Below are 46,005 nucleotides of genomic sequence, written 5' to 3'. Positions count from 1 at the left end.
CAGGCAGCCTGTCAAGGTATTCGAAGAGTACCGTCAGGCGGCATAGGCGAGTGTCGCACTTCGAAGTTGAATTCGCGCATGACCAAGACGACAAACACCAGGATCCCCAGGGCAATGTAGTCAAGTACCATCGATTTCTCCCGTCTGAGTCGCTAACAATGCTTCGATTGTCGAGTCGAGGCTTCGGCAATAATGACAGCATATGCCGTCGGTGCAAGTCTGCAATCGGAGAGTTGGTGTGGCGGTACAGGCATGGTTCATCGGTTGCTCATTTAACACACAAAATTGATTTGGTTAGATAAAATCAAACAGCAATGGATGCCCGGGCAAGGTGAGAGGTGAACCTGATGAACGAATGGTGCAGTGGCAAAGGATGGCGGCTTGGCCTGTTGCTGATCTGCCTGTTGTGGTCCCGCCTCGGCTGGACCGCCGAACCCAGAATGGAGCCCAATGAGCAGGAGCGGGCACAGACCCTGGTCCTGCTTCATGAACCCATCGTCATGCTGACGGCTAAATATGGCAACCTGGATGGGGCGGCCAGGGTACGGCTGGCCCATGAGCGAGTTCAGCGGATGGAGCCAAGCGACCTCATGACGCCTGTGGCCGTGACGAAAGGCAGCCGACACGGCCAGGAGAGCCGGGAGTTTCTGGTCAATGGCAAGCGCATTCTGGTGCTGCTGGAAGGGGACCTTGATGAATTCGACGAGCTGACCCTGGATCAGGCGGCCGAACGCGTCCTGCATCGGCTCGACGGCGTGCGCATCAAGTATCTCGAGCTGCACTCGACCCCCTATTTGCTCAGAGCCGTCGGCTTGGCGGTGGTGGTCAGCCTGATCTTCTTCGGTCTCATCTGGCTGTTGCAGCGGGGGCATCGGCGAGTCAGAAAGTGGCTGGCCAACCGCCTGTTGCTGCAGAAGGGGCTGGTCCCCCACTCCTGGCGCCAGGTCACCGGGAATGTCGAGGTCCGCTTGCTCGGCCTCATCACGCTGCTGCTCATCTTCATGCTCACCTATGGCTGGCTGACCTATGTGCTCGGCCTGTTCCCCCAGACCCGGGCCTGGAGCTATCAGCTTGGGGAATCCCTGTTTGCCCTGTGTGGCGACATGCTGGAGGGCATGATTGCCGCCATGCCCGGTCTGGTAACCGTGCTGCTTATCGTGGTCATCACCCGTTTCTTCATCAAGATGCTGGCCATCCTCTTCGACCGCATCGAGTGTGGCCAGTTTCGGGTGCAGGGTTTGCACGCCGAGACCATAGGCGCCACCCGGCGACTGCTGTCAGTGGTGATCTGGCTGTTTGCCCTGACCGTGGCCTACCCCTATCTGCCGGGGGCGGATTCCGATGCCTTCAAGGGGATCAGCGTCTTCTTCGGTCTGATGGTGACACTGGGATCGGCCGGTATCATGAACCATGCCATGAGCGGCCTGGTGCTCATCTACTCCCGCGCACTGCGGCCAGGGGATCTGGTGCAGATCGGCGAAGTGGAGGGGATGGTGAGCGAGCTCAACGCCCTCTCGACCAAGCTGGTGACGCGCCAGGATCACGAGGTCACTCTGCCCAATGCGGTGGTGGTGGGGGGCAAGGTGGTGAACCTGACAAGGCTGGCGGGCGAGAAGGGGGTGGCCCTGCTGACCAAGGTGACCATCGGTTATGACACCCCCTGGCGTCAGGTACATGCCATGCTGGAGCTGGCCGCGCGGCGCTGCACCCGGCTCAATCAGGATGAAGCTCCCCTGGTGCGGCAGTTGCATCTGCAGGATTGGTATGTGGAGTACGAGTTGCAGGTGAGGATGAAGGCAAGCGAACTCCCTGCGGTGGTCAAGACGGAGCTCCATGGCCATATTCAGGATGTCTTCAACGAGTTCGGGGTGCAGATCATGTCCCCCAACTTCATTGCCCAGCCGGAACAGGCTGTGCTGGTGGCCAGGGAGCAGTGGTATCAGGCGCCGGCCCGGGCGCCCGATTCCGCCGAGCCCCCCGCCAGAGAGTGACCACAAAAAGCAGAGGCCCGGCAGCAATGCCGGGCCTCTTGTCATGAAGAGAAGCTGATGCCTCAGCTCTCCTTGGCCTCTCTCAGTTGGGAGGGCCTGAATTTTACCAGGAAGGCGAGGGTGATGAGGGCGGTGCTCACCAGACCGATGATGGTGGAAACATTCATCTCGAGGCCGAAACCGATGGGGGCGTTGGCCAGGTAGGTGATGACCACTGCGGTCATGAAGATGGCGGGAATGGTGCATACCCAGTGCAGCTTGCCTTCCTTGATGAGGTAGGCGGCCGCAGCCCACAGCATGATGACGGCGGTGGTCTGGTTGGCCCAGCCGAAGTAGCGCCAGATCACCCCGAACTCTGCCTTGGAGATGATGAAGCCAAGGATGAACATGGGGATGGCGATGAGCAGACGCTTGGCCATGGGCTTCTGGGTCAGGTTCAGGAAGTCCGCCACGATGAGGCGGGCGCTGCGAAACGCGGTGTCACCGGAGGTGATGGGCAGGATCACCACGCCGAGGATCGCCAGGATGCCGCCCACGGTACCGAGCAGGCTGGTGGAGACTTCGTGCACCACGGCAGAGGGGCCGCCGCTGGCCAGGGTGGCGTTGAGTGCCTCGGTGCTGTCGTAGAAGGAGAGACCCAGGGTGCACCAGATGAGGGCGATGATGCCTTCCCCTATCATGGCGCCGTAGAAGATGAAGCGACCGGAGCTCTCGTTCTGCATGCAGCGCGCCATCAGCGGGGACTGGGTGGCGTGGAAACCGGAGACGGCACCACAGGCGATGGTGATGAACAGCAGCGGCCAGAGCGGCAGGTCCGTCGGGTGCAGGTTGGAGAAGTCCATCCCGGTGTTGTAGAAGCCCTTGCCGGAGACGATGAGGCCGATGATGAGGCCGACCGACATGAACACCAGCAGCGCGCCGAAGATGGGGTAGAAGCGGCCGATGATCTTGTCGATGGGGACGATGGTCGCGAGGATGTAGTAGGCGAAGATGGCCGCAATCCAGTAGACCAGGTCGGTGGAGGTGAGGTTGGCGAGCAGGCCCGCCGGGCTCAGGACGAAGACCACGCCCACCAGCATCAGGAGCACCACGGCAAAGAGGTTCATGAAGTGCTTGGCGGCGGTGCCGAGGTGCTCACCGACTACGGTCGGCACCGAGGCGCCCCTGGCGCGTACCGACAGCATGCCGGAGAAGTAGTCGTGGACCGCACCGGCGAAGATGCAGCCAAAGACGATCCAGAGCATGGCGACCGGACCATAGAGGGCACCCAGGATGGGGCCGAAGATGGGGCCGACGCCGGCGATGTTGAGCAGTTGAACCAGGTAGACCTTCTTGTCCGACATGGGGACATAGTCCACCCCGTCCGCCATGGTGATGGCGGGGGTCTTCAACTCGGGTTTGGGCCCGAATATCCGTTCGATGAATTTGCCGTATATGAAGTAGCCGGCTACAAGTAAGCCGACACAGAGGAAGAACCAGATCATTGCTACGCTCCTGCTTTGTTATTTTTTGGTGTGCGCAGCCAGTGTAGGGGGGGACTTCTGTTAACGGCAGGTGAAAGGGGGTGAGCGGCGACATGGCGACCCGAGCGGTTGTCCGCTGTGATCCGGAGCACATCGCGCCCCGCTTTATTCCAGTCCCAGCTCGTCTTTTAGCTCCTTGAGGTAGCGGCGGCTGACCGGTACCCGGGCCCCGCTCGGGGTCACGATCTCCGCCAGCTGATTATCCAGCAAACGGATTTCGAAGATGGCGGCCGGGGCCACCAGATACTGGCGGTGACAGCGCAGCAGCGGGGTCTTCTCCTCGAGGGACTTGAGGGTGAGCTGGGTGTGAAACAGCTCGCCCTGGCAGGCGACATGGACGCCGCCGAGATCGGAGAAGGCGTACTCCACCTGGGAGGTTGGGAGCAGCCGCACCCGGTTGTGCAGGTATCCGGGGATATGGTGGATGGTCGGGGCCAGGGTCCCGACCGGTTGCGGGGTGATGTCCTGCCTGAGCCGCGCCAGGGTCTTGGCGAGGCGCGCCGGCTCCACCGGCTTGAGCAGGTAGTCGAAGGCGTTCTCCTCGAAGGCCTGGATGGCGTAGTCGTCGAACGCGGTGACAAAGACGATGCGGGGCAGGGGATCGAGCATGGCCACCAGCTCCATGCCGCTGAGCTTGGGCATCTGGATATCGAGAAACACCACATCCGGCTTGAGTTGCTGGATGAGGCCGAGCGCCTCGATGGCGTTGCCCGCCATGCCCAGGATCTCGATGTCGGGATCGCTGGCCAGCAGCTCTGCCAGCTCTTCGCGGGCATAGGGCTCGTCATCGACGATCAGGGTGCGGATCATGTCATCTCCTTGGCGGTGGTGCGGGGTTGTCGTGGGAGTGTCAGGGAGACCCGGGTCCATTGCTCCGGCTCCCACTGGACGTCAATGCCATAGCGCTCGCCAAAGGCGCTCTTGAGGCGCTTGTCCACCAGGCTCATCCCCAGACCATCCCCCTGGCCGGATGGCTGCCAGGCCCCGGCGTTGTCTTCGACGCAAAGGGTGATCGCCTCGGGGGTTTCCCTCGCGAAGAGGCGAAGTCGCCCCTCTCCCAGCAGGGAGCAGATGCCGTGCTTGATGGCATTCTCGATGAGGGGCTGCAGGGTGAAGCTCGGCAGTTGCACCTCGGCAAGGTGGGGCGGGATCTCGTTGATGACGGTGAGCCGCTCGCCAAAGCGGGCCTGCTCTATCTCCAGGTAGGAGAGGCAGTGCTCCTGCTCCTCACGCAGCGTGGTCAGGCCGCTCTGGCGCTTGAGGTTGTTGCGAAAGAAGCGGGAGAGGTGCAGCAGCAGCTCCCGTGCCCGTCCCGGATCGCGGCGGGTAATGGCGCTGATGGTGTTGAGGGTGTTGAACAGGAAGTGGGGGTTTATCTGTGCCTGTACCAGCTTGAGCTCGGATTGCACCAGCAGGCGCTGCTGCTGCTCCAGGCGGCCTGCCAGCAGCTGCTGGGACAACAGGTTGGCGATCCCTTCTCCCAGGGTGTGATTGATCTTGAGGAAGAGCCGCTTCTTGGGCTCATAGAGTTTGATGGTGCCGATCACCCCCTCGTCACCCTGCAGGGGGATCACCAGCACGGAGCCGAGCTGGCACTGGGGGGAGATGCTGCAACGATAGGGCTGGCTGTTGCCATCTGCGAACAGCACCTTGTTCTGGGCGATGGCTTGCAGGGTGATCGCCGAGGTGATGGGGGTGCCCGGCTTGTGGTGATCTTCCCCGGTGCCGATGAAGGCGAGGATTTTGTCGGTGTCCGTGATGGCGACGGCGCCGACGCCGGTCTCTTCCTGAACGATATGGGCTATCTTGCCGCTGGCCTCCGGAGTGAACCCCTGGCTCATGATGCCGACGGTACGGTTGGCGATGGTGAGCGCCTTGGCGGAGAAGACCCGGGAGAACTTTTCGTACATCCGCTGCTGGTCGCGGATCATGCTGATGAAGAGCGCCGCCCCGCAGGAGTTGGCGAGGATCATGGGGGTGGCGATGGTGCGCACCAGCAGCAGGGACTTGTCGAAGGGGGTGGCGACCAGCAGGATGATCACCATCTGCATGATCTCGGCCACGAAGGTGGTAAAGAAGGCGACCCTGGGTGCAAAGAGGTCATTGACCCTGCCTGCCCGCATCAGCTGCCAGTGCACCAGCCCCCCCAACAGCCCCTCGCAGGTGGTGGAGATGGCGCAGGCGAGATCGGTGAACCCCCCCAGAGTATAGCGGTGCAGGCCGCCGGTCAGCCCCACCAGGAATCCCACCAGGGGGCCGCCCAGCAGTCCCCCCAGTACGGCACCGACCGCCCGGGTGTTGGCGATGGCGTCATCGATGTCGAGGCCCACATAGGTTCCCAGGATGCAAAAGCAGGAGAAGATGACATAGATGAGCACCTTGTGGGGCAGCCTGACGGAGTAGTTGGCCAGGGGACGCAACAGGGGGCTTTTGGAAAAAAGGTAGGCGATGACCAGGCTGACGCTCATCTGCTGGAGCAGAGAGAGGACTAGTTGCATAAAAAAGCTTCCTCAAACACCACGCCGGAGCCGGGCGTTGTCATGACGCAGGGTGAGCCTGAGCCCGTCTTGATGCGGGCTGCGGGCTGAACGCTGCGGCAGTTTGCCAGAATGGAAAAATAAAACCATATAAAATCAGCACGTTAAATTGATATTTGTGTAATCGATGCCCGCTTGATATTGTTGATGCGAGCATGAAGGTATCCACCGGATACGCCACACGGAGGTGGCATGCTCCGCCCGGCCATCGGCTGGGCGTTTTTTATCCAGCTCCAATGGTGGACGATTTCGAGGGGACCTGAGCAATTATTCAGGTTTGTCCAATGAGTTATCCCCAGCTTCTGGGGATAACTCAGAAGGCGAAATAGTAACAGACCCGCCGACCCAGACCGAAAAAAGCGCGTTGTGCGTCGTCCAGCTCTTCCTGTCTGAGGGTGGCGACGATGCTTCGCGCATCTTCCCGCAGATCGATCATGGCCACTCCTTCCGGCCGCTGCCCCTTGAGGTAGGGCAGCACCTTGGGTCTGAGGGGCATGCTGGGCTCGGTGGAGAGCACCAGGGCCAGGGCATCGTCATCCAGGCGCACCAGGGAACCCGGTGGATAGACCCCCAGCACCTTTATCAGCAACCTGACCTGGGTTTGCTCGAACTTCTTCTGGGAGAGCTTGTAGAGCTGGCCGATCACCTGGCTGGGCCCCGGCGGGTTGAGGCCGCTGCGCGGGTGAAGCAGCTCGTCATAGTGATCCACCAGCCCGATGAGGCGGGCGAGGGGGGGGATCTTGTCGCCCTTGATCCCGAGGGGAAAACCGCTGCCATCGAGGCGTTCGTGATGCAGGTAGGCGACCTCACGGATCCTGGGTTCGAAAGCCTGCAACTGGTTGAGCATCACCAGTCCGTACTGGGGGTGCATGTTGAGGAAATTCTGCTCCGCCTTGCTGAGCTCCCCCCGCTTCTGGATGATCTGGCTCGGGATCCTGAGCTCGCCGATGTCGTGGATCAGGCCCGCCAGACCGGTCTCCTCGATCTCGACGGGATTCATGCCAAGCTCCCGTGCCACCAGCATGGCGATGAAGGCCACGCTCAGGCTGTGTTGCAGCAGGGTATCCGTGTTCTGGCTGCGGATGAGGTGCAGACCGAGCGGCCCCTGGTGTTCTGCCAGACGGGCGGCGGTGCTGCGCACTATCTGCGCAGTATTGGCCAGGCCTTCGTCCGGTTTGAGGTTGAGGGCGCCAAGGGCGTCGCGAAGATCTGACAGGGATTGACCGAACGCCTTGTCCGCGATGCGAAGGGAGCGCCTGAACGCCTTTTCGTCGAAGGTGGGGCCCTCAGAAGAGGGGGCGGTATCCCCGGTGTCGCTCATCTCAAGAGAGGGAACGGGTTCGGCCCGCAGCAGGGGCTCTACCGGCAGATCGCTCTTGTCGGGATCCACCATCAGCAGGGTCAGGTCGAGGTGGCGGATGATGTCGAGCTGCTGCTGGTCCTTGATTTTGAAGGCGTTGAACATGAAAGGGTGGCTCGTCCATCCCGTGGGAAGATGGATGTAGTGGCCGACTCTCAACTGCTCGATGGAGGCCTGTATCAGCGCCATGGACTAGCTCTTCTGTCGAATTTGCCTATCAACAAGCTAGCAAAATTAAACAGATAGACAAACAAAAAAGCCCGCGCATGTGCGCGGGCTCTTGTCATCCGTGGCGTTTATCAGGCCTTGGATTTTTTCTTGTTGTCCACCTTGGTGTCGACCTTGGCTGCAACCGGGGCGGCAACAGGGGCTTCCTCGATGAAGGGACGGCCGTAGTAGGTGTCCATCAGGATGGCTTTCAGCTCGGTGATCAGCGGGTAGCGCGGGTTGGCGCCGGTGCACTGGTCATCGAAGGCTTCCAGCGCCAGCTGGTCTACCTTGGCCAGGAAGTCCGCTTCGTTCACGCCGGCTTCGCGGATGGAGGCCGGGATCCCCAGGGTGGCCTTCAGCTCGTCCAGCCAGGTCAGCAGCTTCTCGATCTTGGCGGCGGTACGGTCACCTGCAGCGGTCAGGCCCAGGTGGTCAGCCACTTCGGCGTAGCGACGGCGAGCCTGCGGACGGTCGTACTGGGAGAACGCGGTCTGCTTGGTCGGGTTGTCGTTCGCGTTGTAGCGGATGACGTTGCTGATCAGCAGGGCGTTGGCCAGGCCGTGCGGAATGTGGAACTCGGCACCCAGTTTGTGGGCCATGGAGTGGCACACACCCAGGAAGGCGTTGGCGAACGCGATACCGGCGATGGTAGCAGCGTTGTGTACTTTCTCGCGAGCAACCGGGTCGTTGGCGCCGTTGATGTAGCTGGACGGCAGGTACTCTTTGAGCAGTTTCAGGGCTTGCAGCGCCTGACCGTCGGAGTATTCGTTGGCCAGCACGGAGACATAGGCTTCCATGGCGTGGGTCACGGCGTCGATACCACCGAAGGCACACAGGGATTTGGGCATGCCCATCACCAGGTTGGCATCCACGATGGCCATGTTCGGGGTCAGCTCGTAGTCGGCCAGCGGGTACTTCATGCCGGTGGCGTCGTCGGTCACGACCGCAAACGGGGTCACTTCAGAACCGGTACCGGACGTGGTGGTGATACAGACCAGTTCGGCCTTCACGCCCATTTTCGGGAACTTGTAGATACGCTTGCGGATGTCCATGAAGCGCATGGCCAGGTCTTCGAACGCGGTATCCGGGTGCTCGTACATGACCCACATGATCTTGGCGGCATCCATGGGTGAACCACCACCCAGGGCGACGATCACGTCCGGCTTGAAGGAGTTGGCCATCTCGGCGCCCTTGCGGACCACGGACAGGGTGGGGTCGGCTTCCACTTCGTAGAAGATCTCCACTTCCATGTTCAGCTTCTTGAGCAGGCGAACCACTTCATCGGCATAGCCGTTGTTGAACAGGAATCGGTCGGTCACCACCATGGCGCGCTTCTTGCCTTCCAGGTCGCCCAGGGCGATCGGCAGGGAACCACGACGGAAGTAGATGGATTTCGGAAGTTTGTGCCACAGCATATTTTCTGCCCGTTTTGCGACTGTCTTCTTGTTGATCAAGTGCTTGGGACCGACGTTCTCGGAGATGGAGTTACCACTCCAGGAGCCGCAACCCAGGGTCAGGGACGGGGCCAGCGCGAAGTTGTACAGGTCACCGATACCACCCTGGGTGGAGGGGGTGTTGATGAGGATACGGGCGGTCTTCATCTTGTCGCCGAAGTACTTGATGCGGTCGGCATTGCGATCCTGGTCGGTATAGAGACCGGAGGTGTGGCCGATACCACCGATGTTGACCATGTCGCAGGCCATTTCGACGGCTTCTTCGAAGTTCTTGGCACGGAACATACCCAGCGTTGGAGAGAGTTTCTCGTGAGCGAACTCGTCTTCCGCGCAGAGTTCCAGACCTTCACCGATGAGGATCTTGGTGGTGGCAGGCACGGTCACACCGGCCATGGCGGCGATCTTGGTGGCAGGCTGGCCCACGATGTCGGCGTTCAGGGCGCCGTTGATCAGCAGCACTTTACGCACCTTGTCCGCTTCGTCCTTGGAGAGGATGTAGCCGGCGTGGGTCGCGAAACGCTCCTTGACCTGGTTGTAGATGGAGTCGACCACGATGACAGCCTGCTCGGAGGCACAGACCACGCCGTTGTCGAAGGTCTTGGACATCAGGATGGAGGCGACGGCACGCTTCACGTCGGCGGTTTCGTCGATGACGATGGGCACGTTGCCCGCACCCACGCCGATGGCGGGTTTGCCGGAGGAGTAGGCGGCCTTCACCATGCCCGGGCCACCGGTGGCCAGGATCAGGTTGATGTCGTCGTGACGCATCAGGGCATTGGAGAGTTCGACGGAGGGTTGATCAATCCAGCCGATGATGTCTTTCGGCGCACCGGCAGCCACGGCTGCATCCAGTACCAGCTTGGCAGCGGTATTGGTGGAGTTCTTGGCGCGGGGGTGCGGGGAGAAGATGATGGCATTGCGGGTCTTCAGGGAGATGAGGGCCTTGAAGATCGCAGTGGAAGTCGGGTTGGTGGTCGGTACGATACCGCAGATGATGCCTACCGGCTCGGCGATGGTGATGGTGCCCATCTCGTCGTCCTGGCTCAGGATGCCGCAGGTCTTTTCATCTTTATAGGCGTTGTAGATGTATTCGGAGGCGAAGTGGTTCTTGATAACCTTGTCTTCGATGATACCCATACCGGATTCAGCCACGGCCATCTGGGCCAGGGGGATACGGGCGTTGCTGGCGGCCAGGGCGGCGGCACGGAAGACCTTGTCTACCTGCTCTTGCGAGAAGCTGGCGAATTGACGCTGTGCTTCTTTGACGCGGGCAACCAGTGCATCCAGTTCAGCCAAATTGGTTACTGCCATGTTTATCTCCTGATGATTTGAAAACTGTTTAGTAAGACCTTGGCAATGCCCGGCAATTATAGCCACCTTGTCAAGGCGAGAATCACCATAACGGGGTATTTACATGCCTTAGTAAACTGTTTTCTGACTCGATTATAGGGTCGGGATGTGTCAGAAAAGATTGATCTGGATCATATGTAACAAAAGAACAAAAGAAATTTTGTTTCACCCCTTATCGCACCACTATGTTACGGGAGTGTGTCATCCTTTCTTGGCATCACGAGCTGCTGTCACGCGCCCTTGAAATATCTGCTCAGGGAAGGGGATCCGATGAATTCTCGCCTTGACCGGGATGGGGGAAGGTGGCATTGCCATGATGGCGGCAGAACGCCTAGCCCCCTGACGTTTCATTTATGTTGAGAAAGGGGTTGTTGTTTTCATCCAGTCGCCCTGGCGAAACAGCACATCTGGCGGTGGCAGGGAGCTTGTCACCTCTGCACAGCCGGCCCCACTGGCACCGCACCAGGGTGAGAAAGGCCAAAATCGGGGTCACAGGAGCGGGTGGGGGCGGCAAGCAGGTGTGGTGAGAAGCAAGGGTGCCATTTGCCGAAAATATCGTTTCTTGGCTGAGGGTTGATATAACGCGCTGTCATGGCACCCGGCGATGTTAATGGTGGCCACTCTTCCTTAACAACCCGATATGTTGAATTTTGTCGATACATTAGCGGAACTAACTAAAAAGCCCCGGTAAGGGTGAGATTATTTGATTGGAGAAGGGAAAAGCCATGGTGTAAATTTACGCGTAGTTTGGGGGTTGGCCCCTTGTGGCTCGTATTGGTTCTGGATGGCGCCTATGGCAGCAATAGACTTCTCTTTATACCTGAAATTTTTCGTCGGCCTGTTTGCGATCATCAACCCGCTGGGTCTGTTGCCGGTTTTTGTGAGCCTGACGGGCCACATGTCGCCGGAGGAGCGACGCAAGACCAACACCACCGCCCACATTGCCGTGATGATCATCCTGATGGTCTCCATGTGCATGGGACAGCTCATCCTCGACAGTTTCGGCATCTCCCTGGCATCGTTTCGCATTGCCGGTGGCTCGCTGATCACCCTGATCGCCTGGTCCATGCTGCAGGGCAAGCTGGGGGAGGTGAAGCACAACAAGCAGGAGAAGGGTGAACTGGCTGCGCGTGAATCCATTGCCGTGGTGCCCCTGGCTCTGCCGCTGATGGCCGGACCCGGTGCCATCTCCTCTTCCATCGTCTATGCCAGCCAGAAGACCCTGCCCCAGATGGCCGGCATGTTCGTGGTGGTGGTGGCGTTTGCCTGCTGCTCCTGGCTCATCTTCCGCGCCGCTCCCCTGCTGTTCAAGCTGATGGGCAACACCGGCATCAACGTGGTGACCCGTATCATGGGTCTCATCATGATGTCCCTTGGCATCGAGATCATCGTGGCGGGCATCAAGGGAGTCTTCCCCGGTCTGGTGTGAGCCAGGTCCGTTTTTGTCGGAGCCGGTCCTTGTGACCGGCTTTTTATTGTTTCTTTTTTGTTGGTCATTTCCTAGAATCGAGCGGCCTTGTACGAAAAATGACCGCTGCGGGATATTTAAATGCTGAATAAATGGTTTTAAGTTGTTTTTTTGACCATGAAAGCGGCCTGTTCCTGATGATATCTATTGCATTATCAGAATTGTCAGGGAATTATGCGGGCAGCGAGGTGTTTGTCTCGTGGATAACAAATGCATGGAATGTTCTTGTTGGAGTATGGAAATGACTCATAGAAAAACAATTATTAATACCCTTTTATTGACTGCACTTTTCGGTGGCGCCACCCTGGCTCACGCCGCCGATGTCCCCGCCGGTACCAAGCTTGCTCCCGAGCAAACCCTGGTGAAAGGCAATGGTTCCGAACCCGCCACCCTGGATCCCCAGAAAGTGGAAGGTACCCCCGAATCCAACGTATTGCGTGACCTGTTCGAAGGTCTCGTCTCCTCCGGCCCCAAGGGTGAGACCCTGCCCGGCGTCGCCGAGTCCTGGGAAACCAAGGACAACAAACATTACGTGTTCCACCTGCGCAAGGATGCCAAGTGGTCCAACGGGGATCCCGTCACCGCTCATGACTTCGTCTTTGCCTTCCAGCGCGCGGTGGATCCCAAGACGGCCTCTCCCTACTCCTGGTACATGGAGATCCCGACCATCATCAATGCCTCCGACATCATCGCGGGCAAGAAGCCGGCCGACACTCTGGGTGTGAAGGCGGTGGACGATCATACCTTCGAGGTGCAGCTGGAGAAGGCGGTGCCTTACTTCGTCAGCATGCTCTCCCACACCACCACCTATCCGGTCCCGAAGAAGGTGATCGAGAAGTTCGGTGACAAGTGGACCCAGCCCGGCAACATGGTATCCAACGGCGCCTACGTGCTGAAGGACTGGGTGGTCAACGAGCGCGTCGACGTCGAGCGCAACCCCAACTACTGGAACAACGGCAAGACCGTCATCAACAAGGTGACCTACCTGCCCATCCAGTCCACCAACGCCGAGCTGAACCGCTATCTGGCTGGCGAAGTGGATCTGACCTACAACATGCCCATCGAACGCTTCAAGCAGATGAAGAAAGAGCTGCCGGACGAAGTAAAGGTCAGCGGCTATGTGGGCACCTACTACTACCAGTACAACTTCAAGCACAAGCCGTTTGACGACGTGCGGGTGCGTACCGCCCTCTCCTATGCCATCGATCGCAACGTGATCGCCGACAAGGTGATGGGCAAGGGCGAAACCCCGGGCTACACGCTCGTGCCTGACTTTGTAGATGGCTTCAAGCCGGTGGCGCCGGCCTGGTCCAAGCTGACCCAGGCAGAGCGCGATGCCAAGGCGAAAGAGCTGCTGACCGAAGCCGGTTACGGCCCGGGCAAGCCGCTCAAGTTCGAGCTGCTCTACAACACCGACGACAACCACAAAAAGGTGGCCGTGGCCGTCGCCTCCATGTGGAAGAAGCTCGGCGTGCAGGTGAGCCTGGTGAACCAGGAGTGGAAGACCTACCTGGAGACCAAGAAGCAGGGTAACTTCGACGTGGGCCGCGCCGGCTGGATTGCGGACTACAACGAAGCCTCCTCCATGCTGGATCTGATGCAGACCACTCACGGCAACAACGACGGCAAATACTCCAACCCGACGTTCGACAAGCTGATGAGCGAGTCCCGCAACCAGGTGGATGCCGAGGCGCGCAACAAGCTCTATGTCCAGGCCGAAGAGATCCTGGCCAAGGACATGCCGATCGCCCCCATCTATCAGTACGTGACCTCCCGCATGGTCAAGCCCTACGTGGGCGGCTACCCGGCCAACCCGCTGGACAACATCTACAGCAAAGACATGTACATCGTTGCTCACTGAGTAAAGAAACAAGTCGCATAACAAGCAGGGCCCGCCAGACGGCGGGCCTTTATTACAACCGCGACCCTTTGGAAGCAGTACAGGACAGGAAATGTCTATGTTGAAATTCATCCTTAAACGTCTACTGGAAGCGATCCCGACTCTGCTGGTCTTGATCACCGTCTCCTTCTTCATGATGCGCTTCGCCCCGGGTAACCCCTTCACCAGCGAACGCGCCCTGCCGCCGGAAGTCCTGGCCAACATCGAAGCCAAATATGGCCTGGACAAGCCCATCGGCATGCAATACCTCACTTACCTCGGCAACCTGGTCCAGGGGGATCTGGGGCCCTCCTTCAAATACAAGGACTTCACCGTCAATGATCTGGTGAGCCAGGCCCTGCCTGTCTCCGCCAAGATAGGCTCGGTCGCCTTCCTGCTGGCAGTGACCCTGGGGGTCACCTTCGGCACCATTGCGGCCCTGAAACAGAACACCCTCATCGACTACCTGTTGATGTCGTCGGCCATGGCCGGGGTGGTGATACCCGGCTTCGTGCTGGCACCGCTGCTGGTGCTCTTCTTCAGTATCTATCTGGGCTGGTTCCCGGCGGGAGGCTGGCAGGGGGGCGGCGCCCAGTTCATGGTACTGCCGGTGTTCGGCATGATGATGTACTACATCTCCGCCATCTCCCGCATCATGCGCGGCAGCATGATCGAGACCATGAACTCCAACTTCATCCGTACCGCCCGCGCCAAGGGGCTGCCCCTGCGTCACATCATCCTCAAGCACGCGCTGCGCCCGGCCATGCTGCCGGTGGTCTCCTACCTGGGACCGGCCTTCGTGGGCATCATCACCGGCTCCGTGGTCATCGAGACCATCTTCGGCCTGCCGGGGATCGGCCAGCTGTTCGTCAACGGTGCCCTCAACCGTGATTACTCCATGGTGCTCGGTCTGACCATTCTGGTCGGCGCCCTCACCATCACCTTTAACGCCGTGGTCGATATTCTCTATGCCGTCATCGATCCCAAGATCCGTTACTAAGCCGGGAGTTCATCATGGTAGTCACAACTGAAAAGCGCGAAGCCGTCGAGGCGTTCGCCCAGAAAGTGGAAGTGGTGGAAGGACGCTCCCTGTGGAAGGATGCCCGTCGCCGTTTCCTGCGCAACAAGGCGGCCCTGACCAGCCTCATCATCCTGACCATCATCGGTCTGGCGGTGATCGTGGGGCCCCACCTGTCCCAGTACACGTTCGATGACCCGGACTGGGGGGCCATGCAGAGTGCCCCGGACATGGAGACCGGCCACTGGTTCGGCACCGACAGCCTGGGGCGCGACCTGTTCGTGCGTACCCTGCTCGGCGGACGCATCTCCCTGATGGTCGGCATCATGGGGGCCCTGGTGGCTGTCATCATCGGCACCCTCTACGGCGCCGCGTCCGGCTTCATCGGCGGTCGCGTCGACAGCCTGATGATGCGCGTGCTTGAGATCCTCAACGCCTTCCCCTTCATGTTCTTCGTGATCATGCTGGTGACCTTCTTCGGTCGCAATCTGGCCCTCATCTTCCTCGCCATCGGCGCGGTGAGCTGGCTCGACATGGCGCGGATCGTGCGCGGCCAGACCCTGAGTCTCAAGAGCAAGGAGTTCATCGAGGCGGCCCACGTCTGCGGCGTCTCCAAGTGGAAGATCATCACCCGTCATATCGTGCCCAACGTGCTCGGCATAGTGGCGGTTTACGCCACCCTGCTGGTGCCGGGGATGATCATGTTCGAATCCTTCCTGAGCTTCCTGGGTCTGGGCGTGCAAGAGCCCATGACCAGCTGGGGCGCCCTGCTGGATGAAGGCTCCAAGTCGATGGAAGTGGCCATCTGGCAACTCCTGTTCCCCGCCGGTTTCATGGTGGTGACCCTGTTCTGCTTCAACTTCCTCGGGGATGGTCTGCGTGATGCCCTGGATCCCAAGGATCGCTGATACCCAGGGACCGGCAAGACGCCAAGGGGCCATCAGACCCGTTCAGGGAACGCACCGCGTTCACCACGGGCAGGCCCCCATCACGACAGCGCGATAAGGAGTACTGAGATGAAATTACTGGATGTGAAAGATCTGCGGGTCGAGTTCAAGACCCCGGACGGCAATGTGGTGGCCGTCAACGACCTCAACTTTTCTCTTTCTGCTGGCGAAACCCTGGGGATCGTCGGGGAGTCAGGCTCAGGCAAGTCCCAGACTGCCTTTGCTATCATGGGGCTGCTGGCCAAGAACGGTGTCATCACCGGCTCGGCCAAATTTCAGGGGGACGAGATCCTCAATCTGCCGGAGCACAAGCTCAACAAGATCCGCTCCGAGAAGATCGCCATGATCTTCCAGGACCCCATGACGTCGCTCAACCCCTACATGAAGGTCAAGGATCAGCTAATGGAAGTGCTGATGCTGCACAAGGGGATGACCAAGGCTGCCGCCTTCGAGGAGTCGGTGCGCATGCTGGACGCGGTGAAGATCCCCGAGTCGCGCAAGCGGATGAACATGTACCCCCACGAGTTCTCCGGCGGCATGCGCCAGCGGGTGATGATCGCCATGGCGCTCCTGTGCCGGCCGCAGCTGCTCATCGCCGACGAGCCGACCACGGCGCTGGACGTGACGGTACAGGCCCAGATCATGACCCTGATGAACGAGCTCAAGCGCGAGTTCAACACCGCCATCATCATGATCACCCACGATCTTGGCGTCGTGGCCGGCATCTGCGACAAGGTGCTGGTGATGTACGCAGGCCGGACCATGGAGTACGGCCGGGTCAACGATATCTTCTATCGCCCGAGCCACCCCTATACCGAAGGCTTGCTGCGCGCCATTCCCCGCCTCGACACCGAAGGGGAAGAGCTGCCCACCATTCCGGGCAATCCGCCCAACCTGCTGCGTTTGCCCACCGGCTGCCCCTTCCAGGAGCGTTGCCACCGGGTGAGCGAAATTTGTGGCCAGCAGTCTCCGATCCTGACGCCGTTCAACGACGGACGGGAGCGGGCGTGCCACTGGGTATCGGATGCCATGATCAAGGGAGTGAACTAAATGGGTACTGACAAGAAACTGCTGCTGGAAGTGTCCGACCTCAAGGTTCACTTCCATATCAAGAGTGACAAGGCCTGGCCCTGGGCCAAGCCCTCCGCCCTGAAGGCGGTGGACGGGGTGACCCTGCGCCTCTACGAAGGGGAGACCCTGGGCGTAGTGGGGGAGTCCGGTTGCGGCAAATCCACCTTCGCCCGTGCCCTCATCGGTCTGGTACCGGCCACCGACGGCAAGGTGGTGTGGCTTGGGCAGGACTTGACCAAGCTCGACCAGAACGCCCTGCGGGAGAAGCGCAAGGAGATCCAGATGATCTTCCAGGACCCGTTGGCCTCCCTGAACCCCCGCATGACCATAGGGGACATCATCGCCGAGCCCCTCATCACCTTCTACCCGACCCTGCCAAGGGAAGAAGTGAAGGAGAAGGTGCGCGCCATGATGACCAAGGTGGGTCTGTTGCCGAACCTGGTGAACCGTTACCCCCATGAGTTCTCCGGCGGCCAGTGCCAGCGCATCGGCATCGCCCGGGCGCTCATCCTCGAGCCCAAGATGATCATCTGTGACGAGCCGGTCTCGGCGCTGGATGTCTCCATCCAGGCTCAGGTGGTGAACCTGCTCAAATCCCTGCAAAAGGAGATGGGGCTCTCCCTCATCTTCATCGCCCACGACCTCTCCGTGGTCAAACACATCTCCGATCGGGTGCTGGTGATGTACCTGGGCAACGCGGTGGAGCTCGGGACCGGCAAGGAGATCTTCGCCAATCCCCTGCACCCCTATACCAAGGCGCTGATGTCGGCGGTTCCCATCCCGGATCCGGATCTGGAGCGCAGCAAGGTCATTCAGATCCTGGAAGGGGACTTGCCATCCCCCATGAATCCGCCCTCCGGCTGCGTGTTCCGCACCCGCTGCCCGGTGGCAGGCCCGGAGTGCGCCAAGACCCGGCCCCAGCTCGAGGGCAACTTCGACCACGCGGTTTCCTGTCTCAAGGTGGATCCGCTCTGAGAACCTGTTAACGATCTTGCTGCGAGGCCGTGATCAAGGCTCATGCGCTGTTCGGAATCCTCATGTATTCATATACATTCCGGTTCCTGCGCTGCTCTTTACCTTGTTGACGACCTCTCGCGACAGCTCGTAAACAGGTTCTAAGGAGAACCGTATCGAGAAGGGCGCGTGCTGGCGCCCTTTTTATTGCATGGGGGATAAGATGCCTCTTGGCGCCAGCGGTTGTCGCTGCTACTATCCGCCGCACAAGGGGAGTAACTTCTCGCCGGTTTGTCGTCATTACGGTGCACCCATATCCTGCAGTGCACCCGGCAGCCGGGCAGTTGACGCAAGTCGGCTGTAAGTGAGACCTTGCCGAGAGGCAAGGTGTATCTGCTCCAAACGCGAACCCACTGCCTCCCGGCCGTGGGTTTTGTCGTTTTGGGAGAAGTGAAAATGGGTGAATGGTGGATGTGGACCGGTTTCTTCAGCATAGTGCTGGTCCTGTTGTGGATTGATATCCGCTTTGTCGGTGGCGGCAAGGCGCACAAGGTGTCCCTGAAAGAGGCGGGCATCTGGTCTCTCATCTGGGTCAGCGTGGCGCTCCTGTTCAACCTGGCCATCTGGCTCTGGCTGGATCACAGTGCCGGGCGCGAAATCGCGAACCAGAAGGGGCTGGAGTTTCTCACCGGCTACCTCATCGAAAAGGCACTGGCGGTGGACAACGTCTTCGTCTGGTTGATGCTGTTCGGCTACTTCGCCATCCCGGCGGAGCTGCAGCGCCGGGTCCTGCTCTACGGGGTGCTGGGGGCCATCGTGATGCGCGCCGGCATGGTGTTCGCGGGCAGCTGGCTCATCGAGCAGTTCCACTGGATCCTCTACCTGTTCGGGGCCTTCCTGCTGCTGACCGGTGCCAAGATGCTGTGGGCGGCCGACAAGGAGCCGGATCTCGAGAACAATGCCCTGCTCGGCTGGATGCGTCGTCGCTTCAAGGTGACCGAGACGCTGGAGGGGGAGAAGTTCTTCGTCTGGCGTGACGGTGTGCGCTACGCGACCCCGCTGCTGCTCATCCTGGTGCTGGTGGAGGTGAGCGACCTCATCTTCGCGGTGGACAGTATCCCGGCCATCTTCGCGGTGACCACGGATCCCTTCATCGTGCTCACCTCCAACATCTTCGCCATCATGGGGCTGCGCGCCATGTACTTCCTGCTGGCCGGGGTGGCCGATCGTTTCGCCCTGCTCAAATACGGCCTGGCGCTGATCCTGATGTTCATCGGGGTCAAGATGTTGCTGCTCGATATCTTCAAGATACCGACCGGCATCGCCCTTGGCGTGGTGGCGCTGATCCTGCTGGCCTCCATGGGGCTGAGTCTGCTGATGACCCGCAAAAAGGCGGCGTGAACGGTGCAGTAAAAAGGGCTCCCTCGGGAGCCCTTTTTCATGTCAGCAATTTGCTTAGCGCTTGATCTTCTTGGGGTTGGTGTAGCCCCAGACGGTGTACATGTCCGCCAAGAGGGCACCGTTGTACTCCTCCAGATCGGATTGTTTCACTTCGGCATCACCCTGGCGTCCGAACAGGACCACCTCGTCACCGGGTTTGATCCCCTTGATGTCGGTGACGTCCACCATGGTGGTGTTCATGGAGGTCTTGCCCACGACGGGGGCCTTCTGGCCATGGATCAGCACATAGGCCTTGTTGCTCATGGCGCGGCGGTAGCCGTCGGAGTAGCCCATCGGCAGGTTGGCCAGCAGGGAGTCGCGCTTGAGGGTGAAGGTGCGGTCATAGCCGACGGTGTTGCCCGCCGGGTAGTGGTTGACGGAGGCGACCTGGGTCTTGAACGCCATCACCTTCTTGTACTCGGTGTAGGAGGGAATGGTGTCGCCATAGATGATGCCGCCCGGGCGCACCATGTCAAAGTAGGCTTCCGGCACTTCCAGGGTGGCGAAGGAGTTGGCGGCGTGGATGGTGAGCTTGCTGCGATCCAGCTTGCCGGCGTCGATGAGCCACTGGTAGTCCAGCTTGAACTGGGCCAGCCCCAGCTTGACGTCCTCTTTCTCCTCCACCGGGAAGTGGGTCATGATGCCGACCGGGGTGATCCCCTTGAGCTTGAGCATGGCCAGGGCATCGGCCTTGGCATCGTCCTGGCGCAGATCGATGCCGTTGCGGCTCATGCCGGCGGAGTTCAGGCCGATGTGCACCGGGATGTTGGTGTGATGGCGCTGGGCGATGTCGGCGATCCCCTTGGCGCTCTCCAGGCTGCCGATGAGCTCCTCCAGCTTGTAGGGCAGGGCCTGCTCCACTTCATCCGGGGTGGCGGCACGCACCCGCATCAGGCGACCTTCGAAGCCCTTCTCGCGGGCAACACGTGCTTCTTCGTTGCTGGCGATGCCGATGCAGGGGATGCCTGCCTTGACCACGGAAGGGACCAGCAGGTCGATGCCGTGACCGTAGGCGTCCGCCTTCATGATGGCGCAGATCTGCGGGCCCTTGTCACCGAGGCGATTCTTCAGGGTCTGGATGTTGTGCTCGAAGGCACCCAGATCCACTTCCAGCCAGGCGTTGGCGGCGGTCTGTTCCTGACCGTTGCGGTGGTCGTCGGCGAGCGGCAGGTAGGGGGCGGCGACCGCCTGGCCGGCCAGCAGGCCAAAGATCAGGGTCGCGAGCAGTGTTTTCTTGTGCATGGGGCAAGTCCTTTCTTATTGTCTTGAGTTGAGGCTGGGCTCATCGCTGAGGCGAGCTGCGGCAGGTCTGGTCATGGCATGTTGCTATGCTAATGATATATTTCACTTTTTATCCAGATGCCGACTCTGGGAGTGTATCTCAACGGCGTCAATCGTGGCACGTGTTGCAGGAAGAAAATATGAAGCTGACGTTGCGGATTCCACCGCTGCTGCTGTTCGTCGTCATCGTGCTCGCCATGTGGCTGGGGCGGGGCGAGGGGAGGGCGGCGCCCCTGTGGCTGGTGTTGGTCGCCACGCTGTGGCTGGCGGGAGCCCTGTTGGGGGGCGGTGCGCTTCTGCATTTCTGGCAGCAGCGCACCACTGTGCACCCCCAGCGGCTGGAGAGCAGCCGGGTGCTGGTGACCCGGGGCGTCTATCGCATCAGCCGCAATCCCATGTACCTGGGGCTGCTCTGCTGGACCCTGGCGCTGGCGTGCTATCTGGGAGGCATGGCAGTGTGGCTCGGGCCGCTGCTGCTCTGGGGCTGGCTTACCCGCTTCCAGATCCTGGCGGAGGAGCAGGCGCTGCGGCGACAATTCGGCGATGCCTATGACAACTATTGCCGACAGGTCAGGCGCTGGTGCTGAGGCGCGGCGTGCCCCATCAGGCATATGACAACGGCCCGCAGAAGCGGGCCGTTGTCATGGGGGTCAGGGGGGATCACGCCTTGGCGGTGTCCACCTCGCCGAGGGGGGCGGTCTCACCCAGGCTGTCTTCGCTCTTGGCCACCACGCTTGCGGCGATGGCGTTGCCCAGCACGTTGGTGGCGGAGCGCCCCATGTCGAGGAAGTGGTCGATACCGAGCAGCAGCAGGATGCCCGCTTCCGGGATGTGGAACTGGTTGAGGGTGGCGGCAATCACCACCAGGGAGGCGCGGGGCACCCCGGCCATTCCCTTGGAAGTAACCATCAGCAGCAGCAGCATGGTGATCTGCTGGGCCGTGGAGAGCTCGATGCCGTAGGCCTGGGCGATGAACATCACCGCGAAGGTGCAGTACATCATGGAGCCGTCCAGATTGAAGGAGTAGCCCATGGGGAGCACGAAGCTGGCGATGCGCTTGTCACAGCCAAATTTCTCCAGCCTGTCCAGGGTCTTGGGGTAGGCAGCCTCGGAGCTGGCGGTGGAGAAGGCCAGCAGGATGGGCTCGCGGATGAGCGCGAGCAGGGTCAGGATGCGGCGGCGGATGAAGAGGCTGCCCATGGCGATGAGCAGCAGCCAGAGGCAGCCGAGCGCCAGATAGAACTGGGCCATGAAGGTGCCATAGGTGGCGAGGATGCCGAGCCCCTCCTTGGCTACCATGGCGGCGATGGCGCCAAACACCGCGAACGGGGCGAAGTTCATCACGTAGCCGGTCACCTTGAGCATGATCTCGGCGCCGCTGGCCATCAGCTTGACCACGGGCTTGGCGTCGTCCCCCAGGGCGGCGGCGGCCAGCCCGAAGAAGAGGGAGAAGACCACGATCTGCAGGATCTCGTTGGTGGCCATCGCCTCGACCACGCTTTTCGGGATGGCGTGGGTCACGAAATCCTTGAGGGAGATGGCGGTGGCAACCACGCCTGAGCTGGTGCCGTCATCGGGCAGGGAGAGGGAGAGCCCCACCCCAGGTTGCATCAGGTGGACCATGACCAGCCCCAGGGTCAGAGACATCAGGGAGGCGAGCATGAACCAGCCCAGGGTCTTGACGCCGATGCGGCCCACGGTGCGGGTGTCGCCCATCTTGGCGATACCGACCACGAGCGTGGTGAACACCAGGGGGGCGATGATCATCTTGATGAGGCGCAGGAAGATGTCGGTCAGCAGGGTGATGTCATCGGCAAAGCCTGCGGCCTGTGCGGGCGCGAGCAGGCGATAACCCTGCCCGGTCACGATGCCAAGCAACATCGCAATGAGGATGGCAACGGTCAACTTGTTCATTTTCATGGGGGAGTTCCGGTTTCGATAGGTGCAATGCCTGTGCAGGCGGCGAGGGGCCGCCTCAGTCCTTTTTTGTGATCCGGGCGGTGGAATCCAGACAGCCGGTGTGCTGGAGCATGCCTAATCGCGAAGGGGAAATCCAGTGACTTGTTTCGGAGTTTTGTGCTGTTATTAGCTGCATTTGATATGCATCTTGTGATTTATTTGTATTAATCGCTGTTTATTTTAATTTTTGCGAGATAAACGGCTTCCATGCTGTGCGCGTCCCGGGGGCTGGCCTCCAGGGTGAAGACGAGCAGGGCCGAGGTGCGATGTTCCACCTGCATGTCGTCCATGAAGGTGTCTGGCTCGTACTCGTCGAACCCGAATTGGGGGCGGGTCGGGGTGACCCTGACGGCATCCCGCGACAGGGTCAGCGTCTCGACCTGAATCCAGGGGTATCCCTTTGCCAGTGCCACCTCACCGGCCCGCTTGAGCACGTATTTGCGCGCCGTTTCCCTGTCCACCAGATCGTTGCCCACAAACTCCAGTTGCCAGCGGGCCGGGCCAAGCTGGGTCTGTGAAAAACCGGTCTGGCCATTCCAGAACGATTTTTCACTGTCATAGGCGGTGGCGCAGCCCGCGAGCTGGCCGACCAGCAGGGCGCTGAGGGCAAGGGTGCAGAAAGTACGAAGGGAAGGCAACATGATGCGGGCCGCTTGGCAAAGGGGGTTTTACTACAGCATAAAGGGGTTGGAGAGACAATCGCGGCGGAAGACCATAAAAGAAAAGGCCTTGTCGTCTGACAAGGCCTTTCTCGGGGAATTTGGTCGGTGTGAGAGGATTCGAACCTCCGACCCTCTACACCCCATGCAGATGCGCTACCTGGCTGCGCTACACACCGACGGAGTCAGCTCGGCTGACGGGGAGGGAGTTTATGGAGATGCCCCGACCCTGTCAACAGGGGAAATTCAGGTTCGAGATCGTTTGCCTGCTTTGCGAGCAACTTCGGATCAAAGTGCGACCAGTGGTGCATTTTGTCGGCACCTCACCGCTGTCTTGCAGGAAAAACGGCCACCCGGAGGCGGCCGTTTGGCGTGATGCTCTCAAGCCGAGATCAGCGGTTGAAGGTGAGACGCTTGCCCAATACCTTGTCGGTGACTTGGCCGTTCTGCCAGGCAATCTGGCCGTTCACCAGGGTCATCTCGATGGTGCTCTGGAAGCGGTAGCCGTTGAACGGGGACCAGCCGCACAGATAGAGCAGGTTGCTGTCGGTGACCACGTAGGGCTTGCCGAGATCCAGCAGCACCAGGTCGGCGAAGTAGCCTTCCCGGATGTAGCCGCGATCCTGCACCTGGAAGCGCTCGGCCACCGCGTGGGAGGTCTTCTTGACGATGGTTTCCAGCGAGAAGACGCCGTTGTGGTAGAGCTCCAGCAGCGCCTGCAGGGAGTGCTGCACCAGGGGCACGCCGGAGGGCGCCTTGAAGTAGCTGTTCTGCTTCTCTTCCCAGGTGTGGGGAGCGTGGTCGGTGGCGATGATGTCGAGCACGTCGTTGCGTACCGCATCCAGCAGGGCGTGCTGGTCGGCAGCGCTCTTCACCGCCGGGTTGCACTTGATCTGGCTGCCCAGGGTGTCGTAGTCCGCCTCGTTGAAGAAGAGGTGGTGGACGCACACTTCGGCGGTGATGTTCTTGTCCTTGAGATCCTTCAGATCCGGGGTGGCGGTAAAGAGTGAGAGCTCTTTCGCCGTGGTCAGGTGCAGCACGTGCAGCTTGGCGCCGTACTGCTTGGCCAGGGAGACCGCCATGCTGGAGGATTTGTAGCAGGCGTCCGCGCTGCGGATGCGGCCGTGCTCGCGCATGGGCACGTCTTCGCCCCACTTGGCGCGGGCTTCGTCTTCCAGCACCTTGATGGACGGGGTGTCCTCGCAGTGGGTGACGATCATCACCGGGCTTTCGCGGAAGATGGCTGCCAGGGTCTCCTGGTTGTCCACCAGCATGTTGCCGGTGGAGGCCCCCATGAAGATCTTGATGCCGCAGGACTGCTTGGGATCGAGCTTCTTGATCTCTTCCAGGTTGTCGTTGGTGGCACCCAGGTAGAAGCTGTAGTTGGCGGCGGCGGAGTTGGCGGCGATCTGGTATTTGGCTTCGAGGGCTTCGATGGTGGTGGTCTGGGGATTGACGTTGGGCATTTCCATGAAGCTGGTGGTGCCACCGGCCACGGCGGCCCGGGATTCACTGGCGATGGTTCCCTTGTGGGTCAGGCCGGGTTCCCGGAAGTGGACCTGGTCATCGATCATCCCGGGGATGAGATGACGGCCCGTTGCATCGATCACCACGGCATCGGGGGCACTGATGTCCGGGGCGACGCGGGCGATCCGCTCACCCTCGATCAGGACGTCGGAGGCATAGATGCGGCCTTCGTTGACCAGGGTGGCATTCTTGATAAGCAATTTGTTCATGGGGGGTTCCAGTTCCTTTGCCGATAATCCGGGGTCATAATATCGCAAACTGCACTTTCTCTGTAGCAAGGCCTGAGTAATGAAGTTATTTGTTAGAGATTTGACTGTGATCGATTCCAGCTATTTATGCGAGCGCCGCGGCATGGTGGGCGAGAGCTGGCTGGTGGACATCGAGATGAGCGGCGAGCTCAACGAGATGAGCATGCTGCTGGACTTCGGTCGGGTGAAGAAGCTCATCAAGTCGATCATCGATGAAGAGGTGGATCACAAGCTGCTGGTGCCGACGGAATGTCCCCTGGTCCATGTCCACGCGCTGGACAACGACGAGAGCACCGTGGATCTGCTGCGTCCGGGTCGCGCCATTCACCTGCGTTGCCCGACCCAGGGCTTCGCCTTCATTCCCGCCCCCCAGGTGGATAAAGAGTCGGTGACCCGCTATCTGCTGGGGGTACTGGCCAAGCGTCTGCCGGGCAACATCAAGGATCTCTCCCTGACGTTGCGCCAGGAGCGCATCGAGGGCGCCTTCTACCACTACAGCCACGGCCTCAAGAAGCACGATGGCAACTGCCAGCGCATCGCCCACGGCCACCGCTCTCCCATCGAGATAGAGGTGGACGGGGCGCGCAACGAGGAGCTGGAGCTGAACTGGGCCGAGCGCTGGGCCGACATCTACCTGGGCACCGAAGAGGACAGGGTGGCCCTTGGCGAACTCGCCCTGAGCGAGCGGGCCGAGGCGTCACTGAAAGAAGGGGACGCGCACTACATCGGCTTCAAGTATGTGGCGCCCCAGGGGCTGTTCCAGCTCGCCATGCCAGCGGCGGAGGTGGAGATGATCGACACCGACACCACCATCGAGCTGCTGGCCCACTACATCGCCCGCGAGGTGAAGAAGCAGGTAGGGGACAAGTTCGTCAAGATTGTCGCCTATGAAGGGGTCGGCAAGGGCGCCATCGCCTACGCCTGATCCCGCGCCGCATGCCAGTAAAAAACAAGGCCCCGCCAATGCGGGGCCTTGTCGTATCGGGTCGTGGCCATCAGGCACTGAGGCGGAAGCGCTGGACCAGCCCCTCCTGCTGCTCGGCAAGGGAGTCGAGCTGCTGGCTGGTCTCGGCGACCCGCTCTATGCCCTGATAGTTGAGATCCGAGATGTCGGAGATGCGGTTGAGGTTGGTGGCGATGTCGGCGCTGGTGGCCTGCTGCTGCTCGGCGGCGGAGGCTATCTGGCTCGACATGTCGCTGATGAGCACCACGATGCCCTGCACCTCTTCCATGGCGTTGTTGGCCTGGGAGCTCTGATCCACGCAGCTGTCCATCTCGCGGGAGCACTCCTGCATCACGTTGACCGCCCGGGCGACGCCTTGCTGCAGGTTCTCGATCATGGTCTGGATTTCGCTGGTGGACTGGGCGGTACGACCGGCCAGGTTGCGCACCTCGTCGGCCACCACCGCAAACCCGCGTCCCTGCTCGCCGGCACGGGCCGCCTCGATGGCGGCGTTGAGGGCCAGCAGGTTGGTCTGCTCGGCGATGCCGCGGATGACGTCGAGGATGTTGCCAATCTGGCCGCTCATGGCGCTCACGTCGCCAATCACCTTGCCGGTCTGCTGCAGCTTGCCCGCGAGCTGATGGGTGGTGGTGATGTTGCCTGCCATCACCTTGCGCCCCATCTCGGAGGCCTTCTCCACATCCTGCACCCGCTCCAGGGTCTGGTTGGCGGCCTGGGCCACCTCCCGCACCGAGGCCTCCATCTGGGTCATGGCGGCGGCGACCGAGGCGGTCTCCTGACGCTGTTTCTCCAGATCCGCCCGCACCGATTCGGTGGTGTGGCGGTTGTCGTGGGCGGCACTGTTGAGCTGGGTCGACGCCTGGGAGAGCTGCTTGAGCACATCCCCCATCTGGTGGATCAGCAGGTTGATCTGGCTGGCGAGCTGGCCGAATTCGTTCTGGCTCTTGAAGCCGACGCGCTGAGTCATGTCGCCCTGGGTCACCTCGGTCAGCACCCGCAGCAGCTCTTTCAGGGGGCGGCGGATGGCTTTGCCCAGGGTGAAGGCCACCAGGATGGCGACGAAGATGGCGATGGCGATGCTGATCCCCTGGGTCAGGGTACTCTGGGTCTGCACCCGATCGGAGGCCTGGATGCTGGCGTTCATCAGCTGCTGGCTCTGGGCGGTGATCCCCTCCAGCTTGTTCTGGATGTTGAGGATGAGCTGGCTCGCCTGCTTGCTCTGCTCGCGCATGGCCTGCTGCTGCTTCATCAGGACCAGGTATTGGGAGAGCACGCCGTCATTGCCCGTGGTGTCGCGCACGAAGCCATGGACGTAGTGGCCCATGTTGTTGTCGAAGTCCTTGAGCTCCCCCTGGAGATCCTTGATGGTGCTGTTGAAGCCCTCGATCTGCATCTTGTTGCGCTTGAGCGCCGCCTCGATGGGGGCGGGGATGCTCTGGTTGAGGGCATCCATGGTGGAGAGCTCGATGGCGGAGAGCTTGGTGGTCAGGGTCTCGGAGAGCATCTTGATGAAGCTGTCGTCGATGGTGACCATCATGTCCCCCAGGTTCTTCTTGAACTGGGGCAGGCTGACCTGGAACTGGCCCTTGGCCTGATTGACCTTGTGCAGCCGGGTGAGCAGGGCCTCGTGTTCGCCGGGCAGGGTCTGGGTCAGTTGCAGGTAGTCATCCACCAGCTTGACGAGGGCAGTCATGTCCGCCTGCAACTGGGGATGAACCGCCACCTGCTGTTTGAGGCTGGCGACCATCTTGTCGACCTGGCCCTTGGCCTGTTGCAACTCGGCCACTTCCGCCGGCAGTTGCTTGAGATCCTGCTCGGTCAGCACGTCGGTGAGCCATTTGTTGGCGCTGAGCAGGCTTATCTGGGTCTGGCTGCTGGCGAGTACCAGCGGCATGGACTCCTGGGTCACCTGATCCAGGGCGCCGCTGAGTTCGCTCTGGCCGCGAAAGGTCAGTACCGCACTGGCGACCATGACGGCGACCAGGATGGCAAAGCCCAGATAGACTCTCTGTAGGATCGAGAGGTCTGACATTGTTTGTTTCATTATTGTCCCGCTGTCTGTGCAAAAGTCCCTTGCCTGAGTACCCCGTCCCTTTGATACCCTGCATGCCCCGAAGGGGATGCCGTTGTGGTTCGCGGGACGTCTCCTCGCTATCGGTATTCTTCACAATAACTGAAGCGATTGGGACAACGGCTGTGCCAAATGTCGGCTTGTGTCACACTTGGCGCGTTGCGGCGGCCTGTTTGGGAGCCGCTTGAGCTTTGTATTGAATTTTCTTTTTCCTATAAAGGAGTTACCCATGGCGCAAGAAACCATTTTCAGCAAAATCATCCGCAAGGAGATCCCCGCCGACATCCTTTATCAAGACGATCTGGTGACTGCGTTTCGCGACATCCAGCCCAAGGCCAAGACCCATATCCTGATCATTCCCAACGTGCTCATCCCCACCGTCAACGACGTGGAGCCGGATCACGAGCTGGCGTTGGGCCGGATGTTCACCGTGGCCCGCAAGCTCGCCAGCGACGCGGGCATCGCCGAGGACGGCTACCGCCTCATCATGAACTGCAACCGCCACGGCGGGCAGGAGGTCTATCACATCCACCTGCACCTGGTCGGTGGCGAGCCCCTGGGACCCCTGCTGAGCCTGTGATGCGCCTCGTCACGTCGACCGGCCTGCTGTTGGCCGGTCTGCTGCTGGGGGGCTGTGCCTCCCAGTGGAAAGACATGTTCGTCTCCTACTCGGATCAGATGGTGCCCTTGCGCAACCAGCTGCTGCTGGGCCATGCCGCCGAGGCCCTGCCCGAGGTGCGCGAATCGACCCCGGGGGACGACACCTTCGTGCTCGACCAGCTGGAGAAGGGGCGCATCGCCTGGCTGGCGGGTCAGGACGGCCCCAGCAAGCAGGCCTTTGCCGCCGCCGACAGCCGGCTTGCGTGGGAAGACAATCAGGCCGAGTACCGCCTGAGCCAGGGACTGGCCCAGGCGGGCAGCCTGCTCACCAACGATCAGACCCTGGCTTACCAGGCGCCCGATTACGAGCGCACCATGCTGCACCACTATCTGGCGCTCAACTACTTGCAGCGCGGAGATGCCGACGGCGCCCTGGTAGAGGTGCGCCGTGCCAACCAGGTGCAGGAGCAGGCCCTTAAACGGCGGGCCGACGAGGTGCGCAAGGCCGCGCAGGAGGGGGATCGGGAGGACGAAGCCGGGGAGATGCGCCAGCTGATGTCGCGCGGCGCCCCCGAGCTCGATCGCCTGATAGGCCAGGTGAAAAACGGTTTCCAGAACGCCTACACCTTCTATTTCTCCGGCGTGCTCTACGAGGCGGCCGGGGATCTCAACGACGCCTGGGTCGATTACCAGCGCGGCTACCAGATAGCGCCGGACAACCAGAGCCTGCAGGATGCCCTGCTGCGCCTGGCCCGGCTTCGCGGCTCTCCCGAGGAGCTCAAGGAGACCGAGCAACGGATGGGCCGCAAGGCGCCGCCCTTGGCCAAGGATCAGGGCCAGCTGGTGGTGCTGTTTGAAGATGGCCTGATCCCGGCGCGCCGGGAGCTCTTCCTGCCGCTGCCCATCTCCACCTCCAGCGGCGATTTTCGTACCTTTACCGTGGCGGTGCCCTATTACGACAATCGGGCCAGCGACGGCGCCCCGCTCACCCTGTCGGTGGGCAAGGGGGTGGCGCAGACCAGCGAGCTGGTGAGGCTGGAGGCGCTGGCGGCCAAGGATCTGCAGGAGCGGCTGCCCGGCATGCTGACCCGGCAGGCCCTGCGGCTGGTGGCCAAGGAGCAGGTACGGCGCACTGCCGCCAAGGAGGGGGGGGATGTGGGCAACATCCTGGTGGGGATCTTCAACACCCTCTCGGAGCGGGCGGATACCCGCAGCTGGCTGACGCTGCCCGCCAAGGCCTCGAGCTGGCAGGGGATGGTCCCGGCCGGGAACGTCACCCTGACCCTGGGGGCGGGCAGCGCCATGCGTACCCTGCCACTCAGCGTCCACGCCGGGCGCACCACCCTGGTGTGGGTACAGCGCCTGGGGAGCGGGCTCACGACCCGGGTGATGCCCCTCTAGGGGGAACCGGATATGGCAACTCAGATGAATGACCGGTCAGGCCGACGGCCACCGGCAAGGAGAACAAGATGAAAGCACAAGGGTTGGCCCTGGGCCTGGTTCTGCTGCTGACGGGCTGTGCCACCAATACTTCCGGCGTGGCGCTCTATGGCGCGGCCGGTGCGGCGGCGGTGGCCGAGCAGCATCAAAACGTCAACGTCACCCTGACCGAACTCAGCCGGCGCCAGCAGAACGGCCTGTTGCAGGTCAACGTGGCGGCGGCCAGCACCCAGCGCGGCGACAACACGCTGCAATACCTGTTCTATTGGTATGATGAGGCGGGGCAGGAGGTGGCCAGCGATGGCCGCGGCTGGACGCCGCTCAAGCTGCACGGCTATCAGACCCGCACCCTGTCTGCCCTGGCGCCGAGCCCGGCTGCACGGGGTTACCGGATTTACGTTCGCGAAGTGATGGAGGAATCCTACTGATGAAAATGAATCATGCCCTGCTGATCCTGACCGGCGCCCTGCTGCTGGGCGGCTGCTCCAGCACCACCGTCAGCTATGGCGATCCGACCGAAACCGAGACGGTGACCGTCGATTACGGCTCCTCCGACTTGCAGGCCATCGCCGACAAGATGGCGGATTCCATGCTGGCGTCCCCGGCCACCAGCGAGATCACCGCCGGGGGCCGCCCGGTGATGTTCATGGACTCCATCCGCAACAAGACCTCGGAGCACATCGACACCGAGGCCATCACCGACACTATCCGCACCAAGCTGCTGCGCTCGGGCAAGTTCCGCTTCGTGGACATGAGCAAGGTGGCGGCGGTCAAGCAGCAGCTCGAATACCAGCAGGGCAGCGGCATGGTGGACCCCGCCACCATGGTGCGGCTCGGCAAGCAGACCGGTGCCCGCTACATGGTCTATGGCAACCTCGCCAGCATCGTCAAGGACAACGGCAAGGTGAAGGACGTCTACTACCAGATGACCATGAACCTGATGGATGTGGATAACGGCGAACTGCTGTGGGCCGATCAGAAAGAGATCCGCAAACAGGCCAAGAAGTCCACCTTTGGCTGGTGAGGACCCGCGGGGGCAGGGGGATCTGGCGGAGCTGGCGCTCCTCGCCAGCCTGCCGGCGCCTTGGGATCAGGGGCGCCTTGAGCCGCTGGGTCAGGGCCTGACCAACGGCAACTACCGGCTTTGCCTCCCCACTGGCGAGCAGGCCTTCCTGCGCCGCGGTCATCCTGATCCGGTGCGCCTTGGCATCGACCGGGCCACCGAGTGGCAGCTCTACCAGGGGGCGGTGGGGCAGGGGCTGGCGTTGCCCTGTCATCACGGCGATCCCGCCACCGGCCTGATGCTGCTGGCGTGGTGCGACGAACCCAACTGGGCCGAGCAGGCGCCGCCTCTCGCCGCGCAGCCCCGCCTGATGGCGGAGGTGCTGGTGCGGCTGCACCGCCTGCCGGTGCCGACCGTGGTGATGGCGGTGCGGGCCCACAGCGGCGGTTATCGGCAGCGTCTGGCCCATATCCCTCCCTGGCTGCCCGCCCTGGAGCGGGCCCTGCTCGCGAGCCGGGAGCCGGACGACTGCTGGCTCCCTTGCCATCACGATCTCAATCCGGCTAACTTGTTGGGGTCGCGACCCTGGGTCATCGACTGGGAGTACGGCGCCGCCGGTCATCCTGGGTTCGAGGTCGCCAGCATCCAGCGCACCCACGGCTGGAGCGAAGAGCAGCGGTGCCAGTTGGAGAGCTGCTATCTTGAAGCCATGGACGGGGCACCGACGGGGCTGGGGCCCCGGGGATTCCAGGCCGATGCCTTCCTGCCCTGGGTCGATTACATCGGCCTGCTGTGGGCGCTGCTGATGGCCGAACAGCAACCCGGGCCCGAGTATCAGGCCCTGATCGATATCAACCGCCAGCGCTTGGAGTGATGCCCGGCAACGGCCCGCGCGACGCGTGTATTCAATGAATGGGAGGCATGCATGGTGACCACATTCTCATGGCGTCAACCGCGTAGCTGGAGCCTGCTGCTGCTCTGCCTGCTGCTGACGGGTTGCGCCACCCGGGTGATCTACTACTGGCTCGACTCGGCCATCGTCTGGCAACTGGACGACTACTTCTCCCTGGACCGCAGCCAGAAGAAGCTGCTGGACCAGGAGGTGAAGGGGCTGATGGCCTGGCACCGGCAGCATGAGCTGCCCATCTATGCCCGGGATCTCGACGCCCTGGCCAAGGCGGTGGCCAGCCCCATGAGCCCGGCCCAGGTGACCCTGCATCTGGACAGAACCCAGGCGAGCCTGACCCGTACCCTGGAGAACGCCATTCCCCGCACGGTGCGCCTTGCCAAGACCCTGACCGACGAGCAGGTGGCTCGCTTCATGGCCGATAGGGTGAAGCGCCAGCAGGAGCGCCAGCACGATTTTGCCACCCAGTCGAAGGCCGAGATGATCAAGGGCTTTCGGGAGAAGATGAACGAGCGCCTGGTGTTCTGGATTGGCAAGGTGAAGCCGGCCCAGGAGCCCCTCATCACGCAGTGGGCCGAGTGGCAATACGAGATGATGGCCCCCTGGCTCGACTTTCAGGAGGCCTGGACCAAGGAGCTGGATCGGCTGATGAAACAGCGCCAGAGTCCGGATTTCGGCCAGGAGCTGACCCGCTTGCTCCAGCAGGGGGACGGCCTGATGGATGGCCGCTTCACCGGCTACACGGACCAGTCCCGCCAGCGTACCATCCAGTGGCTGAGCGATCTCAGCCACTCCATGGATCTCTCCCAGCGGGCCCACCTCTACACCCTGCTCAAGGACTATGCCGAGGACTTCGAGGCCATGACCCGCAGCCGCTGAGGACGCGGTGAGACAACACAAGGGCAGCGGGCACTGGGCCTGCCGCCCTTGTTCTTGTGGGGCAGGCTGTGGTAGCTTGCCCTTTCTATTGTGTGGGAATTAACTTGTGAACCTGACCGACAACGTGAAACTGGCGGCGATGACCCTGCTCATCACCCTCGCACTGTTGTTCTCTACCCTCTCGGTGGAGGGGGTCAAGGTACCTGCGTTCCAGCCCTCGGCCCAGCAGGCCCACTCGCTGGCGGAGGGGGCGGCGCCTGCCGACGCAAGCCCGGCGGCCCACCGCGTCAGCGGCAGTGACGATGGCATCGTCAAGTTCGTCGGCTCCCACCAGAATCACCTGCTGCGCCTTGAGCACTCCCTGAGCCGCGATCATCAGCCCGGCAGCGTGGTCTACGAGCTGGTGATGAGCTGGTCCCAGCAGGCGATCCTGCTGCTGCTGTGCGGCCTGCTGTTCTATGCCGCCCTCTTCTACCCGGGGACGAGCTTTCGCGATCACTTCGCCGGCATTCACAGGCGCCGCCTGCAGCGCCGGCATCTGCAGTATCGCTTCGCCCAGAGCTTCCTCGCCTGATCCCGATGGGGTCAGCTTGCCACCTGTTGCCTCATCTTCTCTCTGTTGCTGTTCACCTTCAGTGAACGGCTAGGCTGTCTTGTTTCATTTTTTGCACGGTGCGACGTCGCGTCGCCCCCTGCCATCGCCTGACAGAGGCCGATTTCATGAGAAAAAAGAGTCATACCGTGTTGAACCGCATGAGCCTGTGGCAGTACGCCCTGTTGCTGCTGATGCTGGTCACGTTCGCGTTCTATTCCCTGCCCACCTTCTTCGGTGAGCAGCCCTCCCTCGGTCTGCACGGCCAGTCGCGCCTGAGCGACGCGCAGCGCACCCTGCTGGCCGAGAACCACATCGACCCCCTCAAGCAGATCGCCCAGGGTGGCCGGATAGCGCTGGTGTTCGCCAGCCAGGGGGAGCAGCAACTGGCCAAGCAGTTGCTGGAGCAGCAGGGGCTGGACAGCGCCGCCCTGACCCTGGAGTTCTACTCCAACGCCCCGGCCTGGATCAGCCGGCTCGGCGCCGATCCCATCAAGCTCGGGCTGGACCTGCGCGGTGGCTCCCAGCTGCTGATCGGGGTGGACGTGGATTTTGTCATCGACAACCAGACCAAGAACCTGGTGGATACCCTGCGCACCCGTTTTCGCGAGGCCAACCTGCGCGGCGCCAGCGTGATGCGCACCGCCCAGGGGAGCGTGGCCGTCACCCTGCCCGACGTGACGGGGCAGGAGGCCTGGCTCTCCATCATCAAGGAGAGTGCCGGTACCCGCCAGGATCAGTGGACACTGAGCCGCTCCGGCAATGCACTGACCCTGGTGCTGAGCGACGCCGAGCGCACCTTGCTGGTGAACAACGCCGTGACCCAGAACCTGTCGATCCTGAAAAAGCGGATCAACGAGCTCGGCATCGTCGAGGCCTCGGTGGTGCGTCAGGGGCAGGACGGCATCCGCATCGAGCTGCCGGGGGTGCACAACCCCAAGCAGGCGAAAGAGGTGATCGGCGCCACCGCGTCCCTGGCCTTCTATGAAGCCAAGGCCGACAGCCGCTTTTTCATGGCGGATCGCAGCGGCCAGGCAGTGGGGCTGGCCCGCCAGCCGGTGCTGAGCGGCGAGCACATCGTCGATGCCCGCGCCAACATGGGGGAGATGGGGCAGCCCCAGGTCAACATCGTGCTCGACACCCTGGGGGGGAGCAAGATGAACCAGTTCAGCCGCCAGCACGTGGGCAAGCCCATGGCCACCGTCTTCACCGAGTACAAGACCAACGCCGAAGGCAAGCTGCGCGCCCGAAGCGAGGTGATCAACGTCGCCACCATCCAGACCGCCCTTGGCAACCAGTTCCGCATCACCGGGATTGGCAGCCTGCCCGAGGCCCAGGAGCTTGCCATGCTGCTGCGGGCCGGGGCCCTCACCGCGCCGCTGAAGATCCTGGAGGAGCGCAGCATAGGCCCGACCCTGGGTCTGCAGAACATCGAGGCGGGCTTCACCGCCCTGGCGTTCGGCATGGCGGGCATGATGCTGTTCATGATGGCCTGGTATCGCAAGTTCGGCTGGGTCGCCATCACGGCGCTGGTTGCCAACCTGCTGATGCAGGTGGGCATGCTGGCGGTATTGCCGGGGGCCGTGCTGACCCTGCCGGGGATCGCCGGTCTGGTGCTCACCGTCGGCATGGCGGTGGATACCCATGTGCTGATTTTTGAGCGGATCAAGGACCGGCTGCGGGAAGGGGGTTCGTTGGCCAACGCCATCGACTTTGGTTATCGCTCGGCGTTTCGCACCATCTTCGATGCCAACATCACCACCCTCATCTGCGCCGTGGTGCTCTATGCCATCGGTTCCGGGCCGCTGCAGGGCTTCTCCATCACCCTGATCCTGGGGCTCATCTCCAGCATGGTGACCGGCATCTGGGGCACCCGCGCCATCATCAACCCCCTGTGGGGCAACAGCCGCGCCAAGCTGCTGAGGGTATGACCATGAACCGACTTCATCACCATGACGCCGCGCCCGTGAGTCTGCATGACCTGCGCACCGACCGCTTCCTGCCGGGAAGCCTGAACCACCTGACGTCGAGGGAAGAACAATGCTGAGAATGATCCTGGCCATGGGGCTGACCCGCTGGCGCTATATCGGGCTGTGGGCCTCCGTGCTGCTGACCCTGGCCTGCGTGGCCATCCTTGCGACAAAAGGGCTCGCCCTCGGGCTCGATTTCACCGGCGGGATCCTGCTGGAGTTTCGCATCCAGACCCTGAAAGAGGCCCATGAGCTCAATGCTCTGCTGACGGCGCCCCTGGCGGGGGTGGTGGAGCTGCACGGCGCCGGTGTGCCCGGCGAGTGGCTCATCAAGCTGCCCCCCCACGCGCTGCCCTGGGCGGCGGAGGATCTGGCGACCATGCTGGGGCAGCAACTCGCCTTGCCGGTGGAGCTCTTGCGCACCACCATCGTCGGGCCCCAGGTGGGCGCAGAGCTGTTCCAGCAGGGGATGCTGGCGGTGCTGGTGGCCTCGCTCGCCATCTCCGCCTACCTGGCGGTGCGCTTCGAGTGGCGCCAAGCCATCGGCATCCTGGTGTCGGTACTGCACGACGGTCTGGTGGCCATCGGGCTGCTCGCGCTCTTTGACATCGAGTTCGACCTCAACGTCATCGCGGGCCTGATGGCGGTGATAGGCTACTCCCTCAACGACAGCATCGTCATCTCGGACCGGTTGCGGGACTTGCTGGGGTCTCGTACCCGCATGGGGATCCACGAGTGCTCGGACGTGGCCATCAAGGCCACCTTCAGCCGCACCATGATCACTTCGGGCACCACCCTCTTCACCGTGGGGGCCCTGCTCCTGTTCGGTGGCGACGCCCTCTACGGCTTCTCCTTCACCCTGTTCGCCGGCATCCTGGTGGGGACGCTCTCCTCCATCACGGTGGCCTCCACCGTGCAGGAGCTGCTGGGGCTCTCCCCCCAGGCCTACCAGAAAAAAGAGGAGGAGCTGGCCGAGGCGGCGTGACCGGCGAGCGCCCTGTCACGGGGCTCATGGGCGGCCAGTGCGGCCGCCCCGGGCAAAAAAGGAAGGCGAATGCCTTCCTTTTTCCATTCTGCCAGAGGGGGGCGGCGGTCCCGAAGGCCGGGTTGGGGCGGCGGGTGTGACGCGGCCGAGCAGAAGTTGAAAAGTGTAATGAAATGCATGTTTTAGGCGCTATTTTCGGGGCCCGCATCGGCTACCCTGGCAGGGAGTCTATGGATGGAGTAAGCACTCATGAATATCGCTCGTCGGCTTCAACTCATTGCCCTGCTGGTCATGCTGGCCCTGGGGTGTCTCAGCTGGTTCAGTATCAGCAGACTCTCCTCCGCCAATGCGGATCTCAGCTATGTAACAGACAACACAGTCCCCAGCATTTCCACGATCAAGGAGATACAAACAGACTTCTACGCCCTGCATTCATTGATCCAGGCGCACGTGCTCAACACCGACGACGGCAAGATGAGTCAGATAGAGCAGAGCATTGCATCCCTTCACACCAAGATGGACGCCCTGCTGAGCCAGTATGAAAGCGGGATGATCTCCAATGAGGAGGACAGGCAGCTCGTCGCCGATGATCGGCGCCTGGTTGCCCAGTACGGCAAGGCCTCTGAAGACGTCCTGCGCCTGTCCCGCGAGAACAAGAATGTGGAGGCCAGAGAGGCGATCGACAAGGAGCTTGCCCCCTTGTTTGAGCAGCTTTCCCAGGCCATCGACAAGCACGTCCACTTCAACATCCAGCAAGGTGACGCCGTCAAGCTGCGAGGCGAGCAGAATGCCGATAGCAGCATGCAGGCCCTGTTGTTCATCTCGGTGGGCGCGGGTGCCCTCACGCTGGTGCTCTTTCTCTGGCTGTTCAGGCAGGTCGCCAATCCCCTCCGTCTGGCCATGGCGACCCTGTCCGAGATCCAGCGCGACCTGAACTTCACCCTGCGGGCCAATGTGAGCCAGCAGGACGAGATCGGCCAGACGCTGACGGCGGTCAACCGCCTGCTGGACACCTTGCAGCAGACCTTCACCGAGTTCTCGGTGGGCAGCCTGCAGATCAAGAGCACGGCAGAGTCCCTCTCCCAGGCGGCCCAGCACATGGCGGAGTCGGCGAGTCAGGCCAATGACGCCACCAGCCTTATCGCCGCCGGGGTGGAGGAGATGAGCGTGAGCATCACGGACATCTCCCAGCGCACCCAGGAGACCAGTCGCATCACCAATGAATCCGGCAAGCTCGCCAGTGACGGCGGGGCCACCATAGAGCGCACTGTGCTCGCCATCAACGACATCGCCGACGCCATTCGTCAGGCCTCCCGCGATGTGACGGCGCTGGGGGAGGGGATCTCCCGCATCGGTGGGGTGGTGAACGTCATCAACGATGTGGCGGGGCAGACCAACCTGCTGGCGCTCAACGCCGCCATCGAGGCGGCGCGGGCCGGTGAGCAGGGACGCGGCTTTGCGGTGGTCGCCGACGAGGTGCGCAAGCTGGCGGAGCGGACGGCCCAGTCGACCCAGGAGATCTCAAGGACGGTGGAGGCTATCCAGCAAGGGTCCGAGGCCACGGTGGCCAGAATGGTCCTGGTGGAGGAGAAGGTGGCGCAAGGGGTGGCCATGGCGACGGAAAGCGGGGCCATCATCACCCAGATCCGCCAGGCCTCCCATCGCGTCATGGATCAGGTCGGCGAGATCACCCTGGCCATCCGCGAGCAGACCTCGGCGGCGGAATCCATCGCCCTCCAGGTCGAGCAGATAGCCCAGGTGGTGCAGCAGACCAGCAGCACGGCGGAGGAGACCTCCGCCGCCGCAGAGGAGCTGAACGTGACCACGGAGAATATCCACCAGCAGATCTCCCGCTATCGCATCCAGTGATGCGCGGATCGGTTGTTCTCTCCCCGCCATGCCCATGGCGGGGATTTTTTTATGTCAGAACCCCGAACCGGGCTGTTGCAGGAAGGCGGCCTCTTCCTCCGTGCTCGCCCTGCCCAGGATGGCGTTGCGGTGGGGGAAGCGGCCAAAGCGATCGACGATCACCTGGTGGCGGCGGGCAAAGTCGGCAAACCCTTCGAAGGTGGCCCGGGCCGGGCCTGTGGCCTGCTCGTCGGCCAGCGCCTCGAACAGGGCGACGCTTCTGGCCTGCTGTTCTCTGGACTCCGCGTGCTCGAGGGGCAGATAGAAGAAGACCCGGGCCAGCGGCGAGAGCCCCTTGTCGACCCCGAGGGTGAGCCCCTTGAGGCACAGCGCCCTGGCCTTGTCGTCCTGGGCGAAGGCGGCGGGGGTGTGGCGGTGAAGGTTTCGCGGCAGCTGGTCCAGCAGCAGGATGAGGGCCAGGCGCCCTGCGGGATCGCCCTCCCAATGGGCGAGCTCGCCCGCTGCGGCACGGGCCGCCAGTTCGCCGAAGCGTGAGGCCAGCAGGGCATCGGTCTCGCTGCTCTTGCCCCACCAGAGGGGGGCCTGACGGGCGGCACGGGGAGCGTCGTCTGCGTCATCGCCAAACCAGAAATCGAGCAGAGGTTGCCAGGGTTGCATGGGAACTCCTTGGGCCGGTGGCCGTGAAGTGAAAACGGAGCAGGGGATCTGCCATGGGGGGCTGCCGCCGTGGCGGCTTCCCGTTACACTGTGCCATCTTTTGCCCCAAAGGGTGATCCCCGGATGGGCCAGTGATCCCCTGACCCCCTCATCACCCTGACCGGGGCAGCCCGGATGTGTCCCACTCAATAGAAGGAATGCCAGATATGGCCGGAGCCAGTTTGTTGACCCTGCTCGATGATATTGCCAGCGTGCTCGATGATGTCGCCCTGATGACCAAGGTGGCGGCGAAGAAGACGGCCGGGGTGCTGGGGGACGATCTCGCCCTCAATGCAGAGCAGGTCTCCGGGGTGCGGGCCGAGCGTGAGCTGCCGGTGGTGTGGGCGGTGGCCAAGGGGTCGTTTCGCAACAAGCTCATCCTGGTGCCTGCCGCCATCGCCATCAGTGCTCTTATCCCCTGGCTCATCACCCCGCTCCTGATGCTGGGGGGGGCCTACCTCTGTTTCGAGGGGGCGGAGAAGCTGGTCCACAAGTTCCTGCCCCACAAGGAGGAGGCGCATCAGGCGGCGCCGGTGCCCGAGGATCTGGCGGCCTATGAGCGCCAGAAGGTGAAGGGGGCCATTCGCACCGATTTCATCCTCTCGGCGGAGATCATCGTCATCGCCCTCGGCACCGTGCAGGGGTCGAGCCTGGGCCTGCAGATCGCTGTGGTAACGGGCATCGCCCTGCTGATGACCGTCGGGGTCTATGGCCTGGTGGGGCTCATCGTCAAGCTCGACGACATCGGCCTGCACCTGCTGCAAAAGCCCGATGGCGGCGCCGTGCGCCGGGCGGTGGGGCAGGGGCTGCTGGTGACGGCGCCCCGTCTGATGCACCTGCTTGCCCTGGTGGGCACCATCGCCATGTTCATGGTCGGCGGCGGTATTCTGGTCCATGGCTGGCCCTTCCTCCATCACCTCATCGAAGGGACGGCGGGCACGGTGGCCGCCCTGCCCGGGGTCGGCGGGGTACTGGCCGTGGTGACGCCCACCCTGCTGAGCGCCCTGGCAGGCGTGGTGGCAGGGCTGGTGCTGGTGGTGGCCATGACCCTGGTGAGCAAGCTTCAGCCCGCCAAATAGGTCGCTTGTCGGGGGAGGGCCGACAGGGGCCGTCGCACCCGGGGGCGCTCTTCTGCTGGTTGCCTCGAATGGGGGCTAGGCAAGTGCCTGGCCCCCTTCGTACTATCCGGTTTCACCCGCCCGCAGAGGCGGGGTGACCCGATATGGACGCAAACAGACAAGGACAACCATGGAACCACCCGTTTGGCGAGATGCTCACATCTATGCCGCCCCCGACGATCCTGCCATCGAGGACGCCTTCCAGGAGGCTTCCCGCGCCCTCACCCGGCTTGACGCCCTCCTGGCGGACCTGCCGGATCCCGCCCATCCCGTTGCGGATGCCAATGCCCTGCGCCACCTGTTGCGGGCCATCCGCCGCGAGGCCAACGGGGTGAAGACCCTGGCCTGGAACAGCCAGGTCTATGGTTACAACCGGCTGAGCCAGAACGGGCGCGACGAGGAGGCCCGGGTACTGCTCTCCCGGGGCCAGCAGCTGGAGGCGATCCTGGCCCAGCGCAGCAAGCCGGTGGACCTGTTCTGGGTTCGCGCCCCCGAGTCACTGGTGCGCACCCTGCTGCAAGACCCCGAGCTCTTCGAGCTGGCCTACCACATCCATCACGACAGAGCGCTGCAGGATCAGTGGCTTTCGCTCGAGAGCGAGCAGCTCATCGAGGGGTTGGCGGTAGACGGCCTGCAGGGGTGGGGGGATCTCTACGACAACCTGGTGGGGCGGCTGCTGCCGGTGGTGGAGGGGGTGCCCATGGGGCTTGCCCAGGCGGACAACCTGCTCGCCCACCCGGACAGGGCGCGGCGCGCCAGTGCCTGGCACGCCATCCAGGGCGCCTGGGAGGCGGAGCAGGAGACGGTGGCCGCCATTCTCAACGCCATCAACGGCTGGCGCAACGAGCTCGGCCGCCAGCGCGGCAAGGGGCGCAGGCTGGATGCCCTTGAGGTCACCTGCCATCAGGAACACATCACGGGCGCGACCCTGGAGACCCTGATGGCGGCGGCCGGGGAGCACAGGGAGCTCGGGCGCCGCGCCTTGCGGGCCATGGCCTGTGCCCAGCAGATCACCGACTTCGCCCCCTGGGATCTCTTTGCCCCGGCGCCCCAGGCCGTACACGGCAAGTTCGGCTTCGAGCAGGCGCTGAATCTGGTGATGGAGGCCTTTGCCGCCTTCGATCCCGAGATGGGGGCGTTTGTCCGCATGATGGCCGACAAGGGGTGGATCGATGCCGCCCCGAGCGAGCACAGGCGAAGCGGCGCCTATTGCACCGAGTATGCCGATCCGCCCGAGCCAAGGGTCTTCCTCACCTTCGAGGGGACCATGGACAACGTCATCACCCTGGCCCATGAGCTCGGTCACGCCTGGCACAGCTGGTTGCTGCGGGATCTTCCCTTCGAGCAGCGGGGCTACCCCAAGACGCTGGCGGAGACCGCCTCCCTCTTTGCCGAGATCCTGGTGCGCGATGCCCTGCTGGCCGCCACCGACAAGGTGGAGCAGCGCCGGGCCATCGCCTGGTTGGACGGGGAGCGGGCCGCGAGCCTGCTGCTCGACATCCCCGCCCGCTTTGCCTTCGAGCGCGCTCTGGTGACGGCGCGAGAGGCGGGTTACGTGGGGGCGAGCCAGATGCGGGAGATGATGAAATCGGCGCAGCAGCAGTGCTATGGTGACGCCCTCAGCCAGTATGACGAGCTGTTCTGGGCCAGCAAGGGTCACTTCTCCATCGCCGAGTCCGGGTTTTACAACTACCCCTATCTGTTTGGCTATCTCTTCAGCCTGGGGCTCTATGCCCAGCATGCGCGGGCCGGGGGCGAGTTTGTGCCCGCCTATCGCGCCCTGCTGCGAGATACCGGCCGCATGAGCGCCGAGGCGCTGGTGGAGAAGCACCTGGGGGTCGACATCCGCGAACCCGGGTTCTGGCAGGAGAGCCTGCGCTATGTGGAAGAGGCGGTGGTGCGCCTCGAGCGGCTGGTGTGATGCCTGCCCGCGAAGGTGGTGGCTCTGGCCACCTGGATTTCACGACGGGCCAGGCCCGTCCCTGACGATGAGCGTTCGATGCAACAACGAGTCTATCCACAGCAGTGGCGAAATGATCACATCTACCCCTCCCTCGACAGCTGTGTCCTCGAGGCGGACATGAGCCTGGCCCGCGCCAGCCTGGCCGAGCTGAGCGGTTTTATCGAGGGACTGGCCCAGGTGCCTCGCACCCCAGGCGCCTTGCAGGACTTCCTCAGGGAGGTACGCCTGCGGGCCCGGCGCATTCGCGACATCGGCTGGAACATCGCCGTGCTGGCCGCCTGCAAGGGGAGCCAGGACACCCGGGATCCCCTCGCCAAGCAGGTTGCCTCCCGGGCCCGAGCCCTCAATGCGGATCTGTTCAAGACGCTTGCCCCCATCGAAGATCTGATGCTGGGGCTGCCTGCGCCCGAATTTGAGCAACTGATGGCCGACCCCCTGCTCGGGGAGGAGGAGTACCGGCTGCGCCACGAGCATCGCCTGCAGGATCAGCGGCTGCCGGTGGAGGCGGAGCAACTGGTCATCGGCCTTGGCACCGACGGCCTGCACGCCTGGGGCAACCTCTACAACGATCTGGTGGGCAAGATAAGGCTGGTGATCGCGGGTCGCGAGATGGGGCTGGCAGAGGCGAGCAACCTGCTCTCCAGCCCGGATCGTGCCCTGCGCAAAGAGGCCTTCGATGCCATCAGCGCCGGCTGGGAAGGGGAGCAGGAGACGGTGGCTGCCATCCTCAACGCCCTCAACGGCTGGCGCCTGGAGCTCTCGCGCCAGCGCGGCAAACACCGGCGCCTCGATGCCCTGGATCTCTCCTGCCACCAGAGCCACATCGAGCGGGCGACTCTGGATACCCTGATGGCGGAGACCTGGCAGGCCCGCCATCTGGGCCAGCGGGCCCTGGGGCTGATGGCCGGTCACCTCGGCCTCGAGGTGCTGGGGCCGGAGGATCTCTTTGCACCGCCCCCTGCCGCCAGCCGCCGGGAGATCCCCTTCGAGGAAGCGGTCGACATCATCGCCCTGGCCTTCGCGCGCTTTGACCCCGAGATGGGGGACTTTGCCCGCATGATGGCCGAGCGCGGCTGGATTGATGCCGCCCCCACCCCCAACCGGCGCACCGGGGCCTATTGCACCAAGTTTGCCGAGCCGGTGGAGCCGCGGGTCTTCATCGCCTATGCGGGCACCATGGACAACGTCATCACGCTGGCCCACGAGCTCGGTCACGCCTGGCACAACTGGCTCATCCGCGACTTGCCCATGAGCCAGCGCAGCTACCCCATGACGCTCGCGGAGACCGCCTCCATCTTCGCCGAGACCCTGGTGCGCAGCGCCCTCTACGAGCAGGCCCGAAGCGCCGAGGAGCGTCTGGCCATCGCCTGGGCGGATGCCGATGGCGCCGCCACCTTCCTGGTCAACATCCCGGCCCGCTTTGACTTCGAGCAGGCTCTGGTGGCCGAGCGTGCGCAGGGCTATGTGTCGTCGGCCCGGCTCAAGGCGCTCACCGACGAGGCCTGGGGGCGCTGGTATGAGAAGAGCCTCGACCGCTATCACCCCCTGTTCTGGGCCGCCAAGGCGCACTTCTCCATCGCGGGCTTCGGTTTTTACAACTACCCCTACCTCTTTGGCTATCTGTTCAGCCTCGGGGTCTATCAGCAGCTGATGAGCCGCCAGGCCGCAGGGGAGGAGGGGGTGGCGAAGGCCTACCGCGCTCTGCTGCGAGACACAGGTCGCATGAGCGCCGAAGAACTGGTCGAACGGCATTTGGGGCAGGACATTCGAAAACCCGCCTTCTGGCAGGGGAGCCTGGCCCTGGTGGAAGCGGCGGTGGCGCGCTTCGCCCAGTGCGGCGGTTAACCTCGCCAGACCCGGTTTGCGCCATGTCCCGCCGGGGCATGGCGCTGCCACAGCGGCCCCGACGCGCGGTTTGGTGGCCCGAAGGGGCGTGATCCAAAGCAAGAAAGTGGGATGTTTTGGTGGCGCAAGGCCCTGTCGCTGGGGTAGTTTCGATAGAACCGACACAGTTTTTGAGGTCTTGTCCATGATCATCTATCTGCATGGCTTTGATGCCACCAGCCCCGGCAATCATGAAAAAGTGCTGCAGTTGCAGTTTATCGATGATGATGTGCGTTTCGTGCACTACAGCACGGTTCACCCCCGCCACGACATGAGCCATCTGCTCAAGGAAGTGAAGAAGCAGCTCGACATGAGCACCGATCCCAAACCTCTCATCTGCGGCGTGGGCTTGGGTGGCTACTGGAGCGAGCGGATCGGGTTTCTGTGCGGCATCAAGCAGGTGGTCTTCAACCCCAATCTGCACCCGGAAGAGAACATGCAGGGCAAGATCGACAGGCCGGAGGAGTACGAGGACATCGGCACCAAGTGTGTAACCGAATTTCGTAATAAAAATTCAGGAAACTGCCTGTGCATCCTTTCCGTTCAGGATGAAATCCGCGATAATCGGGACACTGAACGTGAATTGAAGAACTATTACGACATCGTATGGGATGAGCGCGAGACCCATAAGTTCAAGAACATCTCGCACCATCTGCAACGGATGAAGGCCTTCAAAGAAGCCTGAGCCATCACGTCAACCGATTTCGTTTTAGGGAGCCAATGGCTCCCTTTCGTTTTGAGGAACCAAGGAAAATCATCATGATGAATATTGTCGTTGTAGGCGGTGGCGCCGGTGGTCTCGAGCTTGCGACCAGCCTGGGCCGCAAGCTGGGCAAGAAGAACAAGGCCAGGATCACCCTGGTGGATCGCAATCGCACCCACCTGTGGAAACCCCTGCTGCACGAAGTGGCCACCGGCTCCATGGATGCGGGCATCGACGCCCTGAGCTACCAGTCCCACGCCAAGAACCACGGCTTCGAATTCCAGCTCGGCAGCCTGACCGACATCAAGCGCGACGAGAAACGCATCGTGCTGGCCCCCATCCACGACGAGAGCGGCGCCCTGGTGGTCAACGAGCGGGAAGTGGCTTACGACATCCTGGTGATGGCCATCGGCTCCGTCTCCAACGACTTCAACACCAAGGGTATCAAGGATCACTGCATCTTCCTGGACAGCCCCTCCCAGGCACACCGCTTCTACAACAGCATGATGAACCGCTTCCTGCAGTTCGCCACCGAATACCAGCCCGGTGACAAGGTGAAGATCGCCATCGTCGGCGGCGGCGCCACCGGCGTCGAACTCTCCGCCGAGCTCTACAACGCGGTGGAGCAGCTCTACGCCTACGGCTTCAAGAACCTCACCACCGACAGCCTCAAGGTGACCCTGGTGGAAGCGGGCCCCCGCATCTTGCCGGCCCTGCCGGAGCGCATCAGCGGCTCCGCCCATCAGGAGCTGGTGAAGCTGGGCGTGGACGTGCGCACCGCCACCATGATCACCGAGGCCACCGCCGAGGGCCTGCACACCAAGGATGGGGAGCTGATTGAAGCAGACCTCATGGTGTGGGCCGCGGGCATCAAGGCGCCGGACTTCATGAAGGAGATCGCGGGCCTGGAAACCAACCGCATCAACCAGCTGGTGGTCCACGAGACCCTGCAGACCACCCGGGACGAGAACATCTTCGTCATCGGCGACTGCGCCGCCTGCCCGCAGCCGGACGGCAAGTTCGTGCCGCCCCGCGCCCAGTCCGCCCACCAGATGGCGACCCAGGCGTTCAAGAACATCCTGGCCAAGATGAACGGCGGCGAGATGAAGCCCTACCGCTACCACGACCACGGCTCCCTGGTCTCCTTGAGCCGCTTCTCCACCGTGGGCAGCCTGATGGGCAACCTGATGCGGGGCTCCATGATGGTGGAGGGCTACATCGCGCGCCTGGTCTACATCTCCCTCTACCGGATGCACCAGGTCGCCCTGCACGGCTACATCAAGACCGGCCTCATCATGCTGGTGGGCCGCATCAACCGGGTGCTGCGCCCGAGCATGAAGCTGCACTGAGTGCATGGCGGCTGCCGCTGCGAACATCAAAAAAGGAGAGGCTTGCCTCTCCTTTTTTTAGGTTCTTCGCGGGATCTTGGGGAAGTGGAAGTTGACAGACAGGGTGCTGGTAAACTGGCTGTCTCCAAACACACCA

General features: G+C 62.4%; 36 protein-coding genes and 1 tRNA gene. 25 read left to right on the top strand and 12 right to left on the bottom strand.

All coding sequences use genetic code 11. The features are described from left to right. Positions 1-347: 347 nt before the first annotated feature. Positions 348-1,991: a mechanosensitive ion channel family protein gene (locus PG892_RS11045; protein ID WP_124813303.1), complete on the top strand. Its 1,644-nt coding sequence runs from the start codon at positions 348-350 to the stop codon at positions 1,989-1,991. A 62-nt stretch (positions 1,992-2,053) separates the two neighbouring features. On the opposite strand, the gene PG892_RS11040 is transcribed toward PG892_RS11045, so the two are convergent. The 5 genes from PG892_RS11040 to adhE all read right to left on the bottom strand — a co-directional run bounded on the left by PG892_RS11040 (position 2,054) and on the right by adhE (position 10,386). Then, entirely contained in the window at positions 2,054-3,475 is a 1,422-nt protein-coding gene (locus PG892_RS11040) for a carbon starvation CstA family protein (protein ID WP_143237399.1), read from the bottom strand. 144 nt (positions 3,476-3,619) lie between these two features. Next, complete coding sequence (gene btsR / locus PG892_RS11035; RefSeq protein WP_151027625.1) at positions 3,620-4,324, bottom strand: two-component system response regulator BtsR; 705 nt, start codon at positions 4,322-4,324, stop codon at positions 3,620-3,622. Continuing rightward, a complete protein-coding gene (locus PG892_RS11030; protein ID WP_124813301.1) occupies positions 4,321-6,012 on the bottom strand; it encodes a sensor histidine kinase in 1,692 nt (563 codons plus the stop codon). Before PG892_RS11030 ends, btsR begins: the two co-directional genes overlap by 4 nt. Before the next feature lie 352 nt (positions 6,013-6,364). Beyond that, entirely contained in the window at positions 6,365-7,600 is a 1,236-nt protein-coding gene (locus PG892_RS11025; RefSeq protein WP_041212839.1) for an HD-GYP domain-containing protein, read from the bottom strand. A gap of 110 nt (positions 7,601-7,710) precedes the next feature. Next, positions 7,711-10,386, bottom strand: a complete 2,676-nt coding sequence (gene adhE, locus PG892_RS11020; protein WP_010674327.1) for a bifunctional acetaldehyde-CoA/alcohol dehydrogenase — start codon at positions 10,384-10,386, stop codon at positions 7,711-7,713. Positions 10,387-11,218: 832 nt separating this feature from the next. Between adhE and PG892_RS11015 the strand changes: the two genes are divergently transcribed. From PG892_RS11015 to PG892_RS10985, 7 genes are all read left to right on the top strand, one after another. Continuing rightward, a complete protein-coding gene (locus PG892_RS11015) occupies positions 11,219-11,854 on the top strand; it encodes a YchE family NAAT transporter (protein WP_010674328.1) in 636 nt (211 codons plus the stop codon). 280 nt (positions 11,855-12,134) lie between these two features. Beyond that, the gene (locus PG892_RS11010; protein ID WP_041212840.1) at positions 12,135-13,754 is read left to right on the top strand and encodes an ABC transporter substrate-binding protein; all 1,620 of its coding nucleotides are present in this window, start codon (positions 12,135-12,137) and stop codon (positions 13,752-13,754) included. Positions 13,755-13,851: 97 nt separating this feature from the next. Beyond that, positions 13,852-14,772: an oligopeptide ABC transporter permease OppB gene (oppB, locus tag PG892_RS11005; RefSeq protein WP_010674330.1), complete on the top strand. Its 921-nt coding sequence runs from the start codon at positions 13,852-13,854 to the stop codon at positions 14,770-14,772. Between the two features lie 14 nt (positions 14,773-14,786). Further along, positions 14,787-15,698, top strand: a complete 912-nt coding sequence (gene oppC / locus PG892_RS11000) for an oligopeptide ABC transporter permease OppC (protein WP_010674331.1) — start codon at positions 14,787-14,789, stop codon at positions 15,696-15,698. A 108-nt stretch (positions 15,699-15,806) separates the two neighbouring features. Continuing rightward, positions 15,807-16,787 carry an ABC transporter ATP-binding protein gene (locus PG892_RS10995; RefSeq protein WP_039038983.1) on the top strand — a complete coding sequence of 327 codons (981 nt, stop codon included), beginning with the start codon at positions 15,807-15,809 and terminating at the stop codon, positions 16,785-16,787. Further along, positions 16,788-17,783 (top strand): murein tripeptide/oligopeptide ABC transporter ATP binding protein OppF, encoded by a 996-nt coding sequence (gene oppF, locus PG892_RS10990; RefSeq protein ID WP_049636967.1) that lies wholly within the window; start codon positions 16,788-16,790, stop codon positions 17,781-17,783. Positions 17,784-18,218: 435 nt separating this feature from the next. Beyond that, a complete protein-coding gene (locus tag PG892_RS10985) occupies positions 18,219-19,163 on the top strand; it encodes a TerC family protein (RefSeq protein ID WP_029314355.1) in 945 nt (314 codons plus the stop codon). Positions 19,164-19,217: 54 nt separating this feature from the next. On the opposite strand, the gene alr is transcribed toward PG892_RS10985, so the two are convergent. Then, on the bottom strand, positions 19,218-20,444 hold the full coding sequence (gene alr / locus PG892_RS10980) for an alanine racemase (RefSeq protein ID WP_039038980.1): 1,227 nt from the start codon (positions 20,442-20,444) through the stop codon (positions 19,218-19,220). Between the two features lie 179 nt (positions 20,445-20,623). Here alr and PG892_RS10975 point away from each other — a divergent pair, with 179 nt between their 5' ends. Then, positions 20,624-21,070, top strand: coding sequence for a methyltransferase family protein (locus PG892_RS10975; protein WP_201997480.1), 447 nt, complete (start codon positions 20,624-20,626; stop codon positions 21,068-21,070). 73 nt (positions 21,071-21,143) lie between these two features. On the opposite strand, the gene PG892_RS10970 is transcribed toward PG892_RS10975, so the two are convergent. From PG892_RS10970 to PG892_RS10955, 4 genes are all read right to left on the bottom strand, one after another. Then, on the bottom strand, positions 21,144-22,403 hold the full coding sequence (locus tag PG892_RS10970) for a dicarboxylate/amino acid:cation symporter (RefSeq protein ID WP_045525467.1): 1,260 nt from the start codon (positions 22,401-22,403) through the stop codon (positions 21,144-21,146). A 203-nt stretch (positions 22,404-22,606) separates the two neighbouring features. Then, complete coding sequence (locus tag PG892_RS10965; protein WP_235713041.1) at positions 22,607-23,083, bottom strand: CC0125/CC1285 family lipoprotein; 477 nt, start codon at positions 23,081-23,083, stop codon at positions 22,607-22,609. A 120-nt stretch (positions 23,084-23,203) separates the two neighbouring features. After that, a tRNA-Pro gene (locus PG892_RS10960) sits at positions 23,204-23,280 on the bottom strand. Positions 23,281-23,493: 213 nt separating this feature from the next. Beyond that, on the bottom strand, positions 23,494-24,837 hold the full coding sequence (locus PG892_RS10955; RefSeq protein ID WP_041212846.1) for a dihydroorotase: 1,344 nt from the start codon (positions 24,835-24,837) through the stop codon (positions 23,494-23,496). 79 nt (positions 24,838-24,916) lie between these two features. On the opposite strand from PG892_RS10955, the gene PG892_RS10950 reads away from it, so the two are divergent. Then, entirely contained in the window at positions 24,917-25,801 is an 885-nt protein-coding gene (locus PG892_RS10950) for a 6-carboxytetrahydropterin synthase (protein WP_266135983.1), read from the top strand. Between the two features lie 70 nt (positions 25,802-25,871). Here the strand turns inward: PG892_RS10950 and PG892_RS10945 are convergent, their stop codons facing one another. After that, positions 25,872-27,884: a methyl-accepting chemotaxis protein gene (locus PG892_RS10945; RefSeq protein WP_103261851.1), complete on the bottom strand. Its 2,013-nt coding sequence runs from the start codon at positions 27,882-27,884 to the stop codon at positions 25,872-25,874. Between the two features lie 256 nt (positions 27,885-28,140). Between PG892_RS10945 and hinT the strand changes: the two genes are divergently transcribed. The 10 genes from hinT (at position 28,141) to PG892_RS10895 (ending at position 38,156) form a co-directional block, all read left to right on the top strand. After that, positions 28,141-28,491 carry a purine nucleoside phosphoramidase gene (gene hinT / locus PG892_RS10940; protein WP_010674343.1) on the top strand — a complete coding sequence of 117 codons (351 nt, stop codon included), beginning with the start codon at positions 28,141-28,143 and terminating at the stop codon, positions 28,489-28,491. Further along, a complete protein-coding gene (locus tag PG892_RS10935; RefSeq protein WP_223942925.1) occupies positions 28,491-29,912 on the top strand; it encodes a COG3014 family protein in 1,422 nt (473 codons plus the stop codon). Before hinT ends, PG892_RS10935 begins: the two co-directional genes overlap by 1 nt. A gap of 68 nt (positions 29,913-29,980) precedes the next feature. Continuing rightward, positions 29,981-30,379: a YcfL family protein gene (locus PG892_RS10930; RefSeq protein WP_053288520.1), complete on the top strand. Its 399-nt coding sequence runs from the start codon at positions 29,981-29,983 to the stop codon at positions 30,377-30,379. Beyond that, positions 30,379-30,975 (top strand): penicillin-binding protein activator LpoB, encoded by a 597-nt coding sequence (lpoB, locus tag PG892_RS10925; RefSeq protein WP_053288519.1) that lies wholly within the window; start codon positions 30,379-30,381, stop codon positions 30,973-30,975. The genes PG892_RS10930 and lpoB overlap by 1 nt, the downstream gene beginning before the upstream one ends. Continuing rightward, complete coding sequence (locus tag PG892_RS10920; protein WP_043155733.1) at positions 30,965-31,828, top strand: phosphotransferase; 864 nt, start codon at positions 30,965-30,967, stop codon at positions 31,826-31,828. The genes lpoB and PG892_RS10920 overlap by 11 nt, the downstream gene beginning before the upstream one ends. Before the next feature lie 51 nt (positions 31,829-31,879). Next, positions 31,880-32,740 (top strand): DUF6279 family lipoprotein, encoded by an 861-nt coding sequence (locus PG892_RS10915; protein WP_201894741.1) that lies wholly within the window; start codon positions 31,880-31,882, stop codon positions 32,738-32,740. Between the two features lie 106 nt (positions 32,741-32,846). Continuing rightward, positions 32,847-33,314, top strand: coding sequence for a hypothetical protein (locus PG892_RS10910; RefSeq protein ID WP_201890940.1), 468 nt, complete (start codon positions 32,847-32,849; stop codon positions 33,312-33,314). A gap of 146 nt (positions 33,315-33,460) precedes the next feature. Then, complete coding sequence (gene secD, locus PG892_RS10905; protein WP_041212853.1) at positions 33,461-35,263, top strand: protein translocase subunit SecD; 1,803 nt, start codon at positions 33,461-33,463, stop codon at positions 35,261-35,263. A gap of 109 nt (positions 35,264-35,372) precedes the next feature. Next, positions 35,373-36,287, top strand: coding sequence for a protein translocase subunit SecF (gene secF / locus PG892_RS10900; RefSeq protein WP_174213908.1), 915 nt, complete (start codon positions 35,373-35,375; stop codon positions 36,285-36,287). Positions 36,288-36,536: 249 nt separating this feature from the next. Then, positions 36,537-38,156: a methyl-accepting chemotaxis protein gene (locus PG892_RS10895; protein ID WP_103858521.1), complete on the top strand. Its 1,620-nt coding sequence runs from the start codon at positions 36,537-36,539 to the stop codon at positions 38,154-38,156. Between the two features lie 54 nt (positions 38,157-38,210). Here the strand turns inward: PG892_RS10895 and PG892_RS10890 are convergent, their stop codons facing one another. Then, positions 38,211-38,813 carry a DUF924 family protein gene (locus PG892_RS10890; RefSeq protein WP_125117211.1) on the bottom strand — a complete coding sequence of 201 codons (603 nt, stop codon included), beginning with the start codon at positions 38,811-38,813 and terminating at the stop codon, positions 38,211-38,213. 206 nt (positions 38,814-39,019) lie between these two features. On the opposite strand from PG892_RS10890, the gene PG892_RS10885 reads away from it, so the two are divergent. The 5 genes from PG892_RS10885 (at position 39,020) to PG892_RS10865 (ending at position 45,869) form a co-directional block, all read left to right on the top strand. Then, on the top strand, positions 39,020-39,931 hold the full coding sequence (locus PG892_RS10885; RefSeq protein ID WP_270825406.1) for a DUF808 domain-containing protein: 912 nt from the start codon (positions 39,020-39,022) through the stop codon (positions 39,929-39,931). A gap of 169 nt (positions 39,932-40,100) precedes the next feature. After that, positions 40,101-41,891 carry a M3 family oligoendopeptidase gene (locus tag PG892_RS10880; protein ID WP_270825404.1) on the top strand — a complete coding sequence of 597 codons (1,791 nt, stop codon included), beginning with the start codon at positions 40,101-40,103 and terminating at the stop codon, positions 41,889-41,891. 78 nt (positions 41,892-41,969) lie between these two features. Next, positions 41,970-43,778, top strand: coding sequence for a M3 family oligoendopeptidase (locus PG892_RS10875; protein WP_270825403.1), 1,809 nt, complete (start codon positions 41,970-41,972; stop codon positions 43,776-43,778). 184 nt (positions 43,779-43,962) lie between these two features. Beyond that, complete coding sequence (gene ycfP / locus PG892_RS10870; RefSeq protein ID WP_005331594.1) at positions 43,963-44,502, top strand: alpha/beta hydrolase YcfP; 540 nt, start codon at positions 43,963-43,965, stop codon at positions 44,500-44,502. A gap of 74 nt (positions 44,503-44,576) precedes the next feature. Next, entirely contained in the window at positions 44,577-45,869 is a 1,293-nt protein-coding gene (locus PG892_RS10865; protein ID WP_041215407.1) for an NAD(P)/FAD-dependent oxidoreductase, read from the top strand. Positions 45,870-46,005 lie beyond the last annotated feature (136 nt).

This window comes from Aeromonas sp. QDB68 (assembly GCF_027707405.1).
Lineage (GTDB): Bacteria > Pseudomonadota > Gammaproteobacteria > Enterobacterales > Aeromonadaceae > Aeromonas > Aeromonas caviae.
This window is presented reverse-complemented; position numbering and strand designations above follow the sequence as displayed.

What these genes read in the sequence shown, in the direction of transcription:
- PG892_RS10965 (WP_235713041.1), bottom strand. Translation starts at nt 23,083, where the DNA reads ATGTTGCCTTCCCTTCGTACTTTCTGCACCCTTGCCCTCAGCGCCCTG.
- PG892_RS10950 (WP_266135983.1), top strand. Translation starts at nt 24,917, where the DNA reads ATGAAGTTATTTGTTAGAGATTTGACTGTGATCGATTCCAGCTATTTA.
- PG892_RS10885 (WP_270825406.1), top strand. Translation starts at nt 39,020, where the DNA reads ATGGCCGGAGCCAGTTTGTTGACCCTGCTCGATGATATTGCCAGCGTG.
- PG892_RS10985 (WP_029314355.1), top strand. Translation starts at nt 18,219, where the DNA reads ATGGGTGAATGGTGGATGTGGACCGGTTTCTTCAGCATAGTGCTGGTC.
- PG892_RS10915 (WP_201894741.1), top strand. Translation starts at nt 31,880, where the DNA reads ATGGTGACCACATTCTCATGGCGTCAACCGCGTAGCTGGAGCCTGCTG.
- PG892_RS11025 (WP_041212839.1), bottom strand. Translation starts at nt 7,600, where the DNA reads ATGGCGCTGATACAGGCCTCCATCGAGCAGTTGAGAGTCGGCCACTAC.
- lpoB (WP_053288519.1), top strand. Translation starts at nt 30,379, where the DNA reads ATGAAAATGAATCATGCCCTGCTGATCCTGACCGGCGCCCTGCTGCTG.
- PG892_RS10875 (WP_270825403.1), top strand. Translation starts at nt 41,970, where the DNA reads ATGCAACAACGAGTCTATCCACAGCAGTGGCGAAATGATCACATCTAC.
- hinT (WP_010674343.1), top strand. Translation starts at nt 28,141, where the DNA reads ATGGCGCAAGAAACCATTTTCAGCAAAATCATCCGCAAGGAGATCCCC.
- secF (WP_174213908.1), top strand. Translation starts at nt 35,373, where the DNA reads ATGCTGAGAATGATCCTGGCCATGGGGCTGACCCGCTGGCGCTATATC.
- PG892_RS10995 (WP_039038983.1), top strand. Translation starts at nt 15,807, where the DNA reads ATGAAATTACTGGATGTGAAAGATCTGCGGGTCGAGTTCAAGACCCCG.
- PG892_RS10975 (WP_201997480.1), top strand. Translation starts at nt 20,624, where the DNA reads ATGAAGCTGACGTTGCGGATTCCACCGCTGCTGCTGTTCGTCGTCATC.
- PG892_RS10930 (WP_053288520.1), top strand. Translation starts at nt 29,981, where the DNA reads ATGAAAGCACAAGGGTTGGCCCTGGGCCTGGTTCTGCTGCTGACGGGC.
- PG892_RS10955 (WP_041212846.1), bottom strand. Translation starts at nt 24,837, where the DNA reads ATGAACAAATTGCTTATCAAGAATGCCACCCTGGTCAACGAAGGCCGC.
- PG892_RS10865 (WP_041215407.1), top strand. Translation starts at nt 44,577, where the DNA reads ATGATGAATATTGTCGTTGTAGGCGGTGGCGCCGGTGGTCTCGAGCTT.
- oppC (WP_010674331.1), top strand. Translation starts at nt 14,787, where the DNA reads ATGGTAGTCACAACTGAAAAGCGCGAAGCCGTCGAGGCGTTCGCCCAG.
- PG892_RS10970 (WP_045525467.1), bottom strand. Translation starts at nt 22,403, where the DNA reads ATGAAAATGAACAAGTTGACCGTTGCCATCCTCATTGCGATGTTGCTT.
- PG892_RS10945 (WP_103261851.1), bottom strand. Translation starts at nt 27,884, where the DNA reads ATGAAACAAACAATGTCAGACCTCTCGATCCTACAGAGAGTCTATCTG.
- PG892_RS11045 (WP_124813303.1), top strand. Translation starts at nt 348, where the DNA reads ATGAACGAATGGTGCAGTGGCAAAGGATGGCGGCTTGGCCTGTTGCTG.
- PG892_RS10895 (WP_103858521.1), top strand. Translation starts at nt 36,537, where the DNA reads ATGAATATCGCTCGTCGGCTTCAACTCATTGCCCTGCTGGTCATGCTG.
- PG892_RS10935 (WP_223942925.1), top strand. Translation starts at nt 28,491, where the DNA reads ATGCGCCTCGTCACGTCGACCGGCCTGCTGTTGGCCGGTCTGCTGCTG.
- adhE (WP_010674327.1), bottom strand. Translation starts at nt 10,386, where the DNA reads ATGGCAGTAACCAATTTGGCTGAACTGGATGCACTGGTTGCCCGCGTC.
- oppF (WP_049636967.1), top strand. Translation starts at nt 16,788, where the DNA reads ATGGGTACTGACAAGAAACTGCTGCTGGAAGTGTCCGACCTCAAGGTT.
- alr (WP_039038980.1), bottom strand. Translation starts at nt 20,444, where the DNA reads ATGCACAAGAAAACACTGCTCGCGACCCTGATCTTTGGCCTGCTGGCC.
- btsR (WP_151027625.1), bottom strand. Translation starts at nt 4,324, where the DNA reads ATGATCCGCACCCTGATCGTCGATGACGAGCCCTATGCCCGCGAAGAG.
- oppB (WP_010674330.1), top strand. Translation starts at nt 13,852, where the DNA reads ATGTTGAAATTCATCCTTAAACGTCTACTGGAAGCGATCCCGACTCTG.
- PG892_RS10890 (WP_125117211.1), bottom strand. Translation starts at nt 38,813, where the DNA reads ATGCAACCCTGGCAACCTCTGCTCGATTTCTGGTTTGGCGATGACGCA.
- PG892_RS11040 (WP_143237399.1), bottom strand. Translation starts at nt 3,475, where the DNA reads ATGATCTGGTTCTTCCTCTGTGTCGGCTTACTTGTAGCCGGCTACTTC.
- ycfP (WP_005331594.1), top strand. Translation starts at nt 43,963, where the DNA reads ATGATCATCTATCTGCATGGCTTTGATGCCACCAGCCCCGGCAATCAT.
- secD (WP_041212853.1), top strand. Translation starts at nt 33,461, where the DNA reads ATGAGAAAAAAGAGTCATACCGTGTTGAACCGCATGAGCCTGTGGCAG.
- PG892_RS11015 (WP_010674328.1), top strand. Translation starts at nt 11,219, where the DNA reads ATGGCAGCAATAGACTTCTCTTTATACCTGAAATTTTTCGTCGGCCTG.
- PG892_RS11030 (WP_124813301.1), bottom strand. Translation starts at nt 6,012, where the DNA reads ATGCAACTAGTCCTCTCTCTGCTCCAGCAGATGAGCGTCAGCCTGGTC.
- PG892_RS11010 (WP_041212840.1), top strand. Translation starts at nt 12,135, where the DNA reads ATGACTCATAGAAAAACAATTATTAATACCCTTTTATTGACTGCACTT.
- PG892_RS10880 (WP_270825404.1), top strand. Translation starts at nt 40,101, where the DNA reads ATGGAACCACCCGTTTGGCGAGATGCTCACATCTATGCCGCCCCCGAC.